Raw genomic sequence first — 57,671 nt, 5'->3', positions numbered from 1 at the left:
TGCGCCAGAAAGTATTGGCAGCTATACAAACCTGTAGTTGGGTTTATGTCAGGGTTACTCCTGCCACCGCTACTCGCTTGTGCACCTTTGATGGTGAGTTGAATGCAGGGTTCTTCATCAAACACTGCATTGTTAAGTTGCATTGAGGCAGAAAAACTTTCCCCGGATTGGTTGATGCCCTTGAAATTAAAATCGGTGCTGCTTTCCTTATTATTGATTTGGGCTTTAAGCAGGCCTTTAAAATTCTCATGGTCGTCGGCATCGATTAAATCAATCATCGGAGCGCAGTCCAGCTCCTCCGGATCGTCGTAGCCAAAGCGGCTGCAAAATAATGGGTTGCTGCTAATTAACATACCGTCGGACAGGTAGGCGATGGCGTCGTCAGATTTTGATAGCAGCATGGCGCTGCGTTCTTCTGCATCTGCCAGCTTGGCTTGGGTAGCGGCTAGTTCACGGTAACTCTCCAGGTAGCGCAGCTCGCGAAAGGCAGCAAAGATTAAGCGCTGGTCATCATCGCTGTTAATAACATCATTGGCCCCGGCCTCTAACGCCGCTTCAGCATTATTATCGCGAATAATAATGGCCGGCAAATCGCTATCTTGTTTTTTCAGATGCTCAAGGCATTGCTCAACGGCTATTTCAGGGTGCTTGTCATTGGCGATTAATAAATCCCAGCTTTCCTGCTCGAGTAGTCTGTGCAGGTCTTCGGCTGAGGTGGCGCGTTGGGCTCTGGCAACTCTTCCGGCATTGCGGAATAAGCTGATCAGGCGTTCGCCTTCGTTATCTGATTCATTGATCAGCAATAATTTTATAGTACGTTTCCTGACCATAAATCCCGTGGCGTCCTTAGGGGATGGAATGCGAGTTATTCGCTGTGGAGAATTTCAGTGCAGTTATTATTACCAAGATTGAAGTCTGCGCCTAGTAAAACTTAGGCTCTACTTATCATTTTTTACAAATTGCCCCAGAGGGAATCAAAATTGCCGCCGGTTGGGTCGTTTGCATCGGTTTTGTCCTGCTCGCTTTCGACTTGCAGGTGGGTACCAGAGACTTGCTTAAACTCAAATTGGTTATAGGCACCGGTCTCATTAAGTCTTTTTGTCAGGGTGGCCTGAATTTCTTTACCGCGTTGGTTCAGTATGACTTTAAGACCTGTCTTAAAGGGCACACGCGGAGTTAACAGTGTAATCGGCTGATTGCTAACGGCCACCTCTGGTAACATCAGTACCCGCATATATTCTGCGTTGTCACCGGTTTTACGAATAATGCGTGCGCCATAGGGGGTTGCGCTGGGGCTGATAAGTTCCAGCCCCATTTGTATTTGCTGATCTGCAGAATGTTTAACCCAGCGTATAACGGCGATGCTCCAGTGATGGCTGCTGGTTTCTTTAATGCCGACAATCTCTCCGGTTTTGATATAGGCTTCAGCTTCCGGGGGCCATTTTACACAATAGCCATGGGCGCTTGAATTCAACATCTGTACGTTGTGGCTGCAGTACTTTTGTGTGTTATCTGTTTCTTGTTGTTCATTATTGCGAATATGAAATTCAATAGACTCCAGCGAGACGCTGGTTTGCCCAACGTTGGCTTCGTAGGGGCTGTCCCAGACATCTTTGCTACGATGCTGTTGTGTTTGCACCTTCATAAAGGGGTTTTCGGTCTGCATGGTAAAGGTCTTGGCACCGTGCTCTTCAACCAGGGCTTCAAAATTTACTTCACCTGATAAAAAATGGTGGGTAGCGCTTAAGCCGATACACAGTTCCAATACGTCGTTGGCCTCCAGACGCATAAAGGTACGTTTACTCATGGAATCCCAGGCCAGTATCAAATGACCCAGCAGGTCAGTAGATACCTGGTAATTACCAGCATCGGCCTTGAGGCTTTCGGGCTTGGCTTTTTCTCTTAGTGCTTTCAGGAATGTTGCCAATGGCTTGGTGTCCAGGCTCATCCATTCGGGATCAATGGTTGATTTGAACAGCTCGCGGTAAACAGGAGGCTTATCTGCCTTGGGGTCAATAATAAACAAGCTCTCATTACTGGCAGGGCCAAGCTGGCAAAGGCCAGCCCATTCTGTGAGGGGCTTAAAGATGCCCAGCAGGTCTTCCTGCCGTAGTTGATTGGGTTTGCAGCAGCCAATTAACAGCGCGCGTTTGTAGCAGTTTTCAACGGTGCTGCTGCCAAATTTATCATCGGTAACTTGTTGGCCTAATATATTCTGCCGTTTGGCCAGGCAGTAAAACTGGTGCAGGTCACTCCATATGCGCTTATTGACCGGCTCATAGAGCTGGTAATGGCGCAGAATATTGATGGTGTAGTCGGTGGTTGCCCGATGCAGGGCCTTGGCAATCAGTGCGTCGGGATTGCTAAAGTCGGCGCCTTTGCCTAATGCTTCAGTATGGCTGGCGACAATGGTATATCCGGTAGCCAGTTGCTGGTGGAGGGTATGGGCTAATACCACGACCTTGCGGGGCTGTTCCGGTAATACAATGGGCTGGTTGATATAGTGCTTGGTCAGGGATTTACTGACTAGGTAGATAGGGGGGCGTAGCTTTTCCAATACCTCGAAGCGCTTGTTAGGCAGTATTTTTACCTGATTGAGTTCAGCCAGTGCCCGGTAAAGCAGGCGTGTACTCTGGCCCAGGTTTGCCATCGGAAGATTAGCTACCCAATGATCAACAGCTTCATTGCTGTTGGCAAAGAAGCTGCTTTTTTCGAGTTCCTGCCGTGGAATCTTCAGTCTCATCATGTTGTCGCTACTCATTAAAGCCGGGGTCTCAACATTAATGTGTTTAATTATTGAATGATTAGGAAGTTACGCTACCTGATTGTTTTAATTATATTACAGGATAGTAGAAACGGCGTGATTAGCACCTATTCTGTCACTGCTTGGCTGAAAAAGAGAACTGCCGCAGGGTTTTGCTTATATATAAGGTTGAGGTGTTGGTTGTTTGATTGGGCTAGTAGATGGTGTGGGAACGAGCTGAGGTGGGTAGAGGGTTTAAGCGTCCCCTGAAACCCCAACTCTTGCTCACTCCCTCTCTAATACTCAAGCTTCTCAGCCGCCATCCCCCTCAATATCCAGCACCGCCCTCATAATGAGGTTTATCCCGGACAGTTAAATAGGGGTTTTTGAGCCAGCTCCCGCAACCTCTTTAACCAATTTAGGTACTAAATAGCCCGGCAACTGGTTCAGAAGCTGGTCAATAAGCGCTTTGGCCCGCGGCTCCGTTACCTGGAAATGGGCCGCCCCCTTTACTTTATCCAGACTATGCAGGTAATAGGGCAGGGTGCCAGCTGTAAACAGAGCCTTGCTCAGGGCTATCAGGCTCTCGGCATCATCATTAACGCCAGCTAATAATACGGCCTGGTTAAGTACAGTAATCCCCGCCTCATTGAGTTGACGAAGGCTCTGTTGGACGTGATCATCTATCTCGTTGGCGTGGTTGCAATGCACTACCATCACCGTATTGAGTCGGGTGTCCGTTAACCATTGCAGGCATTGCTCGGTGATACGCTGTGGAATCACGATGGGCATACGGCTATGGACCCTCAGGGTGGTGATATGGGGGATAGCGGCGATATCCCTAACCAATTCACTAAGCAGCTGGTCGCTGGCTGCTAATGGATCACCACCGCTAAAAATCACTTCCTGAATCGATGGGTCACTGCGTAGATAGTCCAGCATCTGCTGCCGCTCTGCCCGGGAAGGGTTGTTGTCCTGGTAAGGGAAGTGACGGCGGAAGCAATAACGGCAGTTAATCGCACAGCCACCACTGACGATCAGCAAGACACGACCATGGTATTTATGAATCAAGCCCGGTATTGGATTGCTATCAAGCTCGCCCAAGGGGTCATCAGTAAATCCGGGTTGGTAATCCAGCTCAGCACCTAGCGGTAAAACTTGCTTAAGCAGTGGGTCATCCACACAGCCGGTTTTCATTCTGGCCACAAAAGAGCGCGGGACTCTTAAGGGAAAATCCTTGCAGGCTGCGATGGCGGCGGGCAGGGTGGTTTTATCCAGCTTTAAAAGGCTAAACAGCTCATCCGGTTGGCGAACCACATTGGCCAAAGTTTGTTGCCAGCTTTCTGTGGTATGTAGCTCGGCTTGGGGAATGGCGGGGGTTAGGGTTTTCATTACAGCCTTTGAGTAGTGATAGAGTCGAGCGCAGGGAGGATTGTAATCCACCTGCTTTTTGCAGCCAACCTTCCCCGTTTTTAATAACCGGTATTTTAGCTTGGCAGGCTTATGCTTATGTTCGTTGCCCTGCTCATGTATAATCGCCTGCAATTATAGCAGCCTAGTCTGCAAGGCTTTTATTTAATGCCTTTAAAATCAATGGTTTAAAGCATATCTTTGCTCAAGAGAAATTAGGAAATAACATGGCAACATACTCCACTAATGAATTCAAAAACGGTCTGAAGCTAATGGTTGAGGGTGATCCTTGCACCATCGTAGAAAATGAATTTGTTCGCCCTGGTAAGGGCCAGGCCTTTAGTCGAGTTAAATTTCGCAACCTAAAAACCGGCCGTATTTGGGAGCGCTCGTTAAAGTCCGGTGAAGCTCTGGAAGGGGCGGATGTGATGGATATGGAAATGGAATATCTCTATAACGATGGTGAGTTCTGGTATTTTATGGAGCCAGAAACCTTTGAGCAGCATCAGGCTGATGCGACAGCAGTGGGTGATGAAGCCAAATGGTTAAAAGAGCAGGATCGTTGTGAGGTGACTTTGTATAACGGTTCCCCCCTAACCATTACCGTGCCCAATTTTGTTGAGTTGGAAGTGACCGAAACTGACCCTGGTCTTAAAGGCGATACCGCGCAGGGCGGTAGCAAGCCAGCTACATTGCAAACTGGTGCTGTTGTTCGTGTACCGCTGTTTGTAAATATCGGTGAAGTATTGCGTATTGATACTCGCACCGGTGAATACGTTAGCCGCGCCAAAGGTTAATGACCGACTCACACTGGCAGCCATCGGCTTCGCTTAAAACCTTAAAAGCGCGGGCCGATTTGCTAGCTACTATCCGGCGGTTTTTTACTGCTCGCAATATCCTCGAAGTAGACACTCCCTTACTGGCTAAATATTCTGTTACTGATCCTTATATGGATGTGTTGATGGCGGATAATCCTGTGGGCCAACAAGATAGCTATTTTTTACAGACTTCTCCTGAGTATGCGATGAAGCGTTTATTGGCGGCGGATTCTGGCCCTATCTATCAAATCTGCAAGGCGTTTCGTAAAGGCGAAGCAGGTGGTCGACATAATCCTGAATTTACCATGCTGGAATGGTATCGCCCGGATTTTGATCATCACCAGTTAATGAATGAAGTTGAAGCTCTGGTTTCTGAAGTTTTAAATAATCAGCAGCCCTTCGAGAGAGTGACTTACCACGATCTGTTTTTAAAGCATTTTTCCGTTGATCCACATAGCAGTGATTGTGAAGCAATAAGATCTATTGCCCGGCAGCACCTTGATATACAGATGGAAAGCGAGCAAAAAGATGATTGGTTAAATCTATTAATGGCAGAGTCCATTGAACCTACCTTGGGGATTGATACACCGGTATTTATTATTGATTATCCCTCCTCCCAATCTGCACTGGCAAAAATCGGTATGGACAATAACGGTAACGCTGTGGCGCAGCGCTTTGAGTTATATTGCCAGGGACTTGAGCTGGCCAATGGTTATTTTGAATTAACCGATGTTGAAGAACAAAAACAGCGGTTTAAAAAAGATCATCAACTGCGGCAGGTGTTGTCTGCACCGACTGTTGAAGCGGATCAGTTTTTATTGGCCGCTATGGAGCAGGGTTTGCCCAGTTGTGCGGGCGTTGCTTTGGGGGTGGATCGATTGTTGATGCTTAGCCAGGGGCTAAAGGGGATTGCCGAAGCGATTAGCTTCTCCATAGACAGAGCCTGACTGTCATTCCCGCGCAGGCGGGAATCCAGCGCTGTCGATTTCCGCTTTAGCGTAAATAACAGCATAAGCATGCAGGCTAGATTCCCGCCTGCGCGGGAACGACGGTTTTTTGTTTAAATGCGATAAGTGGTTTTTGTCATTACCTTTGACATGGCGGCCATTAATTTTTTAGCCGGTGCCGAAAACTCATGTCCGCCCGCGGCCAAAGCGTTGCTGCCATGTATGGCTTCATCTTCCAGCATTTGTTCAAGAATAGCGCGGCTTTTTTCGTCGTTTTCCGGTAGCTGCTCCAAATGATCCTTTAAGTGCTTGCAGACCTGGTCTTCCGTTGCTGCTACAAAACCTAAACTCCATTTATCACCGACTAAACCTGCCGCTGCGCCAATAGAAAAAGAGGCGGCATAAAAAACCGGATTTAAAAAACTGGTGCGGCTACCTAATTGATTAAGGCGCTGTTCACACCAAACCAAATGATCAATTTCTTCCTGTGCAGCCTGTTCCATTTCTTCGCGGACTTCTGGCAACTTGGCGGTGAGTGCCTGGCCTTGGTATAAAGCCTGGGCGCAAACTTCACCGGTATGGTTGATACGCATTAAACCGCCAATATGTTTTTGCTCTTGCTCGGAAAATTCGGCGTGATCTTTTTTTTCGGCGGGGCTGGGAGCCATGGAGTTGGCAGCGGTGGGAACCAGTGTACGCAGCGCCTGATCAGCATTGCTGATTAGTTTGTCGACAAAAGATAAACGGCGCTGCATATTTTTTTACCTATAAACTAGTCTGTCATTCCCGCGAATATTCTGTCATTCTGGCGAATATTCTGTCATTCCTGCGAATATTCTGTCATTCCCGCGAATATTCTGTCATTCCCGCGAAGGCGGGAATCTACAGCGCTGGGTCCCCGCCTTCGCGGGGATGACGTTCCTTCGCGGGGTGGGGGTTAGCCCTGTTCTCGTTCAATCGCACGGTAGGCGATATCATTGCGATAATACACCTTATCCCAATCGATAGCTTTAACTTGTTGGTAAGCTTGTTGCTGGGCTTCGGTAACGCTATTACCTAACGCGGTTGCACATAATACACGGCCACCACTGGTAACGACTTCGCCATTATCCAAAGCGGTGCCGGCGTGAAAGACTTTACTGTTACTCACGTCAGCGGCGGCATCGAGACCAGAAATAATAGCGCCTTTGCCATAGCTGGCTGGGTAACCGCCTGCGGCAAGTACCACACCAACAGCACAGCGCGAATCCCACTCGGCAGAAACAGTATCCAGTTTGCTATCTAAAGCGGCATTACACATAGCAACTAAGTCACCTTGCAAACGCATCATAATAGGCTGGGTTTCCGGGTCGCCAAAACGACAGTTATATTCAATCACCTGCGGTGCGCCGTCACTACTAATCATTAAACCCGCATAAAGAAAGCCGGTGTAGTCGTTACCTTCAGCGGCCATACCGGCAACCGTAGGTTCAATCACTTCTTTCATAATGCGTTGGTAAACTTTATCAGTAACAACCGGGGCGGGAGAGTAAGCGCCCATACCGCCAGTGTTAGGACCTTTGTCGCCATCTTCTGCGCGTTTGTGATCCTGGCTGGTAGCCATCGGTAAAATATTTTTACCGTCAACCATCACAATAAAGCTGGCCTCTTCACCTTCAAGAAAACCTTCAATCACAACACGATGACCGGCCTCACCAAAAGCATTGCCCGCTAACATATCGCGTATAGCATCTTCCGCTTCCGCTTCAGTCATGGCAACAATAACACCTTTACCCGCTGCCAAGCCGTCAGCTTTAACAACAATAGGCGCGCCTTTTTCTTTGATATAAGCCAGTGCAGGGTCAATCTCAGTAAAAGTTTTATAGAAGGCGCTAGGAATATCATGGCGTGCTAAAAAATCTTTGGTAAAAGATTTAGAACCTTCAAGTTGTGAAGCGCCTTTACTGGGGCCAAAACAACGCAGATTTTTTTCCGCAAAAAAATCAACCACACCTTCAACTAGAGGCGCTTCTGGACCAACAATGGTTAAGCCTACACCGTTATTAGCGGCGAAGGCCGCAAGAGCCGAAAAGTCCATTGTATCAATGGCTATGTTGCTGCAGTTTGGCTCTATCGCAGTTCCGGCATTGCCGGGTGCAACAAAAACCGTTTCAACATCAGGTGACTGTGCAGCCTTCCATGCCAACGCATGTTCACGACCACCAGATCCAATAACAAGTACGTTCATTTTTCTGTTCTCTTTCTCTTAGTGACGGAAGTGTCGCATGCCGGTAAAGACCATCGCCATATTGGCGCTATCCGCCGCCGCAATGACTTCATCGTCACGGATAGAACCACCGGGCTGAATCACGCAGCTAATACCGGCGGCAGCGGCGTTTTCAATACCATCGCTGAATGGGAAGAATGCATCACTAGCCATCACCGAACCTTTAACTTCTAAACCAGCATGCTCAGCTTTAATGCCAGCAATACGTGCAGAGTTAACGCGGCTCATTTGACCTGCGCCTACGCCAATAGTGCGACCGTCATTGCCGTAGATAATGGCATTGGACTTAACAAACTTAGCGACTTTCCAGGTAAATAATAAGTCGCGAATTTCAGCTTCGGTAGGTTGGCGCTTAGTCACAATCTTTAAGTCCGCTTCAGTGATAACACCCATATCGCGGTCTTGAACTAATAAACCACCGTTAACACGTTTGAAATCAAAGTCGGCAACCGCATCGCCCCATTGGCCACACTCTAATAGACGAACATTTTTCTTGGCTGTCACCACATCAACAGCTTCTTTAGAAACGGTTGGTGCAATAATCACTTCAACAAATTGACGTTCGCAAATGGCTTCTGCGGTTGCGGCATCCAGTTCGCGATTAAAGGCGATAATGCCACCAAATGCAGATTCAGTATCAGTCTCAAAAGCCAGGTCATATGCAGTTTTAATATCCGCGGCAATCGCAACGCCACAAGGGTTGGCATGTTTTACAATCACACAAGCAGGCTCAGAGAATTGCTTAACGCATTCCAGGGCGGCATCGGTGTCGGCAATATTGTTATAGGATAATTCTTTACCCTGTAACTGTGTTGAAGTTGCAATAGAGCCCGCAGCTGGATTTTTCTCAGTATAAAACGCTGAGTTCTGATGAGAGTTTTCACCGTAACGCATATCTTGAGTTTTGGTAAATTGGCTATTGAAGGTGCGTGGGAAGTTATCATTGCCACCCGGTACCTTATGACCAAAGTAATTGGCAATGGCACCGTCATAAGCTGAAGTATGCTCATAAGCTTTAATCGCTAAATCAAAACGAGTTGCCTGTGATGTGGCGCCGTTATTGTTGTTCATTTCTTCTAAAATGGCGGCGTAATCTGAGGCGTTAACCACAATATTGACGAAGGCATTATTTTTGGCCGCTGCGCGCACCATGGTGGGGCCGCCGATATCGATATTTTCAATCGCATCTTCTAACGAGCAGTCCGGGTTGGCAACGGTTTGTTCAAAGGGGTAAAGGTTAACCACAACCATATCAATCGCATTGATACCGTGTTCTGCCATGACTGCATCGTCTTGGCCGCGGCGAGCAAGAATACCGCCATGTACTTTTGGGTGTAGAGTTTTTACACGGCCATCCATCATTTCCGGGAAGCCGGTGTACTCTGACACTTCTATAGCGTTAACATTGTTATCGCACAATAGTTTATAGGTGCCGCCGGTAGAAAGGATTTCTACACCCTGTGCTTGCAGGGCCTGGGCAAATTCAACAATGCCGGATTTATCGGAAACGCTGATTAGCGCGCGTTTGATAGGCAGAAGATTTTGATCGTTGCTCATAATGTTGTGGGTATCTTTAATGTTGGGGTGAGAAAATTGTAAAAACCTAAAACGGAAAAAGGGGTGAAAGAATCACCCCTTTTTCCTGCCGCTAAGCGACTTATAGCAAACCGTACTGCTTTAATTTTTTACGCAATGTACCGCGGTTCAAGCCCAATAAGATTGAGGCTTTAGTCTGGTTGTTGCGGGTGTACTTCATCACTTCTTCAAGTAGCGGTGCTTCAACTTCTGATAATACCATTTCGTAAACGTCAGTTACGTCTTGACCTTCAAGGTGGGCAAAATAGTTGTTTAAAGCAATCGATACACTGTCACGTAAAGTCTGGGCCTGGGCGACGGGTGCATTGGTTAAATGTTGCTTTTGAACATCTTGCTCTGTCTGGTCAAAATCTGACACCATTTCAGCGACGGGTATTGGTGCGCTGCCTGGGAGAGTGTCACTATTTTTCATGCTGCTATTACCTCTTTGTTAATGGTGGCAGGGCGGTCTTTCGAGACGCTGCCTTGCTTATTGATTGTGTTGTCTTGCTCCAGTATTAGCTGAAAGTAATTCTCAATGGCATCACTTTGTAACTCAGCTGATTCCAGCTGGTTAAAGTGCTTGCGAAATTCAGCATTGTTATCTGTTGCCTGCAGATACCACCCCACATGTTTACGAGCAATTTTGACCCCCATAAACTCGCCATAAAAGGCGTGTAAGGCATTCAGGTGTTCTAACAGAATGCTTTTAACTTCTTCTGTACCCGGTGATTCTATAAGATCACCGCTGCTGATAAATCGATCTATTTCGCGGCATAGCCAGGGTCTGCCCTGAGCCGCTCGTCCGACCATCACCGCATCAGCGCCGGTGTACTGCATAACCTGTAATGCTTTTTGCGGGGAGTCGATATCCCCATTGGCAATGACCGGTATATCCACCGCTGCTTTGATCTGGGCAATGGTGTTGTATTCTGCCTCGCCATTAAATCGGCAAGCTCTTGTTCTGCCGTGGACTGCCAGGGCGGCTATACCGCTGTCTTCGGCAATACGGGCAATATCAAGACCGTTGCGCTGCTCCGGTGACCAGCCGGTGCGTATCTTTAGTGTTACCGGCACATCCACGGCAGCAACCACTGCTTGTAATATGTCGGTGACCAAAGCCTGGTCTTTTAGCAAGGCTGAGCCTGCGGCCTTCTTGCAGACTTTCTTTGCCGGGCAGCCCATATTGATATCAATGATTTGGGCACCGCGCTCGACATTTAGTTTCGCCGCATCTGCCATCATTAAGGCATCACCACCGGCAATTTGTACTGACCGGGGTTCTGCCTCGCCGTCGTGGTTTAGGCGATACCGGGATTTGCGGGTATTCCACAACCGGGTATCACTGGTCACCATTTCAGAGACTACCAGCCCCGCCCCAAACCGCCGGCACAGCTGCCGAAAGGGGAGGTCAGTAACGCCAGCCATAGGTGCAAGCACAACTCGACTGGCCAATGTATAGGGGCCAATTTGAAACACTGCACATCCTGGGTAGTGAATGACTAGTAGTACGATAGATACAGCAGATGATTTTGTCTTTTCCTAAAACGATGTGTATTCGTCACATCGAATGTCGACCGGATTCCGCTCAAAAAAGAGGCGCTATAATAATGGTAAGTGGCCTTAAGATAAAGTTTTATCGCACAACTTTTGTACAATTTTTTTGTTGACTTCCGAGAGGGTTGTCATTCCCGCGAAGACGGGAATGACATTTCTAGCTGCCTTGTGAGGGGTAAAAGCGCAACTGGTAATTGACGGCTTGTTCGCCGGGGTCGACGATTTCCAGGGAGATATGGATCGGTTGTTTCGTGGGCATAGTACTGGTACCTGTTAGCTCGCCCGCCAGATATTCCTGTGGTTTAAAGCGTCTGCCAGCGACTATGGCACCGTCGATATCAGTAAACTGCAGTTCCATCACTGGGAATTGCTGCTTGAAATCGGCTCGATTAATAATAATGGCGTCTACTACCAGTGCGTGTTTTAGTTCCGGGTGGCTGCGTACCATCAGGTTGGATGAGCGTATCAGGTTGGTGTCATGGAGTGCAGGTACTTGGCAGCCAAAAACCGAGCAGATGCTGGTAAAGGCAGGGCGGTAGCTGCTATCCCGGGACAGGCGGTCAAAGTTAAAGACGACATTTTGTGCAACCAATAACAGCCCCGCCAGCACAATACTGGCGGCCCAGGCAAGTTTGACCCAGCGGTTGCGCTGGGGGGCGATATCTAATTCTACAGGCTCGGGTTCAATATTAGCTAGCAGGTCGGTTTTACCAAAACCAATACGGTCGCCGGCGACTATGGATTCATCACTTGGCACAAACTCATCTTCAGGGACGGTGGTGGCTTCTACTTCCTCATCCCGTTCATTGGGAGTGTTCAGCAATTGTGGGTCTAAAGGTGTTTCGTCTTCTTCCCGGAATTCAAACAGGTTGGAAAATTCATCTTTGGATTCTACTGATTCTCCTGCTTCTTCCTCCAGTAGTTTACGGGCCCAGTCTTCTTCTTCCGGGCCATTGTCTTCACCTAGCTCGTCCAGTTCTTTAAACATAGCCGTTGGACTCTCTTCATTCTTGTCGAGATCCAGAAAAGAATCGCTGAAGTCGCCATCATTATCATTGGCATCTTGGTGAATCAATTCGTTCAGGTTATCGTCGGCAAAAAGGTCGTCACCAAAAATATCATCCGGGGAGGCAGTGGTTTCAGCTGCAGCTGTCTCTTCTGGTTCGGTGAGTTCAGTTTCCAGAGGAGGGGGATCGGTAGGTTGGTCGGGGCTGTTATCTGTTGCGGGGTAGCTTAACCAATGGTCGACCGCATTAAAGATATGCAGGCAAGAACCGCAACGCACTACACCATTGGCAATGCTAAGTTGCACTTCGGTCACTCGAAATGAGGTATTACAACTGGGGCATTGCGTGACCTGGCTGGTCATAGTTAGCGGTCCTGGTTAGCGGGTCGTTATTTGTATTAAGTGTATCGCTTTTTACAGAAAAAACGAGGGCTTATCCTCTGTTTGTGAAGTAAATCCAAGCTTGTGCTGTCATTCCCGTGATGTTCTGTTATGCCGGTCCAGTGATGTTCTGTCATTCCCGCGAAGGCGGGAATCTACAGTGCTGGGTTCCCGCCTTCGCGGGAATGACGGAGTGTGTTAGGGGTGTTTCTTTCCGGTGAGTCGTACCCATTCGTCCTGTAGCACGGGTTTATCCATATCAAACCACTGCTGATAGATCTCAAGTAGCCCTGCGGATTGGCTGGAGATAATGCCCGATAATGCCAGCAGGCCATTGCTGTGGGTCATCTTGCTAAGAATGGGGGATAGCTCGCCAAGAGGGCCGGCCAGGATATTGGCTAACATAATATCCGCTTGATAATCATTGGGTGCATCATCAGGAAGATAAACACTGATCTTGCTGCTGTCGATATTGTTGCGTTTGGCATTATCCAGAGTGGCGATTAATGCCTGTGGATCATTATCCACTGCAACCACTTCTTTAGCGCCTAGCAGAAGTGCGGCGATGCCAAGAATACCGGAGCCGCAGCCATAATCGACAACGGTTTTACCTGTTACATCACAGCCGTCTAACCATTCCAGACACAGGGCCGTTGTTGGGTGAGTGCCTGTCCCAAAGGCGAGGCCCGGGTCCAGCATCAGGTTAACGGCATCAGCCTCTGGCGGTGTTTTCCAGCTGGGGCAAATCCACAGGCGCTGGCCAAAGCGCATGGGGTGGAAGTTCTCCATCCACTCCCGTTCCCAGTCCCTGTCTTCGAGAATTTCCCAGCGATAAGTGGGCAGGTTTTGGCCGAAGCTGGCAGTGGCGATGACTGTGGCCTGGTCGGTATCGGTGTCAGCATTAAATAAGCCGGTGACACGGGTTTGATTCCATAGCGGTGTTTCACCCACCGCGGGTTCGAGTATCGGTTGGTCGGCACTGTCTTCCATGGTGACAGATACGGCGCCGGCTGCCAGCAAGGCATCTTCAATTGCTTCGGTGGTTTCGCGGGAGGTGTCGACTCTAAGTTGTAACCAGGACATAGTTGAAGCCAAGGTATAGCTGCTAAAAAATAAGGCGCTCAAAGAGCGCCTTGCGGTAGGCTTAAAGCCCGAGTTTCTTTTCCAGATAGTGGATATTGGTGCCACCTTCACGGAATGGACCGTCTCTCACCAGGTCTTGCTGTAAGGGAATATTGGTGCGAATACCGTCAATCACCATTTCATCCAGTGCACTGCGCATACGGTCCAGTGCGGTAATACGATCTTCACCCCAGGTAATCACTTTGGCGATCATTGAATCGTAATTCGGTGGCACGGAATAGCCACTATATAAATGCGAGTCCATACGAACACCCAGGCCGCCGGGTGGGTGATATATTTTCACAGTACCAGGGCAGGGCATAAAGGTTTTGGGATCTTCGGCATTGATACGGCATTCAAAAGCATGACCGCTAAGTTTGATATCTTCTTGCTTAACCGACAGTTTTTCACCGGAACAAACGCGAATCTGTTCTTTGATCAGGTCAAAGTTGGTGACCATTTCTGTAACGGGGTGCTCTACCTGAATACGGGTATTCATTTCGATAAAGTAGAAACCGCCATCTTCATATAAAAACTCAAAAGTACCGGCGCCGCGATAGCCGATTTCGATACAGGCGTTGACACAGGCCGTATAAACTTCTTGGCGGATATCTTCAGGGATTCCTGGAGCGGGTGCCTCTTCCAATACTTTTTGGTGGCGGCGTTGCAGTGAGCAATCGCGATCATAAAAGTGCACCGCATTGCCCTGGCCGTCACCCATCACCTGAATCTCAACGTGGCGTGGGTTTTCCAAAAACTTTTCCATATACACAGTGCCATCACCAAAGGCGGCAGCCGCTTCACCACGGGTTACGTGGATGGAGTTTAGTAGCGCCGCTTCACTTTGTACGGTACGCATGCCGCGACCACCACCACCGGCGGCGGCTTTGATAATGACCGGGTAGCCAATATCACGGGCAATTTGTAAACAGCGTTCTTTATTGTCGACGGGCAGCGGGCCGTTAGAACCGGGTACGGTAGGTACACCTGCTTTGCGCATCGCTTCAATCGCGGATACTTTGTCGCCCATCAGGCGAATGGTGTCAGCCGAAGGACCAATAAATGAAAAGCCACTTTTTTGTACCTGCTCGGCGAAGTCAGCATTCTCGGCAAGAAAACCATAGCCGGGGTGGATGCCCACCGCGTCGGTGACTTCCGCTGCACTAATAATGGCAGGAATATTTAAATAGCTGAGTGGTGAGGGGGCGGGGCCAATACAGACAGACTCGTCTGCCAGGCGCACATGCATTAAATCACGGTCAGCTTGTGAGTGAACCGCAACGGTTTTGATACCCATTTCCTTGCAGGCACGAAGAATGCGAAGTGCAATCTCGCCGCGGTTGGCAATAACTATTTTTTCCAACATGAATTTTTTCCAGCTTACGTTAAACGATAGTGACTAATGGCTGATCAAATTCAACCGGCTGGCCGTCTTCGGCCAAAATAGCTTCAACTACACCGGCTTTGTCGGCTTCAATTTGGTTCATCATCTTCATGGCTTCAACGATACAAATAACATCGCCCACCTTAACGTGCTGACCCACTTCAACAAATGCTGGTGAGCCTGGTGAGGCAGCTTGATAGTAAGTGCCAACCATGGGTGATTTGATGACGTGGCCTGAGGTTGCAGGTGCGGCCTCCGCAGCAGGGGCTGCTGCCGGGGCGGCGGCAGGTGCTGGTGCAGCAGCAACCGGAGCGGCAGCAGGCGCAGGCGCGGCATAAACCGGTGCAGCGGCGGCTGCGGCAGAGTTGCGGCTAATGCGCACAGACTCTTCGCCTTCTTTTATTTCGATTTCATCGATGTTCGATTCTTCGAGCAGCTCGATCAGTTTTTTTACTTTGCGTATATCCATGGTGGTTCTCTTAAAGTAGTCGTTAAATTAAATGCTTGTCATTCCCTCCCCCGACAAATGCACTCGGGGGCAGGCTTCGACGAAAATAACTATCGTCATTCCCGCGAAGGCGGGAATCCAGCCTGCATGCTTATGCTGTTATTTCCGCTAAAGCGGAAATCTACAGCGCTGGATCCCCGCCTTCGCGGGGATGACGTGCTGTTTTTGCACGTCAGTTTTCAACTTGGTTAATAGCCGCTTGCAGTGCCAATAAATAACCTTGGCTACCCAACCCGCAAATAACCCCTTCAGCAATATCCGAAAGATAGGAAAACTGCCTGAATTCTTCCCGTTTGTGCACATTGGAAATATGCACCTCTATAAAGGGGATATTGACTCCCAAAAGGGCGTCCCGCAGCGCAATGCTGGTATGCGTAAAAGCGCCGGGGTTAAAAATAATAAAATTAATACCTTCCTGGCGGGCATCGTGGATGCGCTCGATCAGCTCGTATTCCGCATTGCTTTGCATGGCCAGTAGATGGTGGCCGGCGGCTAAGGCGGCATCGGTAAGAGCGGTGTTGATATCGTCCAGGGTGTCGGAGCCATAAACTTCGGGTTCGCGACTGCCTAACAGGTTCAGATTAGGACCGTGTAGTACCAATATTGACGCCATGATGCTATTCCGATGTTAGGTGGTTGTTATTGTCTAGTGCGGGGATTCTGCCCTAAAAAGATATTCTAGTCCAATTTTTGTTGTTTTCAATGGAGATAAACACAATATCGCTGCATTTTGCTGCAAGATACCGGCAGTAAGCTTTTTGCGGCAAGCATGATAAGGGCAGAAGTCATCACGATGTCGTCACGTTAATAGGAGTTTTTGGCAAAAATCGCAAAAATACGTGAATGTGCTGTCATTTTCGTCTAAAAGTTGTTTTATTGTGGTTGAGTTGAAAATGTAGTGCTTTTGACAGGCTGAAGACGGGTTTTCCCTGTTTTCTGAAGATCGGAGCAGTATAAAAGAAGATGTGGTTATAACTTAGCGACTTGTGAGCTGATCGTCATTCAAGGCAATGGTATTCAAGGCTTGCATCACAATGTCCTTGCTCAGGATTTGCGGAAGTACAATGCCGGGTTGTTGTTTGTCCCCGGGGTAGGCCACATAGAGTGGAATGCCAGTGCGACCATACTCCTTTAGCAGTGCAGTAATCAGCGGGTCACGATTGGTCCAGTCTCCCTTCACATACGCAACCCCAGCGGCTTTTATCGCCTGTTTAATGTCATCGGTGCTAAGAGTGATCTCTTCGTTGGCCAGGCAGGTAATACACCAGTCAGCTGTAATATTCAGAAATACGGGGGTGCCCTGTGCCCTTAGCTCGGCCAGGGTTTGCGGGGAATAAGCGTGCCAGTCGTCACTATGGCGGGCCTTAGAGTCTGTTGGGTTCATTAACGGATTGGTCAATATCGCAATGGCCAGCGCGGCGCAGGCGGCGCTAACGATTCTCTGCCAGAGCTTTTCGCTCCACAGCCATAGCGCCAGCGTAATTAATACGCAGCCTATCAGCAGCAGGGCCATGCCGTTGACGCCGGCTTGCTTGCCTACCACCCAGCTCAGCCAAACCGCGGTGGCATAGAGCGGGAAGGCGAGTAATTGCTTGAGGTTTTCCATCCAGGCGCCCGGCTTGGGGATTTTATTCAACAGCCTGGGTGAGCAGCTTAAAATCAGTACCGGTAAAGCCATACCTACACCCAGTGCGGCAAACACCAGTAGCGCAATAGGGGGTGGCTGGGTTACGGCATAGCCTAGGGCCGTTCCCATAAAAGGTGCCGTACAGGGACTGGCGACCACCGTGGCTAATATGCCGGTAAAAAAACTGCCGTTATAGCCCGACTTTTGCGCCAGGCCTCCACCTGCATTCATCAGGCTGCTGCCTAATTCAATAAAACCGGAAAGACTTAAGCCCATTACAAAAAACAAATAAGCCAGTGCAGTAACAAACCAGGGTGACTGCAAATGAAAACCCCAGCCTATGGCCTCACCCGCTGCTTGCAGTGACACTAAAACCGCGGCCACCACCACAAAGCTGATAACTACACCGGCGGCATAAGCAAGACCGTGGGTAACTTGTGAATGGTTTTTATCGTTGGCAAATGCCAGCACTTTTAAGCTAAGCACCGGGAATACGCAGGGCATTAAATTTAAAATCACACCGCCCATCATTGCAAGCAATAACATATAGAGCAGGCTGCCTGACGCTGCTGGGTCTACTATAGCTACGATAGAAGGGTTTTGTGCTGTTTGGGTGCCAATAGAACTTATCTTGGTAACGCTAAGTTGTTGTGCATCGAGTTTAAAATATTCGGAATAAGGTGGGTAGCAAAGGCCTGCATCAGCGCAGCCCTGACTGGTAACCGTTAAGGTAAATTCACCCGTAGCAGGGATATTTTTTAAGCTGAGGTCCGCGTAGTTATAATAGACTTCAACACGGCCAAAATATTCATCGTCTTTTTCCAGCCCTGGCGGGATAAGCAGTTCGCTAGCAACCGTTGCTCCGTTGGCGCTAAGTGCAACCTGAAAACCGTGCCGGTATAAATAATAGGCATCGGCTATTTCCCAATACAGTCGCAATTCACCTGGCGCGTCAAACTCGGCGGTTAATTGATAGGCTTGCGCAACAGGAAGAAATTCGTCGTCCTCTACCATGCCCGCCGCCATGCCCGGTACGGGGGCGGCATTGGTGCTGGTACCAAAGGGTTCGGTATTGGCAAAGACACTGGCTGGCTGAAGCAGTAACAGAGTGCAAAATAGAGCAAAAAATACAGCGCGCATGGGGTTCCTGTTTAAGATGAATGGCTTATGCTGTGCCTGTGAGCAATAGCGAAGCTTGAACTAATAAGGCCGATAATCGTCGGTTCAGTTCCCTGGCTTCTGCTCGATCTAAGGGTAATTGTATCGCAAAAACTTTTATATGCCTTGAATTGGTTCATAATCAGGTTTTTCGGGGGCTGTTAACGGTGTTGCAGGTTGCATAATTGGATAAAGAGAGTTGTACAGCAGTGCTAAATAGAAGGGGGTTGTGGTACCTGATCCTTATCATATTGCCCCTGGTGGCCTGTGTTCAGGTGCCACCCAAGCCTGCAGCACCCGCGAAGCCAGTGGTGGATTTGGCGGCCCAGCGCGAGGCTGAGCGCCATCACCTGAGGGTGCTATTGGCCAATGCTGAAAAGGCCCTGGCCGCTGACCGCTTAATGGTGCCGGTTACGGATAATGCCTATAGCTGGTATCAGGATGTATTGGCCCTGGATGAATTAAACCCTGAGGCCCATTGGGGCATGAAGCAAATTACTGTCCGCTATTTACAGTTGGCAGAGCAGGCCTTTGTCAGTGGCCGGGTGGAAGAGGCTGAGCGGATGTTGCAGGGGGCAGAGAAAATTTCAGCTACGCCACCGCAGATAGCTACCCTGAGGGAGCGCTATCGCCAGCAGAGTTCGGATAACGAAGTTTATTTACCCGTAGCGGAACTGGCCAGACGTGGTGAAAAAATACAGCAGCGTTTGACTGACCTCGCCCAGCGGGCGAAAGAGTCCCGGTCGCGGTTATTAATTGTAGCGCGCAACGATGGGGAAGGACGTTGGATTTACCAGCAGATGCGTAGCGCCGTTGATGGCTATCGCCTGCGTGGCAATATTGAAGTGGGGCGGGTTCCCCGCATTGTGTTTATTGATTTATAAACACCTTGTATAAAAGCACTGGCCGCATAGGGTATAGTTATCGGCCTGGATCACTGTTTAACAGAGGTATTACATTGTCAGCAATTAATCGATACTTATTAACCACCATACTATTCTCATTATCCTGCTCTGCCCTGGCTGAGCTAACTATAAAAGAAGGCTATGTTCGCGGCTTGCCACCGGGCCAGCCAAATACTGCAGCCTTTATGCGCCTGGTGAATACCGCTGACCAGGATGTGGTCATTACCGGTGCCGCCTCCAATGGTGCCGAGCTTGCGGAAGTGCATAGCCACAAACATCACCATGGCATGATGAGTATGGAAAAAGTGGATCAGCTAACGGTGCCCGCTAATGGTGAGTTGGTATTGGCCCCTGGCAAGTATCATCTAATGCTAATTAATTTAATCAAGCCCCTCCGGGAGAGTGACGAAGTGCTGATTCGCTTATTCAATGATGAAGAGGAATTAACCCGTGCAACACTGCCAGTGCGCAGTGTGCTGAATGAGCGCTAACCCCGAACCTTTATAGGCGGCATTAACGAGGTGAGTATGGATTTTCAATCGATAAAAGAGCGGCTAGCCCAGTGGCGAGATAATAGCCTTGATGCCGGTGAAGGCCTGCTGCCCAGAACACTGGTGATTTTTTTGGCGGTCTATTTGGTGGCCGCTTTTTTTGTGGGCATCTACTGGTCACTGATGCCGGCAAACTTTTCCGTTAAAGATAATGCAGCAGCGATGGCCGATGCACAGGGCCAGCAGGTAGTTATTGGTTCCACAACGACCACGACCCTGATCCGTGTCACCTCTACTTTATTGGATAAGCCCGGCGGCTTTCTCAGTAATGATATTTTACCCCCCGGTTTATGGTTGGATAATATGCCCCACTGGGAATACGGCGTATTAATTCAATCCCGTGATTTAACCCGGGCGTTGCGAGAAAGTTTTAGTCGCTCCCAGTCCCAGTCAAAAGAAGATATTGATTTGGGCAAAGCCGAGCCCAGTTTAAATTTCTCCCGCGATAGCTGGGCCGTGCCTGCCAGCGAATCAGAATATCGCAGTGCTATAAAATATTTAAATAACTACCTTGCCCGCCTTGAAGACCAGGGCAATTCCCGCTCACAGTTTTATGCCCGCTCAGATAATTTACGTTACTGGTTAAAAATTGTTGAGTCACGTTTGGGTAGTTTGTCCCAGCGCTTAAGTGCCAGTGTTGGCCAGCGGCGTTTAAATACAGATTTGGCCGGTGACGCCATGGCGCGGCAATCAACCTATGCCCCCGGCGAGCTGGAAATTAAAACGCCATGGACAGAAATTGATGACGTCTTTTATGAGACGAGAGGGGCAGCCTGGGCGCTACTGCATTTTTTAAAAGCTATTGAAGTAGATTTTGCTGAAGTACTGGAAAATAAAAACGCCCTGGTTAGCTTGCAGCAAATTATCCGCGAGCTAGAGGCAACCCAGGAAACCGTTTATAGCCCAATGATATTAAATGGCAGTGGCTTTGGTATGTTGGCCAACCATTCGTTGGTGATGGCGTCTTATATTTCTCGCGCTAATGCAGCGATTATCGATTTGCGGGATTTATTATCCCAGGGTTAACCCTAATGCTAAAAATGAGGATCTGTTTGTGAATAAAGTTCTTTTGCTTGTTGTAGTGACGCTGTTAGCGGCATGTGCCTATAGTCCCCAGCAAATAACTGTTAGCCCCGTAATCAATACTGAAACCGAAAGCTATGGGGCTGGGCGTGGTTTGACCGTATCCGTTGAAGATGCCCGCAACAGTAAAGAATTAGGTAGCCGTGGTGGTGCCTATAAAGATACCAGCCTGATTACGATCGGTAATGACCTGGAAGAAGCTGTTAAACGTGCGGCCAAGGCAGAACTTGCCGTGCAAGGTTTTAATGTTAATACCACTGAGACGGAAACGCCGAATGTGAATATCATTATTAACACCTTGAAATATGATATACCCATGCAAGCGGTGGGGAAAACTATTTATTTGGAAATGGTATTGCAGGTAGTGGCCACCGCAGGCAAAGAAACTTATACCGGTAATTACAAAACCAATTCCTCCAGGGAAACGGCACTGACACCCAGCATGGCCCAGAATGAAGAAATGGTAAACGATATACTGTCAAAAACTCTGCTGCGTTTATTTTCTGACCCGGAATTAAAAGCGTTTCTTAGCAATATCTAACCATGCAAGCATTGGCAAACGCCTCCGGTGAATGATCAGCGGGGGTTTATTCTTACACGGCAGTGGCGTGATACAAGGAATGGTACTGAATTAGAGTTTTGGCTATCGAGCAATCATGGTCCAGTGAAGTTGCTGGTGCCACAGCAAGAGTCGGTGTTCTTTATTGCTGTAGAGCAAGTGCCGGCAGCTCTTGAGATAGTAAAGTCATTTGCGGGTTTTACTGTTAAAGATGTTCCCCTCAAGAATTTTACGCTACAGCCTGTAAAAGCTTTTTACTTCAAATCCCAGCGCACTCTGCGCGAAGCAAAAACACGCCTGCTAGAGCAGGGGCTGTCTCCTCTGGAATCTGATATCAACCCCCATGACCGTTTCTTAATGGAGCGGTTTATCCGTGGCTCCCTAAAGTTTCGCGGTGAAGCTGCTGCTGGAAAGTTTCCGGTGGTCCACCAAGCGGAAATGACCAGCGATAATTATCAGCCCTTATTAAAAGTTATCTCGCTGGATATTGAAACAGCTATGCAAGGTATCAATCTGTACTCGATTGGTATTTATGCTGTAGCAGCCGGCAGTATGTACGAAAAAGTTTTTATGGTGGCGGATAAGCCTGTTGCAGACAATGTAGAAATATTTAATAACGAAAAGAGTTTAATTATAGGCTTTCTGATTTGGCTGGCAGACTATGATCCCGATATTATTATCGGCTGGAATGTGATTAATTTTGATATGTGGTATTTGGAAAAAGTCTGCGAAAAATACCAGCTGCCTTTCCGTTGTGGCCGTGGTGAGACCGGTAAAGAAGCTGCAGCCCACTGGCGCACCCTGGATGACGAAGGTGAACGTCGTGCAGTGTCCATTCCTGGCCGGGTAGTTCTTGATGGTATCGAATTATTAAAAGCTGCCTTCTACCGCTTTGAAAGCTTTGCCTTAAATAATGTGGCGAAAGAACTACTGGGTAATAGCAAGTTAATACAGGACAATGATCGCGGTGAAAAAATCACTGACCTTTTTTTGGAAAATAAACTGGCACTGGCAAAATATAACGTCCAGGATTGCAAGTTAGTCTGGGATATTTTTGAACATACCAAGCTGCTGGATTTCGCCATTGCACGTACCAAAATGACCGGTTTACCTTTGGAGCGTATCGGTGGTTCAGTGGCTTCTTTTGACTTTCGTTACTTGCCGCTATTGCATCGCAAAGGGTTTGTAGCGCCCAATAGCCATCTACTGGAAGATGCAGAGCAAAGCCCCGGTGGTTTTGTAATGGAGTCACAACCCGGTATTTATGACTATGTCGCCATGCTGGATTTTAAAAGTCTATACCCCAGTATTATCAGAAGCTTTAAAATTGATCCGCTGGGAATGGTATTAGGCGAACACAAAGGGCTTGATCAATCAGAACTTGTTCCCGGCTTTAATGGTGCCTGGTTTTCAAAAACCAATAATATCTTGCCCGAGTTAATCGCCGAGTTATGGCAGTTACGCGATCAGGCCAAAGCGAATAGCGATGCGGCATTATCCCAAGCTATAAAAATTATTATGAACTCCTTTTATGGTGTGTTGGGTTCTGGTGGTTGCCGCTTTTTTGATTCGCGCCTGGCCAGTTCAATTACCAAACGCGGTCATCAAATTATCCAGCAAACCGCCGACTTTATAGAACAACAGGGCTGGCAGGTTATCTACGGCGATACCGATTCTGTATTTATTTGGTTTAAAGATGTTGAAGATGCTGATAGCGCAGCAAAAGTTGGTAAGGAGTTGGAAGAAAAGCTCAACCTATGGTGGGACCAGCGTTTACAAAAAGAATACGGCATTGAAAGTGCGTTAGAAATAGAATTTGAAACTCTCTACCAGCGTTTTCTAATGCCAACTATTAGAGGCTCAGATCAAGGTAGTAAAAAGCGTTACGCCGGTGTCGTGCTCAATAAAGGAAAAAAGGAATTAGTCTTTAAAGGCTTGGAAAATGTTCGTACCGATTGGACAAAAATTGCCCGTGACTTCCAATCAGAGCTTTATCGTCGAGTATTTTTAGATGAGCCATACCATGACTATATTAAATCGGTAGTACAGTCAGTTTTGGATGGCGATATTGATAATGAGTTAGTTTATAGAAAGCGCCTGCGCAGAAGGCTGGACGAATACCGGCGCAATGTACCACCCCATGTTCAAGCCGCCAGAAAAGCGGTAGAACAGGCCGGCGCCAAAATTCGCCGTGGCGATTGGATTGAATATGTAATCACTATCAATGGCGCCGAGCCAGTAGTCGCCCAGGACTCGCTGATCGATTACCAGCATTATATTGATAAACAGTTGGCGCCCGCAGCTGATGGCATCTTATATTTTAAGGATGAGAGCCTTGCTGGTATTACCGATCAACAAATTGGTTTGTTTGAGTAATTCCCCATTAAAATCTAAAGGTGATATCAGCCCCCGCTGTTCTTGGCTCAGCATAAACGGCATTCGTTAATGCACCAGGGAAATGTAAGCCGTTCACGCGATACTCTTCGTCGGTCAGGTTTTTAACCCAGCCTCTGATTTCAAGCACATCTTTACTATTGCTGATAGGGATTTCTGTTAACGTAATATTGGCGTTATACAGCGTGTAACTATCCCCAGGCGCTGAAATATCCGGAAAGTAATTGTAATCACTGGTCGAAAATATATCGAAATGCGCCGAGAGTGTACCAAAACTTAAAGGTGCGAAGGTGTAATCCAGCGCGAGTGAACCCGAATGCCGGGGTGTTTGGCTTAAGACGAAAGACTGTAGTTCATTTCCCTGTAGTGGGTTAGGCTGCAAAGGCATATCGCCATCCAGATAGGTGTAGTTCAAAGTCACTGACAGACCTTTCGTAGCTATTGCGGTCAAGGTAAATTCGGCTCCTTCTACAGTGACATCATTTTCAGCGTTAATGGTTTCTACTACAGTGATATTGCTCGGATCGGCCACATCTATAAACATGCCCTCATAATCCGTACTAAATACTGACGTATTAAAACGAATACGCCTGTTCAGCCATTCCGACTTTAAACCGATTTCAGTGGTGCTGACTTCTTCCTCATCAAAGGGAGTTAAAGTGGCTGATCGAGAGTTGACGCCTCCTGCACGGTAGGCTGTGCTCCACTTAAAGTAAGTCGATAGGTCATCGAGCCACTGGTAGCTGATTGCAATTGAGGGGTTCAGTTGTTCTGAATTAATATCAAAATCGCCTGAACCACCTTCTACACGTCTGCCTGACTTTTCTTCTTTGGAATAACGAATACCTATATCGGTTTTGACTTTTTGCTGGAATGCATCGGGTGTCCAGGTCATTGTTCCGTAAAGGGCAGATACCGTAGTGTCCGCTAGAATGCGTCGATCTGGTGTCACAGAGTTAGTGGCGAGATAATCAAAATTGGTGGGCGGTATTATGGGTGTTAGTGGTATACCGGTAACAATACCAAATTGGTCCAGAGAGTATAGGCTTCTTATCGTTTCGTCAGTATCTTCGTCAAAATGAAAAATACCAACCGCCCAGTCAATAGCTTCTTTGGAGCCCGCGAGACGAAACTCCTGGGACCACTGTGATTGATATCTATCGACTTCTTCCACAAAGCCATTGAAATAGGCAGTACCCGCATAGTTATTGCGCGCTTCGTCATCTAAATCACGATAGGCACTAATTGATTTTAGGGAAATCGTGTCCGATATCGACCAGGAAACTACAGCGTTATGGCTTTCGTGTTCAGTAATAGAAGGATCAAGCGGTGTTACCGGGAAGCGTGTTTTGGACTGCCTGCCATCCTCCTCTTCTAAGGCTCCGCCAAAGTCTCTCTCTACCTGAAAGTAGTTTTGTGAAGCTTCTATTTTGGACTTATCGTAGGCATAACTAATGTTAAGTTGTTCATTAAGGTGCCAATCAAAACTTATCTTACCGCCCTGTTTTCGGTAAGCATTGTAATCTTCTTCATTAGGGGCTGTATTATCCACCCAGCCATCCCTTTCTGAGTAGACATAATCAACTTTAGTCCGAAGACCCGAGACTTCGGGTAAATTCAGATGTGTAACGCTGCGTTTTTCATCAAACCTGCCGATACCAAACGTTTGTTCCAGCCCCCATTTCCCAGTAGGTTTTTTTGAAGTGATACTGACAGCGCCGCCAGTTGCATTGCGACCAAACAGAGTACCTTGTGGGCCCTGTAAAACCTCGATGCGCTCTACATCGGCAAACTCTACAGCCAAACCCTGGGCGCGAGGCAAGTAAACTTCGTCGATATAAACTGCTACAGAGCCGTCCCTTGTTGCTTGTGCTGGGTCTCCCGGGCCATTGCCTCTAATAGCGAGTACTAAGGTTGTTGGTGTGTTGGTCCAGGGCATGACTTTGAGCGAGGAAATAGTCCCTGTAGCCAGATCAGACAGGCTATGGATGCGTTGAGTAGTAAGCTGCGCTGCTGATAAGACCGACATTGCGATGGGGGTCTCTTGTGCAGATTGCTCTCTACGTTGAGCAGTGACAATCACTTCTTCGAGCTGGTCGCCTTGCGTGATTGTTAAATGATCGGGGTCAGCATTACTGGCAGTTGTATATAGGCTTGCACCTAATAGCCCTGCCAAGAGGAAATATCTGGGCGATTGAAAAAAATTCATAAACTTTCTCCTTTTAAGTGTTACGACGGCATATCGATGTAAAAATACGCGATGTCGTTATTCCAAAATCATGGGTATTTTACTAACGTTGTGTGATGTCAGTGAATGAGACCAGGGTTTGGCCTGATTGTCAGAACAATCAATTTCTTGAAATTCTGCGAGTAAAGTTTCTATAGCAATCTGCCCTGCGGTACGAAGTAATTTCATACCTATACAATGGTGAGGGCCATAACCAAAGCCCAAGTGTGAGCGTGTATTTCTGTGAATATTAAAGAGATCAGGATTTTCGAATTGTTCGGGATCTCTGTTGGCCGAGGCAAGTAACAGGTAGGTAATGGCGCCGGCAGGAATGGTTGTGTTAGAGCGTTCAATAGCAGTCGTGGTTGTTCTAACCAGAATATGCTCAGAGTTATCAAAGCGAAGCGATTCTTCTATAAATGCGGGGATCAGCGTCTTGTCTCTATCAAGACGGGCCTTAACATGGGGGTAATTGGATAAATTGATATAGAGATGGCTCATAAAATTAACGGGCGTTGAACACAGCCCAAAAATAATAATCTCAAGGGTTGCGCAGGCTTGTTCCAGGGTTTGCTTATTCTCTTTTATGTTTCTTTGCAATAATTGCTGAAGTTGAGTTCGGGGTTTTTTCGTAGAGGTTGCAGCTTTTAGTAAGACCTCCTGAAAGCACTCATAGGTGTTATCCAAATGTACGAGAAAGCCTTCACTGGGTTGTTCGGGTAAATGCATAAAAAGGGTAATCCAGTTGTATGCGTACTGGATATCCTTGTCATCCAGCCCTGTCAGAAGTTGGGCGATTTTGCCGAAATAGGGATGACTGAAATCAGACAGCAGCTCTGGCGCCGGGTTTTCTTTCATAGCGGCAATCAGCAAGCTGGCTTCCTGCTGCATTGTTGGTTTTAACTCATCGATCACCTTATCGAAAAACAGGCGAGGGAGGATCGAACGATGATAATTATGGATAGGTGGATCTTCCGCTAAGATATACTTTGGTAAATAATGTCTTTTAAGCCATTCGGGTTGAAGTATCTGTGTATTACCTTCTGAAGAGAAAATATCGTGTCGCTGCAAGGCAAATTTTACGTCTTCATAGCGGCTTATTAACCAAATCCCCCCAGGTACTATTTCACAGACAGGATGGCTTTCTCTGATCTGTTTGTAATAAAGAAAAGGGTCGGCTGAATACTCCTTGGTGAATAAGTTGAACAGACTATCAGACATTGCTCTCCTTGTGCACCATCGATTAAATAAGCTTCAATTGAGTGCTGGCTATATAGATGGCGTTATTGACAGAAACAGCATTTAACGCTGCCACTGCGGCGCTACAATGCTTTTCTATGGTACTGGTGGAAATGCCAAGGAACCTGGCCGCATCCTTTTGTGATGTCGAGTGTTTGGCCAAGACTCTTAGTACTTCTATTTGCCGTGAGGTCAACACTTCTTTTTTATCATAAGGACTAAAAAAGCTTGAGGGTAGAGTTTCTTGAAATCGGGAAATGGTGGTGGTCAATAAACTTAGCTCGCTTTCAACTTGTTTCACTTTCTCAACAAGAGCCTCGGAGGAGGAGCCAGTACTATAAACAGAAAGCACCATCTTTTTATTGGAGTCTTTTATTGTTGAAGGGATAGAATATGTGTTGTTAATTCCAACGCTACCTAATAAACGTTCAACTTGGCTAGCTTGTTTCTTAGCACCTATATCGAATGGCAGTTCGGCCAGTAGCCTGAAGGCGTCAGATTGAAAAATGGGCTTTCCGTTATTGTTGATATAATCGGTAATAATATCGTTTTGATCAAGACCTTCAGTTTCATACCTTATAAAGACTTCTTCCGGGATGGTTGTTAATAGGGTCTCTATCTCCGTATTATTGCATTTAATAATATCAAACCCATCGAATCCGAGACCTTCTAGTGTATGAAGTATTCTTTTATGAAGAGTAGAAGCGTTTCTAATTCCATGGAGGTTTTTGTCTATGATTTGTGTGAAGTGTTTATTCATAATGTCTATCCGTAAACCCTTGGTCCTGATAATAAACAGCCGTTAAATACCTACGCCTTGTAACTGTGTGGGTATTATCGTCAAAGAGGATAAAAATTCAACTAAATAGCGTGATTGTACTATTTTTTTGGTTTAAATTGTTAAGCTGGCAATGGTTTTGATGAGTAATTAATTGATATTTTTATTTTTTAGTGCAGGCCTTTTTCCAGAGAAAGTGATTGTTCGACAATATTAATTAATGTCATTGATTGACAATAAAGACGAATAAAATTGACAAAAATGAAACCTTTAAAAAGGTTTATTGTTCTCAGGTGTAGTGATGGCAAGGGTTTTAGCAATTATTAAAAAATAGAAAAATATAAAGGATTCATCTTACTGAATAGGAGTGGGGTACTAAAAGGCCTGGTGATTCCCCGCTTAAGTTGCTTGATATTATCAATCAGAATGGGCTGCCGGCTGTGGCCAAGGAGTTTGATACACAGGATTCCTTGGGGATGGTAGGTTAGATAGCTAACGATTGCCCACAACAAAAGCCACTGGCCCAGGCCCACTGAAAATTAAAACCACCGAGTTGGCCGGTTACATCTAAAACCTCACCAATAAAATACAGCCCCGGAACTTTTTTGGTTTCAAAGGTCTTTGAGCTTATTTCATCGGTATCTACACCGCCACAGGTGACTTCTGCTTTTTTATATCCCTCGGTACCGCTGGGAATAAATTGCCAGTGTTGAATCAGCCTGGCAATTTCTTGCAGCTGGCTATGTTTGTAACTATGTAAAGGTTTTTGTAGGTCAATATTGTCACAAAGGCATTGCAATACGCTGAGTGGTAGCCAGGTTTGCAAAATGGTATGTAAATGTTTATTGGGCTGTGTTTGTTGTGTGTCCTTGAGTATTGAGGCCATATCAACATCAGGTATGCAGCGCACGGTGACCTTATCGCCCGGCTTCCAGTATGAGCTAATCTGCAAAACCGCTGGGCCGCTTAGGCCTTTGTGGGTAAAAAGAATATTTTCACGAAAGTGGACATTATTCACTTCGATATCAGTATCAATGCTGATGCCTGATAAACCCTGAAACTGTTTTTTTTCTGCGCCATCAAAAGTAAAAGGTACCAGACCAGGATAAGTATGAGTCACCTTAAGACCAAATTTCTTGGCCAGACGATGACCGAAGTCAGTGGCGCCCATGGTTGGAAAAGACATGGCGCCAGTGGCAATGACCAGAGCGTGGCACTGATAGCTGGTAGTCGTGTTGGTAATAATAAATTGATCATTGATTTTATCGACTGAATCAACTGAGTAATTCAATACAATATTAACGCCCACTTCCTCACACCGATCTAACAACATTGCTAAAACAGCCTGGCTTTTGTTATCGCTAAATAATTGCCCAAGCTTTTTCTCATGCCAGGGCAGGCTGGCTTTATCTACTTCCGCAATAAAATCCCATGGGGTATAGCGGTTAAGCGCTGACTTGCAAAAATGAGGGTTGTTACTGAGATAATTGCCCGGCTCGGTATACATATTGGTAAAGTTACAACGGCCGCCACCGCTGATCAGGATTTTTTTACCCGCTTTATTAGCATGATCTAACAGGTAGACCTGCTTGCCTTGCTCGGCAGCAGAAATTGCGCACATTAGGCCTGCAGCACCGGCGCCAATAATGACTGCATCTGTCTGGATTGGATTCATTGGATTTTTTCATGGTCTGTAAAGGGCGGAATATTAACATCACAAAGTACCCATACAAAGCCCCCATGCAAAGCAATAAATCTCATGTATTAGCCAATTTGTGTGCTGATAGTGGTGGTGTAATCCAAAGCCTGCAATATTTGGCTATCATTTTTGTTAAAAAAAAATGTCATTTTTGCTATTTATTTCTGTGGTGCTATTGGTTGGTGCCCGGTCATTATTGGGCTTGTGGCAGTGGTTTAGCCGTAGAAAGGCGTTATCCTCGCTCAAAATATCATGAATTCCAAAAGCATAGTATAAATAACAGCTTTTCGAATATGTTGTTTTCTGTTGTTATAGCTAAGGGGTGATATTTATGTAGCGTGGCAACCTTTTTATTCCCCGGGAGGATGTCAAAAGTGTTAAATAAATTTGTCGTTTTTGCTCTGGATTGCAGTCGATCATTGTTTCATTATTGAATGCGAAAAATATAGTGTCTGGATAATAGTTAATAATATGCCATGTCTGGGCTAACTCGAAACTTATTCAAGAAGCCAGATCTATGAAAAAGACGAAATTTCGTTCTGTGAAGCTCCTTTCTGCAAACCAGTTCCTTCTATTCACCTGTACAGTCATCATGCTTTCTATTCCATTTTCTTCAGGTGCAGAGGCAATTTCCGATACACCAAAAGGCCAGAAGACCGTAGTGAAGTTTATGGAAAGTCTCGCCCGTTATGTCACCTGGCCGGGTAGTAGTTTTGATGGTGCGGACAGTCCCTATAAATATTGTTTGATGGGTGAAGCAGCGATATCGGGTCTGCTGTCAGAAAAGCTGGGTGCGAAAAAGGTCAAAAAGCGTGGCTTTGAAATTAAGCAACTTGCTTTGGATGATATTGAACAGGGTAAAAGCTGTCATTTAGTTTTTATCGCAGCTACTGATGTGCCGACCCTCAGGAACACGATTTCCGCCTTGTCGGATTCGGCGGTATTAACTACCGGTGATTTTAAGCAGTTTGCTGGTCATGGCGGCATGGTTGGTTTTGTTGGCGTTGGTGGCAAGGGTTCGCTGCAGATTAATAAGAAGCGTTTGGAAGCCAGCGGCCTTAAGGCAAGTTCTAAATTGTACAGAGTCAGTACATTGTAAATTCACCTGTGTAGTACCTGTGTAGTACCTGAGTAGTACCCGTCATAATTCCTGCCATAGAGGTTGCTATATGAGCTTGTCGCTAAAATGGAAAATCATATTAGGTATTACATTTACCAGTATTTCATCAGTACTGATTGCTGTGGGCGTTATTGTCGACATTGAGAAGGGCCGAATACAGGATAAGATTGTTACCGAGGCTTTAACGATTTCCAGGATTACCGGCGGCAATACCACCGGCGCACTGGATTTTTCCGATGTGGAGTCAGCCCATGAGGCCTTGCTCCCGCTGGTTGCCAACCCTCATATCCATGAGGTGGTTATCTATGATGATAGCAATAGCCCCTTTGTTTGGTATCGCTGGTCGGGGGTTGAAGAAGAAGCGCCGGAGCTGGGGGCAGCTGAGGATCTTCCTTCTTCTATACCTGTTAAGCCCAAAGCGGCACAAACCATTCTTTCTGATTCCTCTCTGGAAATCTATGAGCCTATTATCAGTGAGGATGAGCCTGTTGGCATGATTTATATGAATATTGATTTGGATGAGGTCTCAGACGCCACCACTAATCTTTATTCGATAGCCACCTTTTTGGGCTGTGGTATAACGCTAATGTCAGTTATTCTCGCGCTGCTTATTCAGCGAGCTATTACCCAGCCCATTAATGATGTAGTGGTCGCGCTTAAAGATATTGCCCAGGGCGAAGGTGATTTAACCCGGCGTCTGACGGTAAAGAGTAAGGATGAGTTAGGTGAGTTGGCCTACTGGTTTAATAGCTTCGTTGAGAAAATAAGAACTGTTGTGGTGCAGTTTCGAGAAAACTCTAACGATCTTTCCGCTGCCGCCAGTGAGCTGAAGTTACATTCAGGCAATACCAATGAATCGATTTTGGTACAGGAGCGGGAGCTTGAGCAAATAGCAGCTGCGGTTAATCAAATGTCTTCTACAGTGATGGAGGTCGAGCGTAATATTGCCACATCCACTGGCGATACTGAAGAAGCGGATAACCAGGCTAACATTGGTAATAAGGTAGTTATGGAAACCATGGGGTCAATCTCCTCACTGGCCAGTGATATAGAAAATGCCTCCAATGTGATTAGCGAGTTACAGCGTAATAGTGAAAGTATTGGCACAGTACTGGATGTGATTCGCGGCGTTGCCGACCAGACAAATTTACTGGCACTGAATGCGGCTATTGAGGCGGCCAGGGCCGGTGAGCAGGGGCGGGGTTTTGCTGTTGTTGCCGACGAGGTAAGAACTCTGGCTCAGCGCACCCAGCAGTCCACGGAAGAAATTCAGGATATGATCCAGAAGCTGCAGGTGGGTGCCAAGAATGCTGTTGAAGTGATGGACAAAGGCAGAAACCAGGCCCATAGCAGTGTCAAGATTGCCGAGCAGGCCAATGAGTCGCTGGGTGCCATTACCAATGCCATGGCTGTTATTAAGTCTATGTCCTATCAAATTTCCGGCGCCTCCGCTGAACAGAGTAATGTGGTTGAGGAAATCACCAAAAATATTACTAATATTTCCCAGGTGGCTGTGAATACTTCAGAAAACTCTAAAGAGATGAACCAAAAATCCAGTCAGCTCGATCAGTTGTCAACGGATATGTTGCAGTTAGTCAGCCAGTTTAAATTGTAATCTTGTTGGCCATTCCCTCTCTAGCGGAAATGGCAGGTTAATTTATTGGATGCAGATTATTTAATATCGAAAATTGTGCATTTTTTTGTTATTTTTTTTACCTTTTTGACGTCCATTTACGGCTTTTTTGCTGTCAAAAATGTTAAAAAATAAAGTATTTTTTGCTCTGGGTTTTTGCTTTTCTCCTTGAGACTATAGTGGTGTTGCAGCCGATAAGGCTTTTGGTTTTGTTGGTTGCAATCGTTTGTTTCCAGGTCCCCGATATTCTCGGGGTTTGCGTAGCGGCAGGTTGTTTTTAACAAGATCGAATAGAGATTCTCTTAGGGGATTGCCGCTGCGTCTTTTTTTCTTCCTTCCTTCTCTCTCTAATACTCTGCTGTCTGTGCTAAGATTGCCGGTTTACAGATTCTGAACCTGCTACTTCTATGCTACGACTGAACGACCTAAAGCTCCCTCTGAACCATTCTGATCAGGATTTAACTGACGCTGTTGCCCGTGTGTTAGAGGTTGCTGTGGATGATGTACAGCAACTGTCAGTATTTAAGCGCAGTTACGACGCTCGCAAGAAGTCGAATATCCTGCTGATCTATCAACTGGACGTGACCCTTAAATCCTTATTGGAAGAGCGCTTGTTAGAGCGTTTTTCACAACAGCTCAACCTGCGTAAAAGCCCCAACAGCAGCTACCATTTAATAGCTCGGGCAGAGCCCGGGTTTCCCGCAAACAATCAGCAACGCCCCATTATTATTGGCTTTGGCCCCTGTGGCATTTTGGCAGCTTTGCTGCTGGCACAGATGGGTCTCAAACCAATTGTGTTAGAGCGTGGCCAGGATGTCAGGCAGCGTACTCAGGATACCTGGGGATTGTGGCGCCAGCGCAAGTTAAATACAGAGTCTAATGTACAGTTTGGTGAGGGTGGGGCGGGTACCTTTTCTGATGGCAAATTATATAGTCAGGTAAAAGATAAACGTTTTTTGGGTCGCAAGGTTTTAACCGAGTTTGTTAAAGCCGGGGCGCCGGAAGAAATTATGTTTGTCAGCAAGCCCCATATTGGCACCTTTAAGTTAGTTAAAATGGTGGAAAATATTCGCGCTGAGATTGTACGCCTGGGTGGTGAGGTTCGCTTTGACCAGAAAGTTGAGCAGTTACACCGTGAAGGCAGTACGCAGAAAGGTAAGCAGGGGCAGGTGACCGGCCTGACATTGAGTAGCGGTGAACAGCTAAGCAGCCAACATATTGTACTGGCCATTGGCCATAGTGCCCGAGATACTTTCCAAATGCTGCTGGATCAGGGCGTCTATATAGAACCAAAACCTTTTTCTATCGGCTTTCGTATTGAGCATCCACAGTCGGTTATCGATACTGCGCGCTTTGGTGATAATGCGGGGCATCCGATTTTAGGGGCGGCGGATTATAAGTTAGTCCACCACTGTAAAAATAAACGCAGTGTGTACAGTTTTTGTATGTGTCCTGGCGGCACTGTCGTAGCAGCTACTTCAGAGGCGGGACGGGTGGTAACCAATGGCATGTCACAATATTCTCGCAATGAACGAAATGCAAATTCTGCGATTGTGGTGGGCATTGAGCCGGAACAGGATTATCCCGGTCATGCTTTGGCAGGTATTGATTTGCAGCGTGAGCTTGAACGGTTGGCTTTTGAGTTGGGTGGTGAAAATTATAATGCGCCGGCCCAGTTACTAGGTGATTTTCTTCGCAACAAACCCTCTACCGAACTCGCATCGGTAACGCCATCCTATCAGCCGGGTGTGACGTTGGGTGATTTATCCAAAGCTTTGCCTGCCTTTGCTATTACCGCCCTGCGTGAGGCTATCCCCGTATTTGATAAAAAGATTAACGGCTTTGCCATGGATGATGCCGTACTTACCGGGATAGAGACCAGAACATCGTCCCCGATATGTATAAAGCGCGATAAGGATTTTCAAAACCTGAATACCAAAGGCTTATATCCTGCAGGGGAGGGAGCTGGTTATGCCGGCGGTATCTTGTCGGCGGGTATTGACGGGATTAAAGTAGCGGAAGCGGTGGCGCTGAGTATTTTGGGTGAGCAATAGCTCATCACTGTATTGAGTATCTGAACCCCACCATAATGTTAAGTGCGGGTTCTTTTCTGCCTTCGTAAGAGCCCAGGTTGCCACTAATATAATTATCCCGGTCAAATAAATTTTTAACGCTGAAATACACTGTGTTGTTATCGCTGCGGTCACCCATGTAATAGGTGGCTACAAAGTCCGTGCGAACATAAGAGCTTATGCTTTTGCCTTCTTCTACATTAATGCCGTCACTATTATCCAGGGTTTTTGCGCTATAGCGATGGGTGTTATAGATAGAAAAATCAAGCGGCCATTGCCTGGCTGAATACTCGATACCATAGTTGATCAGCCAGTCGGGAAAGCCTTCATAAAAAGAGGAATCTTTTTTTGGCTCTTTGACATAAGAGTCCACATAGCTTACTGAGCCATAGTATGAAAACTGCCCGCGCTTATATTTAGACTCCACTTCAGCCCCCCAGGATTCGGACTCTTCACTGTTTATATACTGAAGGGGGACGGTCTGGGAAAAGTTGATCGCATCTTCGAACACACTAAAGAAAATAGTTGAGTTAAGGGAGAATTGTTTGTTCTGGTAAATATGAATCAGTTCGTAAGTATCATTGTTTTCGGGTCTGAGCTCTTTACCGCCACCGATAACACTGCCAGTTAAACCAGAAATCTCCTGAATATTGGGTGCGCGAAATGAGTTGCCATAGAGCGCTTTAAAAGTATTGCTGCCATCGTAGTAATAGTTAAAACCCAGTCTCGGGCTGAAGTGGTCTTTATCAATATCACTAAAGGTGTCATAACGACCGCCAATAAGTATTTTGGCCTTACCTTCAGCAAAGATATAGTCAGCATTAAACAACGCGGATTTAACCGTACGGGTATTATTGCCATAACTGGCGGGCTGGCCAAAACTGCCCTGGTCACCAGTTTCAATGTCTTCATAGGTTAATCCGGCAACCAATTTAAAGTCTTCTTTATTGTTATAGAGATATTTAATATCCCCGCCGCTGCGTATTTCTTGCTGGTCAATATTAACACTGCCACCATCGCCAATCGCTCCGGCTTCAAGACCATAGTCGGCATAGCTTTCTGATTCCCAGTGGTAGGCTTTGAAAATAACTTCGCCATGATTGCTAACGGTTTGGTTATGGGTGAGTGAAAATAAGTTCATATCGATATGGCGGTCAACCTGGTTGCCATCACTGGTAACAGGTACAAAGTTAAAGCCAAAACCGCCACTGCGGGAGTTAAGGTGATGGCTATAGACCATTAGCCTGGTGTTATCGATACTCAGCTTGGCAATGATGGAATTGGCGTTACGATGGTTTTCCAGCTCTTCACTGCCAACTTGACCACTCAAATCCAGATAGTCATATTCGCGCGCTTCGTCATCGACACCCTGGGCGACAATATTAATAGAAGCCCGGACTTTTTCTCCAAAACCCTGTGAATGCTTGAAGGTGGCGCCATAATCTCCAAAGTTGCCATACTCAAGTCCATATTCACTGATATCTTTATCACTGTCCCAGGTTTTCAGAGACATAAGTCCACTAAAGGCATCCGAGCCATATAATGTAGACCCCGGGCCTTTGATGACTTCTATTTGGTCGTAGGAGTCTAATAGCCCAACCCGCTGGGTGGCGGAGGAAAAGGTGTAACTATTAAGGGGGACATTATCTACCAGTATTAATACCCCGGTATAGCTGGTGGCTGTTTGATAACCACGGATCACGACATTTTCGAGGTCGGAGTGAACGTTTTGGTGAATGCCCGGAATATGTGACACGGCTCGGGTGACGCTCTTGGAGCCACGCTTTCTCCATTCATCCCTGGTAACCAAAGATACCGTTGAGCCTACATCTTCAATTTTTTCTTTAAAAAATGAGCCCACCTCTATTTCAGTACTCAACAGTTGTTGCAGGCTGAGGTCATAAAAGTCTTCACTATTATTGCTATGTGCAGCCTGTAAGGAGCTTAGCGGTAAGCATGCAGTTAAGAATGCAATGGCGGCTTTAGCTTTGGGCCGGGGGAGGTTAGGTAGGTCAGGCATTAGCAGTACTGTGCTCTTTTTATACTTGAGTAAGGCTAGATTAAGTATAGGAATAATTGGCGTAAACGCAAAAGACAGTTGGCCGATGGTTTACCGACTATACTTAGCTCGTCGCCTGTAACTAACAAGAGTGATTGCTATGTGGTGGAAATACAAGAGAGCAGCCCGGGACTGGCAAGCTAAAGCTGAGTCCCTTGATGCCGAGTTACAGGCGTTAACGGAGGAGCATGATGCGCTAAAGCGACAGTTTGAAGAGGCAGAATTCAGCCGTCAGGCGGAGACAGAAATCAACATTGCCTACAAGGAAATACAGGCCTTGTGGCTTAGTAGCGGCTCCGCTTTAAAGGAAGTGCGCGAAGGTATCGCAGTGTCTGCCCGGCAGTTAAATGATGAGCGCTGCAAGACCAAAGAAACCTCATCAGTGTTTAATAACAGCAGTGTTGCGATTGGTAATATTCGTGAAGAAGTCGCCGGTATTGACGAAAAGGCATCCCGCAGTTGTGAAAATATTGATCGCTTAAAATCCCTGTCTGAAGATATCGTTAAGTTTGTCGAAGTCATTAATAATATTTCTGAGCAAACCAATTTGTTAGCCTTGAATGCGGCCATTGAGGCTGCCCGTGCAGGAGAACAGGGCAGGGGCTTTGCGGTGGTGGCTGATGAGGTGAGAACCCTGGCGCAGCGTGCCAGTGAGGCCGCATCGGAGATTGGTTCTTTAGTCGATAGTATTGGCACTGAAACCATCAGCACCGACCAACAAATTCGCGATGTGTCTGATGACTGTCGGCTGGTGGCAGAATCCACAGAAAATATTTTAACCACGGTCAATTCAGCGCTGGAACTGGCAAGGCATATGCAGTCGGTGATCAGCAGTTCGGCCAGTGGTGGTTTGGTGCAGGCGGTTAAGATAGAGGTCATCGCCTGGAAGCTGGATGTCTACCGGGTTGTGTTGGGTCTGTCGGAACAATCTATTGATCAGCTATCTGATTATAGCGGTAGCTACCTCTGGCAATGGTTACAAAAGGAGGGCGCTGAGCTAAGTTCGCACCTGCCCAGTTTTGGCTCTCTGGAGCATCCATTTTTAGAGGTAAACCGCTTGGGTATTGAGGCACTTAACTACAAGGCCCTTGATGACCAGGAGACAGCTCTGCGCGCTTTGCAAAATATGGAAAATGCCAGCGGTGAATTAATGACCGTGCTTTCCCACCTTGAGGGCGAACTCAACAAGTTATAGAGGGGCTGCCTTTTAGGGGCTCCTCCCCCAATTTCTGCCTCTCCCCCCTTAAATTTATACAAGGCTATAGCGTCAGACGCCTAAATCTGTTAGGTTTGTCGGTTTCCAAATGCCCGCTTATGGCGGTGGTAAACAGGTGGAATCACGGATAAGATCGGCTGATAGAGCGGTCAGTGTAGAAGGGACATAGGGTCATTTTGGTGGTGGTACACGTATATCTGGTAGCTACAGATAACTACAGATAGCTACAGATAACTACAGATAACTACAGATAACTACAGATAACTACAGACAGCCCTATGAATCAGTTATTTATAAGTAGCTGGCAACAATAGCCAGCAAATAGTGAGACTTAGCAATGCCCAAGAAAAAAGCAGCTCCGGCAAGCAACTTTAAAAACTTTACTCCTTACCAAGCCAAGAAGAATGAGGAGTATATGAATGAGAAACAGCGCGAGCACTTCCGCCAGATTTTGCTGGCCTGGAAGTCAGAGCTGATGGAAGAAGTTGACCGCACGGTAACTCATATGAAGGATGAAGCGGCTAACTTCCCTGATCCTGCTGACCGCGCGACTCAAGAAGAAGAGTTCAGCCTCGAGCTTCGTACCCGTGATCGCGAGCGTAAGTTGATCAAGAAAATTGACGGCACGATTAATTTGATCGACGCTGATGATTATGGCTTTTGTGAAACCTGTGGTGTTGAGATCGGTATCCAGCGCCTGGAAGCTCGTCCTACAGCTACCCAGTGTATTGATTGTAAAACACTGGATGAAATCAAAGAAAAACAGCAGCTGGGTTAAGTCCTGCTGCTAACGTAATAACGGGAGAGTCCATTACTGGGCTCTCCCGTTTCTTTTTGTGTGACGGTAATGTTTATGTCCCGCTATATCGGCCGCTTTGCTCCTTCGCCCACCGGCCTGTTACATATAGGTTCATTGATTGCTGCCCTTGCCAGCTATTTGCATGCCAGGGCGAGTCAGGGTCAATGGCTCGTTAGAATGGAAGACCTGGACCCTCCCCGTGAAATGCCCGGGGCGGCATCTGCTATTTTGCAAAGCCTGGAAGATCACGGTTTAACGTGGGATGGTGAAGTGCTGTGGCAAAGTCAGCGGCACGATGCCTACCGGCAGGTGATTAATGATTTATTGCTAGCCAATAAAGCCTTTTATTGCACTTGTTCTCGCAGTGACCTTCAAGGCAGTAACGGTGTTTACCAAGGTCAATGCAGGGGGTGTGTGACTCCACCACGGGATCATGATTTTGCCTTGCGTTTACAGGTCGAGGATAAGGCCGTCGCTTTTGATGATGAGATTCAGGGGCGCTTTTCCCAACAGCTAGAGCGCGAAGTCGGGGATGTGGTATTGCAGCGCAAAGATGGTTTTTTTGCCTATCAATTAGCAGTAGTGGTTGATGACGCTTATCAGGGTGTAAGCCATGTGGTGCGCGGTTCGGATTTACTGGACTCAACGCCAAGGCAAATTTATTTACAGCAGGTGATGGCTTATACCACACCCGATTATCTGCATTTTCCGGTGATCACCAATGAGCAGGGCGACAAGCTAAGTAAGCAGACCTTTGCGGCGCCGCTTGATAGCCGGGAAGCGTGCAAGAATTTATGTGTGGCACTGGCGTTTTTAAAACAGGCATTGCCTCCAGAAGAATTATGCCAGCAGGTTAATCATATTGTGGCGTGGGCTGTAGAGCATTGGTCGGTTGATGATATTCCGGGAGTGCTGGGCCTTCCGCAGTCCGTCATTCCCGCGAAGGCGGGAATCCAGTGCTGTCAATTTCCGCTTTAGCGGAAATAACAGCATAAGCACGCAGGCTGGATTCCCGCCTTCGCGGGAATGACGATCTTTTTGCAACTTCCTATTCCCTTGCGTACTATCCCGTTATCTCCATCCACAGCCTTAGAGTCTTAAGCAATCATGCATATTAGCCCTAGCTTATTATTATTACTGCTGGTTATTTTTGTGTTCTCCCCATCGATTCAAGAGTGGGTAACGCAAGGGGGAACCGCTTGGTATCGCCCCTATCAATTATGGTTAATCACCATTGTATTTGTCTGGTGGAGCATCCGCCGTTACGAGCGCCGTCAAAACGCCATTAACGAAAAGGAAAAGTCCTCCAATGAGCTTTGAGTTATCCCAGTTATTCCTGATTGGCCTCGGATACTTACTGCTGCTCTTTGGTATTGCCCATATTGCAGATCGCGGCTTGATTCCTGAACAGCTCATTCGTCATCCCTTAACCTATGTGTTATCGCTGGGCGTGTTTGCCAGTGCCTGGGCTGTCTACGGTGTGGTGGGCTTGGCCCATGAATATGGCTATGGTTTTCTTTCTTATTATTTGGGTGTGGCCGGCACGTTTATTTTTGCGCCGCTATTGCTGTTACCCATCTTGCGTATTGCCAGAACCTACTTACATAGCTCCCTGGCTGATGTGCTCACTTTTCGCTACCGTACCCAGTGGGCAGGGTCATTAATTACCTTGTGTATGGTGTTGGCGGTCTGGCCATTATTGGCATTACAAATACAGGCGGTAACCGATAGCCTGCATATCCTCACCACAATCAGCTCCAATGGCGAAGAACTGTTTACCCAGGAAACCCGGCACAATATGCTGGCGTTTGTTTTTTGTCTGGCTATTTGTCTTTTTGCCATTTCGTTTGGTTCCAGACACCTGACCGCCCATGAACGTCATAATGGTTTAGTGGCAGCCATTGCTTTTGAATCAGTGATTAAATTAATCGCTATGTTGGTGGTTGGTGTTGCTGCGGTGTACCAGGTGTTTGGTGGTTTTGAAGGAATGGACCGGTGGCTGACGGCTAACCCGCAAATTGTTTCATTGCTTAACTTTCCAATGCGTGAGGATTCTTCCCGTGCGCTTTTGCTGATTTTTTTCTCAGCTGCTGTGGTCATGCCACATTTATTTCATATGATTTTTGCCGAAAACCCCAACGTCAAAGCTATGCAGATAGCTAGCTGGGGGGTGCCCTTATTTTTAATGCTAATGAGTTTGCCGGTGTTGCCCATTTTATGGGCCGGTTTTAAATTGGAAACCGTGATTCCGCCGGAATACTTTACCTTGGCTATCGGTGTTGAATTGGAGTCATCCGCTTTGGCAATCCTGGTTTATATCGGTGGGCTGTCAGCTGCCAGTGGCGCGATGATAGTCACCACCCTGGCACTGGCCTCTATGTGTTTAAAGCACCTGATTTTACCGGTTTACCGTCCCAGCACAGACCGCGATATCTACCGCTGGTTATTATGGATACGCCGCATACTGATCGTATTGATTATTTTAACGGGCTATGGCTTTTACCGTTTTATTGCCGGGCGTGAAGCTTTGTCCAGTCTCGGTTTGGCGGCGTTTATTGCCACCTTGCAATTTTTCCCTGGCGTCCTGGCCGCACTCTATTGGCAGGGGGCTAATCGCAATGGGTTTATCGCCGGTTTGATTACCGGTTTCGTGATTTGGTTTGTAACCTTGCTGCTACCCATTATCACCACCTTTGATCCTGCCTTTATTGGTAAATTATATTTCAACCTGGTCTATGACGACCTATGGACTGCCGCCACCATTGTTTCCCTGGGTATGAATATGCTGGTGTTCGTTGTGGTATCGCTACTGACCTCAACCTCCGAGGCAGAAAAAAACGCCGCAGAAGTCTGCGCCACCGATGACCTTAACCGCCCAATGCGGCGCCTGCTCAGCGTGCAAAATCCAGAGCAGATGAAAGACCAGTTGGCCACCGCTTTAGGTGCCCGTACTGCCCAGCGCGAAGTCGACCGGGCCCTGCATGATATGCAGATGCCTGATGATGAGAGTCGGCCCTTTGCCCTGCGACGTTTGCGTTATCGCGTCGAGGCAAACCTGTCAGGTTTGTTGGGGCCTTCAGTGGCTCACGATATGGTTAACCAATTACTACCCTATGCAACTAGTAGCAATGGTAGTAGCGGCGAAGATATTAACTTAATAGAAGTACAGTTGGAAAACTACAAAACACACCTTACCGGCCTGGCGGTGGACCTGGATAATCTTCGACGCTACCACCGGCAGACCTTACAGAATTTACCGGTTGGGGTTTGCTCGTTAGGTGAAGACGGTGAAATTTTAATGTGGAATAACGCCATTGCGGAATTTACCGGCATCAGTACCTTTGATGTGATTGGCTCAAACCTTCGCAGTTTACCTAAGCCCTGGGGTGACTTGCTGAGTGATTTTCTGCAAATGCCCCAGCCCCATTTATATAAGCAGCATTATGAAGGGGCCGGTAGCAGTTATTGGTTTAATTTACATAAAACTTTAGTGGGTGCTGAAGAGGGGGCGACGGATGGCCGAGTGATCGTGCTAGAGAACACCACTGATGTGCAAATGCTGGAAGATGAGTTGATGCACAGCGAACGCCTGGCTTCAATTGGCCGTTTGGCGGCAGGGGTGGCCCATGAAATTGGCAACCCGGTTACCGGTATTGCCTGCCTGGCACAAAACCTTCGCTATGACACCGACAACCCCGAGAGCCTTGAAACCGGCCGGGAAATTTTAGTGCAGACCGACAGAGTGTCTAAAATTGTGCAAACGCTGGTGAACTTTGCTCACTCTGGTGGTGAGAATGCCAACAATGAATTAGGCCCCGTCCATATCAAATCCTGTGTTGAAGAAGCGATTCATTTATTGCACCTGAACAAAGCAGCCAGGCAAGTTCGTTTTGAAAACCATTGTGATGATGAGCTTTATGCGATTGCTGATAGCCAGCGTTTGTTGCAGGTTTTTGTTAATCTGCTTAGCAATGCTCGGGACGCCAGCCCTGAGCAGAGTGCCGTGATTGTGGATACCGAGCTGCGCAACCAAAAGGTCTATATCAACGTCACTGATCGCGGCAGCGGTATTAGCAAGGAACACCAGGAGCAGATCTTTGACCCTTTCTTTACCACCAAAGAAGCGGGTGAGGGCACGGGGCTTGGCCTGTCGCTGGTATATAGCATTGTTGATGACCTTAACGGCAGTATCAGTGTCGAAAGCCCCGCTGATCCAGAGCATGGCGGTACCCGTTTTACCCTGCGGCTTTACCATCATCAGCAGGGCTGACCCGCCGGCCCATATTCCAGGGATTAGTGCTTTTTTGTTACTCTGTCACTAGATTAAAATGGGTAGAAGGGTTATGTTACCGAGATACCCACGGCGTTCACGGCAAACAATACGCCCTTGGCCTAAGTTGTTGAATTTTAAAGAGATATTGAAAGGCACTCACTAATGGAAAAAATTCTAATTGTTGAAGACGAAACGGTGATCCGTAGCGCGTTGCGAAAACTCTTAGAGCGTCATGAATATGAAGTGAGTGAAGCCGGGGCGGTTAACGAGGCTCTGGATAACTTTGATCTTAGCAGTTTTGATCTAATTATCAGCGACTTGCGCCTGCCTGGGGCCGCTGGCACCGACTTAATTAAGCCCGCCGGTGATGTCCCCGTCCTGGTCATGACCAGCTATGCCAGCCTGCGCTCAGCGGTCGACTCTATGAAAAGTGGTGCGGTTGACTATATTGCCAAACCCTTTGACCACGATGAAATGCTGGATGCCGTAGCTGCAATTATTGCCAATCACTCCCCGCAAAGCACCCCCAAAGAACAGCGTACTTCTGCGGCGAAACGTGGGCACTCACATCTGGGCGGCATGATTGGTAACTGCCAGTCAATGATTAAACTGTATGAGCATATCAATAAGGCCGCGCCGACCGAGGCTACGGTGCTGGTACATGGTGAAACCGGTACCGGTAAAGAGTTGGTCGCCAAGGCCATCCATGCCTATAGTCATCGCACAGAGCAGCCTTTTATCAGTGTTAATTGCGCGGCAATTCCCGAGACCCTGATCGAATCAGAATTATTCGGCTATGAGAAGGGCGCGTTTACTGGCGCTAACACCAACCGTATGGGTTTAATTGAAGCTGCGGATGGTGGTACTTTATTTCTCGATGAAATTGGCGAGCTTCCCCTTGAAGCCCAGGCGCGGTTGCTGCGATTTATCCAGGAAGATGAAATCCGCCGTATTGGCTCAGTAGAATCCCGCAAAGTTGATGTGCGCTTAATCTGTGCCACCCACAGAGACCTTAAAACCCTGGCCCAGGAAAACCAATTCCGCCCGGATTTGTATTACCGCATTAATGTTATGCAGTTAGTGCTGCCGCCATTGCGCGATCGGGGCAAGGATATCCTTGAATTGGCAGAGAGTATTTTGGAGCGCCGTTGTATTGAGCTCAATAAGCCGGTAGCCACCTTCTCCCCCAAAGCCATTCAGGCGATTACCACTTATACCTGGCCCGGTAATGTCCGTGAACTGGAAAATGTTATTGAGCGTGCTGTTATCCTGGGCGACAACGGGGTTATAGAAAACGACTTGCTCAATATCGACCTGGAGTTGGTCAATGTGACACAGATTCGCAGCAAGCGCCCTATCGTTGCCCCCGTCACCGGTGCTACGTCCACCGAGCCACTGGGTGATGATACGCAGCAGGATGACCTGTCCCTGGAAGATTATTTCCAGCGCTTTGTACTGGAGCATCAGGACTCAATGAGTGAAACCGAATTGGCTCGCAAACTCGGTGTTAGCCGAAAATGCCTCTGGGAGCGTCGTCAGCGCCTGGGCATCCCCCGTAAGAAAGGCGCCAAGTCTGCTTCGTAACAGTCGCTAAATCCAGGGTTCACCGTTACTTGTAATAGGTTCTAGTAACAAAACCCGAGTTGAATGGTAACGTTTACTTGTTTAGGGCACCTTGATTAATCATTTATAAGATCTAACTTGTTGATATTAAAGGAAATAAAAAGTTGGCATGGTGCATGCTATTACATATGCACAATAAGAATAATATTTATCATAATAATAATAAAAGTAAAGAGACCTGGATGGGGAAGAGTTATCTTCCCTCATCAATTTATCCCTCCTCCCCACAACTTACTTACAAACTTGCCTTAATTTATTTCCTTCAATGTGTGCCCTTAATTATCTTTTGAATTTATAATTCTTATATTACTGACGATATTGCGAAATATTCACACAAATTCTAATTTGATAGCGACAGGTTTTAAGGAGCTATAAATAGTCATTTAACTGTTACTGATAAGGTAGTGGTGTAACAATTGCCGTGGCTATCTGTAACAAAGAGGTCAAAGCTCACACTGTCGATTCAAAGATGTAGCCATAAGTCATTGTTCTGTGGTGATATTATTTTTTGGCACGATAACTGCTATGCTCAAGAGCAATAATAAAAAAATACAAAAATAATAATAAAAAATATGAGACCTGGATGGGGGAAAGCATATGTTTTCCCTTCATCATTACCCAGCTCCCTCTAAGCAGCTCAATTCAATCTGAACCTCTTTATCTACCCTTGTTGTATTAATAATTTCCTGACATAGCTTTGCGCTGCCTGGAATTAAGCGATGAGCTTGCGCTAGGCTTGCAGTGTATATGTGGTACTATCCGCCACTTTGTTCAGTCATCGTTTTATACCGGAGCCTTAAGGGCCTACAAGGGCAGATTAAAGTTATATGGCAAAGCTGTTTTCCAACGCAATCAAGCGAGTCAAAGGTGTGCTCGGCCGGGGCAGTGCTTCCGGTGATATTGATCCGACTGACCCAGCCTCTATTGACCCCCACATTATCCCCCGCGATCATCACAGTATTTCCCGCAAGCATATAAGTGAAGCTGCCCTAAGAGTAATGAGCATCTTGCATAAAGCCGGCTATGAGGGCTTTCTGGTGGGTGGTGGTGTTAGGGATTTATTATTGGGTGGGCGCCCCAAGGACTTTGATATCGCTACGGATGCGACCCCGGAGCAAGTTAACAAGCTGTTCCGCAGCTCTCGCATTATTGGTCGTCGCTTTAAGATAGTACATGTGCGCTTTGGTCGTGAAGTTATCGAAGTCACTACATTTCGCGGTACTCATGAACAAACCGAAGAAAGCATCAAGGGCAAGCGTCCCAGGAACCAGCAATCAGCTCGCTCTAAAAACGGCATGCTGTTGCGGGACAACGTTTTTGGTACCGTAGAAGAGGATGCCATTCGCCGCGACCTGACTATCAACGCCCTTTATTACACCACCGCGGATTTTGCCATCTACGATTACACCGATGGCCTGCGCGACCTTGAAGATAAAATTATCCGCGTGATTGGCGACCCGGAAACCCGCTACCGGGAAGACCCGGTCAGAATGCTGCGGGTCGTGCGCTTTGCCGCCAAGCTGGATTTCGATATTGAGCAGGAAACCGCCGACCCCATTTATGACCTGGCACCGTCGCTGGCGGATATACCCGCCGCAAGAATGTTTGATGAAGTGCTCAAGCTCTTTATGTCGGGTAAGGGTGTGGACGTTTATGAATTGATGCAAGAGTTTGGCTTATTCGAACCGCTGTTTCCGCAAATACAACCCTATCTGGAGCAGGATCATTACCACACCCTGGTGATGCAGGCTTTAAAAAATACCGATACGCGTATTCGCCAGGGTAAGCCGGTAACCCCCGCCTTTATTTATGCGGCCTTGCTATGGCCTGCTGTTAACGAGCGTCAGCAACAGCTAATCAAAGAAGGTGTACCCGCAGTGCCTGCCATGCACCAGGCAGCACAAGAAGTGATGTCTATGCAGCAGCAGTGCACCTCTATCCCCAAGCGCTTTGGTATGCCCATGCGCGAAATTTGGGAAATGCAATTACGCCTGCCCCGTCGCGGCGGTCGCAAGGCCGAGCAGTTAATGGAGAACCGTCGCTTCCGTGCGGCCTATGACTTCCTGCTATTGAGAGAGCAGGCCGGTGAAGAAACCGGTAATTTAGGCCAGTGGTGGACCGACTACCAAAATCGCAGCCCTGACCAGCGAGCGGCCATGACAGAAAATATTAGAGACAAAAAAATCAAGCGTCGCCGCCCGCGCAACAAACCCCGGCCCGACCATTCGACAGCCAATTTTCCTGAATAGCTATGCAGCGTTGCTTTATTGCCCTTGGAAGTAATCTGGAACAGCCGTTGCTGCAAGTCGAGCGGGCAGTGCAGGCCCTAAAGGCATTACCGCAATCAGAATTAAAAGCCGTTTCCCGCTGGTATCAAAGTGTTGCTGTCGGCCCTGAGCAGCCAGACTATATCAACGGTGTGGCGGAGCTATACACCAGCAATTCGCCGCTGGAGTTACTCGCACTGCTGCAAGGTATTGAAAATGCGCAGCAACGTAAACGTGTGCAGCGCTGGGGGCCGAGAACGCTGGATTTAGATCTTTTGCTCTATGCCGATAGAGACATTGATGAACCTGCGTTGATTGTGCCTCATCCACGAATGTTTGAGCGCAATTTCGTACTGTACCCCCTGTATGACATTGCACCTACGTTGGTGTTTGCCAATGGCGTTAGCCTAAAACAGCAATTGGCTGATATCGGTATGCAGGGTTTGAGTTTGGTTACACCGTGAACTTGGCCTACAATAGCGCGCGGATAACAATGATAGCGTTAAAAGCAGCCACGGAGACCCCCCAGTGAGTAAGGACTCAGTCCAGACGGTTTTAGATTTTAAAGATCGCACCCCACCACGCTTTATTGCCGTTGAAGGTGCCATCGGTGTTGGCAAGACCACACTGGCCAGGCAATTGGCCGAGACCTTCAATTATCAAATGCTATTGGAAAATGCCGAAGAGAACCCCTTTCTGGAGCGTTTCTACCAAAACCAGAAAAATGCCGCCCTGGCGACCCAGCTGTTCTTTTTATTCCAGCGCAGCCAACAGATACAGGACTTACGTCAGGGTGATATCTTTGAGCCGGTAAGAGTGTCGGATTTCCTGATCGAGAAAGACCGCCTGTTTGCCCGGCTCAACCTTGATGAAGACGAATACCAGCTCTACGAGAAGGTTTACCAGCAACTAACTATTGATGCCCCCAAGCCCGACCTGGTGATCTATTTACAGGCATCGGTGGACGTACTACTCTCTCGCATCGAGAGCCGCGGTATTAACTTTGAGCAACGCATCGCCAGAGAGTATCTGGAGTCCATTAACGAGTCCTATAGTGAATTCTTCCTGTACTACGACGATGCGCCATTATTGATTGTTAATGCTGACGAGCTGGATGTGATCAATCGCCAAAACGATTATGCGCAGCTGGTGGACTATCTGCTCAATATCCGCAGCGGCCGCCATTACTTCAATCCCACCTTTATCTAACGAGCTACATTATGAGTAAAGTCACTGTCACTACATTGCAGGCGCACAAAGCCGCAGGGGAGAAATTTGCAGTCCTGGCTGCCTATGATGCTACCTTTGCTGGCCTGATTGAAGAGGCGGGGGTGGAAGTGATTCTGGTCGGTGACTCTCTCGGTATGGTGCTGCAAGGCCATAGCAGCACCTTGCCCGTAACCATTGATGATATGGTTTACCACACAGCCTGTATTAGCCGCGGCTGCCACTCGCCATTGATTATCGGTGACCTGCCTTTTGGTAGCTATAGCACTTTGGAGCAAACACTTACTAACGCCGCAGCGCTTATGCGCGCAGGCGCTAATATGGTAAAGCTGGAAGGGGGTGAGTGGTTGCTTGAAAGTATCACCGCGATGGCAGAGCGGGGCATCCCGGTCTGTGCCCACCTTGGCCTAACCCCGCAATCGGTGAATGCCTTTGGCGGTTTTAAGGTGCAGGGCAGAAATACTGACCAGGCCGCTGCCATATTGGAAGATGCCAAACGCGTTGAAGCGGCAGGGGCTGCCATGTTGGTATTGGAGTGTATTCCCACAGAATTGGCTGCCCAAGTCACTGCGGCCCTCACTATTCCAGTGATAGGTATTGGGGCTGGGGCAGTGACAGATGCCCAGGTGCTGGTGCTCCACGATATGCTTGGCCTATGTGGCCATAAGCCCAAATTTGTTCGCAACTTCCTGGCAGAAAACGATAGCGTGCAAGCGGCGCTCAAAGCCTACAATGATGCGGTCAAAGATGGCTCCTTCCCGGCAGCAGAGCACAGCTTTAATTAACCCCCCACCCCTCCGTCATTCCCGCCTTCGCAGGAATGACGGAGGGGGGTGTTACTTTTTGCACATGCTTCCTTTGGTAACAAAATTGTGTGATTTTCCCCCTTTAGATCGTTGATCCCCCCTAACGATTCGGGCATACTTCCCCGCCTCTGGGAAAGTGGTCAGCAAATGTGCAGTCCTTTGCGACTTTTCAGTGGTTAAAATGAGCTGTGCCTTCTATGGTAAAAATAGAGCGGTACAAAGGGCTGGGTTCTAGTTAACGTTGTTGAGATAACGCAGGAAGTTGAGTGAAATGAAAACATTCAGCAAGAGCAAACAATTACGAAGCGCCATTACCAAAGATAAACTCAATGGTAAAAGAGTCGCCTTCGTGCCTACTATGGGCAACCTTCACGAAGGTCACATTCAATTGGTGCGTCGCGCCAGGCAAGTGGCCGATGTTGTGGTGGTCAGTATTTTTGTAAACCCACTGCAATTTGGCGCCAACGAAGATTTAGATAACTATCCTCGTACCCTGGCAGCCGATAAAGAAAAATTATTCTCCGAGGGGGTTAACTACCTTCTCTATCCCGATGTTGAAGAGATCTATCCAGAAGGTATGGATAAACAAACCCTGGTGGTTGTTCCCGACCTATCTGACACCCTTTGTGGTGCCAGTCGTCCGGGCCACTTTGCAGGGGTTGCCACAGTGGTTAATAAGCTGTTCCAAATCGTTCAGCCCGATATTGCTATTTTCGGTAAAAAAGATTTCCAGCAGTTAGCCATTATCGAAAAAATGGTTAAAGACCTGTGTATGCCTATCGACATCGTTGGCGAAGAAACCGCTCGCGATGTAGATGGCCTGGCGCTAAGCTCACGCAACGGTTACCTAACCGAAGAGCAGCGCACCATTGCACCTGCATTGCACCAGACACTATTAGAGTGCCGTGAAGCGATTGCCTGTGGTTTTGATAGCTATCAAGCGCTGGAAGACTACTGTACAGAAGCTTTGAAAAATGCCGGTTTTGAGCCGGACTACTTTTCAGTTCGCGATGCAGTGACCTTAAGGGAAGTAACCGGCGAGACCGAACAAATCGTTATCCTGGCAGCCGCCAAGCTCGGTACCCCTCGTTTGATTGATAATGTCACCCTAACACTTAATCCTAGTCAGGATTGGGGCATGTTGGCGGCTCACTAAGTTCCCCATGTCGTCATCCCCCCTTCGCGGGGATGACGGATATAAAATATACCTCCAATCCCGAAACTGCGTTATTCTTCCAGTCATTGAAGCAAAGACAGCGCTGTCATTTAAGCAATAGTCACAACCTCCAATTCAGGGATTAACTTATGAGCGAAATACATACCTACCCCGTGCCTGCGGAGTTTGCTGCCAAGGCCCATATCAACGAGCAACAATATAATGAGATGTATAAACAATCTGTTGAAAACCCGAATCAATTCTGGGCAGAGCAGGCGGAGGAGTTTCTAAGCTGGGATCAGCGTTGGAGCAAAGTCAGTGAGTATGATTTTATAAAGGGTGAGGCGGCCTGGTTTATTGATGGCAAGCTAAACCTTACGGTTAACTGTATTGATCGTCACCTGGAAACCCGCGCTGACCAAACAGCGATTATTTGGGAGGGCGACAATCCGGATGATGCCAAAAGCATCACTTACCGAGAGCTGCACCAGGAAGTCTGCAAGCTGGCCAATGTATTAAAGCAGCGGGGCGTGAACAAGGGCGACCGGGTTTGTATCTATATACCGATGGTGGTTGAGGCGGCTTATGCCATGTTGGCCTGTGCCCGTATTGGGGCCATTCACTCTGTTGTCTTTGGTGGCTTCTCGCCCGAGGCGCTAAAAGACCGCATTTTAAATTCTGACTGCCAAACACTGATTACCGCCGATGAAGGGATGCGTGGTGGCAAATCTGTTCCATTAAAGAGCAATGCAGACCTTGCTCTGGAGTCATGCCCCAATGTACATACAGTCGTCACTGTAAAACGCACCGGCGGTGATATTGCCTGGACTGAAGGCCGCGATATTTGGTACCACGAAGCCGTTGCAGAGGCTTCTGACCAGTGCGAGCCAGAGCAAATGGATGCGGAAGACCCTCTGTTTATTTTATATACCTCCGGCTCAACCGGTCAGCCCAAAGGTGTACTGCATACCACCGCAGGTTATCTGCTACAGGCGGCCATGACCTTCAAATACACCTTTGATTACCACGATGGTGATATTTTCTGGTGTACTGCGGATGTCGGCTGGATAACCGGGCATTCCTATAGCCTTTATGGCCCGCTGGCCAATGGCGCCACAACCCTGCTATTTGAAGGTGTGCCCACTTACCCTGATGCCGCCCGTTGCTGGGAAATTTGCGACAAGCACCAGGTGACTATCTTCTATACCGCACCCACCGCGATCCGTGCACTGATGGGTGTGGGTGATGAGTTTGTAACCCGCACCTCACGCAGCTCCATCAAATTATTGGGCACCGTGGGTGAGCCTATTAACCCTGAAGCCTGGGAATGGTATTACCGCGTAGTGGGTGAATCCCGTTGCCCGATTGTTGATACCTGGTGGCAAACCGAAACCGGCGGGCATATGTTAACGCCACTACCGGGCGCTACCGCCTTAAAGCCCGGCTCTGCTACCCGTCCGTTTTTTGGGGTACAGCCCATTTTGCTGGATAACGATGGTAATGAAGTGACTGGCGCTGCCGAAGGAAATTTGGCCATCAAGGCCTCCTGGCCGGGTCAGATTCGCAGTGTCTATGGCGATCACCAGCGTATGATCGATACCTACTTTAGTACCTATAAGGGGTACTACTTTACCGGTGATGGTGCACGGCGGGATGAAGATGGCTACTACTGGATTACCGGTCGGGTGGATGATGTATTAAATGTATCCGGTCATCGTATGGGTACCGCAGAAGTCGAAAGTGCACTGGTATTGCATGATGATGTTGCCGAGGCTGCGGTGGTGGGTTACCCCCATGATATTAAAGGGCAGGGTATTTATGCCTATGTCACTTTGATGGCGGGGCATAAGCCTTCAGAAGCATTAATGGCAGAGTTGGTTGCGCTGTGTGTGCAAGAAATAGGTCCGATTGCAAAACCTGATTTAATTCAGTGGGCGCCAGGCTTACCGAAAACCCGTTCGGGAAAAATTATGCGCCGCATCTTAAGAAAAGTGGCGGCCAATGAATTGGAGTTGGGTGATACGTCGACCTTGGCTGACCCTTCGGTGGTTGATCAGTTGATTGAAAATCGTCTTAATCGATAATCCTCTGTCATTCCCGCGAAGGCGGGAACCCAGCGCTGTAGATTTCCGCTTTGGCGGAAATAACAGCATAAGCATGCAGGTTGGATTCCCGCCTTCGCGGGAATGACGAATTTTTTTGAAATAACAAAAATAAAAAATCTCCCCCTACTACAAACATCAGGGGGAGACAGGGGAGAAATATCAACAACACTGTACGCGATATCAGTAACTACTTGTAAAACGACTTACTACTGATTGCTGCGACGACTACAATTGCTGATAAATTTTTTAGGTCATTTGCACTGATCTATTTGCATTGACCCAGGCGGCAGTTATACACACGGCCGGTGCTGGTGTAATACTTGCCGTTGTAACGCTTGTTATCGCGAAACTCACCTTCAAAGCGATTTCCGTTGGACCATTTGAAAACACCTTTACCATGGCGTTTATCATCAATCCATTCACCTGCATAGCTACTGCCGCGGGCCCAGGTAAAAGTACCCTGACCATGACGTTTGCCTTCCTGCCAGCCGCCTTTATAGATGTTGCCATCTGCGGAGGTATAAACTCCGTTACCAGCCAGCGCGCCTTTTTTAAATGTACCTGCCAGCCTGGAGCCGTTGAAAAAATCAACTGATCCCGAGCCATTTGGCTTTCCATTCTTGCATTGACCGCGATAAGTACCGCTACTGCCATCCATTGTGTCAGTGTATGGTACTTTGCAATACTCCAAATCCACTGACATAGCATCAGTCGAATCAACTGCATGGGCCATTGAAGAAATGAAAAAGACTAAGGTTACTGTCTTTGCCATTTTCATTTTAAAGCTCCTCTTCACTTTTTTTAATTCAATGGTTTTCCCAGATTTCAAGTTCAGACTAGATCAGATAATGAGCGCCATCAACTAGTAAAAGTGACGTCATTCTCATTGTAATATTTACATTGACTAAAAGTTTTTAGGAAGATAGTTTTCTTGCAAAAAAATAGTTTTTCAGGCCGTAATTTTTTTGTCACTTAGTGTTATAGGTAGGAATAAGGATGTTTTTGGCGTCAGTTTTTTATTTTTTCCAGAATTAATGGAAAGGCGATTTGAAAAAAAACAAAAAAATGGCAGTATTTTTTTATTGCTTTCTTTGTTGGTTGGCCTGATGTGATGAGTGTCACAACACTGACTCACGGATTAGGCTGACGAGCCAACTTTATTTTTCCAGAAAAGATATTATAGGTTTTTCTAATCAATGACTTAGCCATTGCATAATTGCAGTGAACCACGTTTTAACGTTTTTTTGTCGCTGGCTCAAAGCTGGCTTTTAATAACTTCTGGCTGTGTGCTTGTTAGATATTCCGGTAAAAAAATCTAAGGATTATCAGCTGTGGTCTGGAGTTTTAAGCAGTTTGTCAATGGAATCTTGCCAGGCTGTCTGTCATCCAGTGTCTTCTTAAGGCTGACAGTGTTGCATCTAGTTGGCATAATGCGTTCCAAATAGGTATTCACCCATAACGTTAAGATAATAAAGGATCGACCATGCAGCGCCTGAGTAGTCAGCTTCAACAAAGTAGTACCCCGCCTGAGCTTGCCTCTCTTATCGATGTGATCGCCGTGGCCTGTAAGGATATTGCCTTCCGTCTGCAGCAGGGCGCTATGTCCGGCATATTAGGCTCGGCTGGTGAAGAGAATGTGCAGGGTGAGACCCAGAAAAAGTTGGATGTTATCTCTAACGACCTGTTAAAGGACTACTTATTGAGCTCTGGTACCGTCAGGGCCCTGGCCTCAGAAGAGGAAGAAAGTATCGTCGCCGGTAATGATAAAGGGGGTTATCTGGTGGCTTTTGACCCTTTGGATGGTTCATCCAATATTGATATCAACAGCATGGTGGGGACGATTTTCTCTATTTTTGACGCCCCTGCTACCGATGTGGTGAGCGAGCAAGACTTTCTCCAACCCGGCCGTAATCAGGCCGCAGCGGGTTACGTGCTCTATGGCCCCTCTGTAATGCTGGTGCTTTCAACCGGTAAGGGGGTGCAGATGTATACCCTTGACCAGCGTATTGGTGAGTTTGTGCTCACTGTTGAAAAGGTGGCTATTGCCAGAGACACTAAAGAGTTCGCTATTAATATGTCCAACCAGCGCTTCTGGGCTGAGCCGATGCAGAGCTATATAGCCGACCTGCTAGCCGGTAGCGATGGCCCCCGCCAAAAAAACTTTAACATGCGTTGGGTGGCGGCAATGGTTGCTGATGTGCACCGTATTTTATGTCGAGGTGGGTTGTTTACTTATCCTTGGGATAATAGAGAGCCTGACAAGGCCGGTAAGCTGCGATTAATGTACGAAGCTAATCCAATGGGTATGTTGGTAGAGCAAGCTGGTGGTTCGGCTTATACCGACACTGGCCCTATTTTGGATGTGCAGCCGGAGCAAATTCACCAGCGCGTGCCGGTTATTCTAGGTGCTGCGAATGAGGTGGCTGCTTGTCTGGGTTACCATGCTAAATAGCCATGTTGACCAGCTGTTAGACCACTAAAGCCCATTTGTCAGACAATAAAAAACCCCAATGGCTGGGCCATCAGGGTTTTGAAAAGACCTACTGAGTAAAAGTTACTTAGCCGCTTTAGCCGCTTGGCGCTCTTTTTCTTCAGCGATAACTTTGTCTGCAACTGAGTTGGGACAGGCAGTGTAATGTGCAAATTCCATTGAGAACTGACCGCGACCAGATGTCATGGTGCGTAGTGAGCCAATGTAACCGAACATTTCTGATAGCGGTACGTCAGCTTTGACGCGAACACCAGAACCTGCAGCTTCTTGACCAGCAATCATGCCGCGACGACGGTTCAAATCACCAATAACATCACCTACGTGATCTTCTGGAGTGAATATGTCGACTTTCATAATCGGTTCAAGAAGTTGAGCGCCTGCTTTTGGAATTGACTGGCGGAAAGCACCGCGAGCGGCCAATTCAAAGGCAACTGCCGAGGAGTCAACGGCGTGGAAGCCACCGTCATAAAGCTCGATTTCAACGTCGAGTACTGGGAAGCCGGCAAGAACACCGTTCTCCATCATACCTTGGAAGCCCTTCTCAATCGCTGGGAAGAATTCTTTAGGTACATTACCGCCAGTAACCGTCGATGAAAAGCTAAAGCCGGAGCCTTGCTCGCCTGGCTTAATACGGTAATCAATTTTACCGAACTGACCAGAACCACCCGATTGCTTCTTGTGGGTGTAGGAGTCATCGACTTCTTGTGTGATGGTTTCGCGGTAAGCCACTTGCGGCTCGCCCACGTCAAGTTCTACACCGTAAGTACGGTTGAGGATATCCACCTTAATATCCAGGTGAAGCTCGCCCATGCCGCGAAGAATGGTTTGACCGCTTTCTTCATCAGTATGAACAAGGAAGGTAGGATCTTCAGCAACCATTTTACCAATGGCGATACCCATTTTATCTGCACCGCCTTTGTCTTTAGGTGATACAGCGATAGAGATTACTGGCTCTGGGAATACCATGGCTTCAAGAGTACATTCATGTTTCGGATCACATAAGGTGTGACCAGTTTGAACGTTTTTCATACCTACGATAGCGATGATGTCGCCCGCTTGAGCAGAGCTTAGCTCTTTACGCTCATCGGCTTCCATTTCACACATACGGCCAATACGTTCTGTTTTACCCGTAAACGAGTTCAGGATTGTATCGCCTTTATTCAACACGCCTGAGTAGATGCGGATAAAGGTCAGGGCGCCATAGCGGTCATCCATGATCTTAAAGGCCAGGGCACGGAAAGGCTCATCAGCGCTAACGGTTGCAACTTCCCCTGTATCTTCACCCACTTCATCGGTTAGCGGCTGAGGAATAACTTCGTCAGGCGCTGGTAGATAATCAACAACAGCATCAAGAATTAACTGAATGCCTTTGTTTTTAAATGCCGAACCACAGTAAGTAGGGAAAAAGGTTAGCTCGCGTGTGCCTTTGCGGATACAGGCTTTAATTTGTTCTATAGAAGGGGCTTCGCCTTCCATGTAGGCCATCATAATATCGTCATCTACTTCGACAGCTGTTTCAATTAGCTGGTCGTAGTACATGTCTACATCGTCAACCATGTCCGCTGGAACGTCTTCTATGCGGAAGTTTTCAGGAAGACCTGAGTCGTCCCAGATGTGGGCTTTTTTGGTAAGAATGTCGACAACGCCAACGAAGTCATCTTCTCTACCAATAGGTAGTGTCATAACAAGGGGCTTGGCACCCAGTACGTTTTCGACCTGGTCAACAACCTTTAAGAAGTCTGCACCCATGCGGTCCAGTTTGTTGACGAAGATGATACGAGATACGCCCGACTCATCAGCATAGCGCCAGTTTGTTTCAGATTGAGGCTCAACACCACCAGACCCACAAAATACACCGATGCCGCCATCTAATACTTTTAGTGAGCGGTATACTTCAACGGTGAAATCAACGTGCCCCGGGGTATCGATGATGTTCATCCGATGATTATCCCAGAAGGTGGTGATCGCAGCTGATTGGATGGTTATACCACGCTCAGCTTCCTGTTCCATAAAGTCAGTTGTAGATTCGCCATCGTGAACTTCACCGGTTTTGTGGATCTTACCGGTCAATTTCAGGATACGTTCTGTAGTAGTAGTCTTACCCGCATCAACGTGGGCGAAGATACCAATGTTTCTGTATAGAGCTAAATCAGTCATGAGGTTTACTCGGTTTAACAAGGGTGAAAAAACGCGCGCAAGTATACAGGAAATCTCAAGCAAAATTGAACAAAAAAATAGCAATATTGTTGATGTTTGGGCTTTAGGCTTCAATATTTCCATTAAAGGGGTGATTATAGTGGGAATATTTAAAACATCGATGGCATCTAGCGCCGACTGAACCCTTGCCAGCACAGGCTCTACCATGATTTTAAGCCCTATCTCCCGTCATTCCCGCCCCCGACAAATTCGCTCGAGGGCAGGCTTCGGCGGAAATGACTATCGTCATTCCCGCGAAGGCGGGAATCCAGCACTGTAAATTTCCGCTCAAGCGGAAATAGCAGCATGCAGTCTGGGTTCCCGCCTTCGCGGGAACGACGTTGTGAGTAGTGGGGGTGGTTGGTATGGTGAGATTTAGTAAAAAAGTGACTATTTTTTGTCAAATGGGCTAAAAATATTGACTCTGCCGATAGGGTGTTTATGATGCGCGCCCAAGGCATGTATTGTTACTGCCACAGGTGGCTCAACTAGCGGTCTAGCGCTAGATTAAGACCCCACTTATTATTGATGAAAATTGAGGACTAGCGCAGTGGCTAAAGAAAAATTTGAACGCACCAAACCACACGTCAACGTTGGTACTATCGGACACGTTGACCATGGTAAAACAACATTAACAGCGGCTCTGACTCGCGTAGCTTCCGAAGTATTCGGTGGTGATGCGGTAGATTTC

At 47.4% G+C, this 57,671-nt stretch carries 45 protein-coding genes (1 of these 45 running past the window's edge); 24 read left to right on the top strand and 21 right to left on the bottom strand.

The annotated features are described in order from the left end of the window. The 3 genes from P8H32_RS11030 to epmB form a co-directional block, all read right to left on the bottom strand. Nucleotides 1–830, bottom strand: partial view of an EAL domain-containing protein gene (locus P8H32_RS11030; protein ID WP_301089395.1) — the 5' portion only. 1,261 nt of this gene lie to the left of the window's left edge; 830 of the gene's 2,091 nt are visible here — the first part of the coding sequence; it begins with the start codon at nt 828–830; its stop codon lies beyond the left edge, outside the window. Nucleotides 831–952: 122 nt separating this feature from the next. Beyond that, the gene (locus tag P8H32_RS11025) at nt 953–2,746 is read right to left on the bottom strand and encodes a hypothetical protein (protein ID WP_301089394.1); all 1,794 of its coding nucleotides are present in this window, start codon (nt 2,744–2,746) and stop codon (nt 953–955) included. Nucleotides 2,747–3,115: 369 nt separating this feature from the next. After that, nucleotides 3,116–4,135 carry an EF-P beta-lysylation protein EpmB gene (epmB, locus tag P8H32_RS11020; RefSeq protein ID WP_301089406.1) on the bottom strand — a complete coding sequence of 340 codons (1,020 nt, stop codon included), beginning with the start codon at nt 4,133–4,135 and terminating at the stop codon, nt 3,116–3,118. A 245-nt stretch (nt 4,136–4,380) separates the two neighbouring features. Between epmB and efp the strand changes: the two genes are divergently transcribed. Together efp and epmA are read left to right on the top strand one after the other, a co-directional pair. Beyond that, nucleotides 4,381–4,950, top strand: coding sequence for an elongation factor P (efp, locus tag P8H32_RS11015; RefSeq protein WP_297291133.1), 570 nt, complete (start codon nt 4,381–4,383; stop codon nt 4,948–4,950). Continuing rightward, a complete protein-coding gene (gene epmA, locus P8H32_RS11010; protein WP_301089393.1) occupies nt 4,950–5,918 on the top strand; it encodes an EF-P lysine aminoacylase EpmA in 969 nt (322 codons plus the stop codon). Before efp ends, epmA begins: the two co-directional genes overlap by 1 nt. Before the next feature lie 113 nt (nt 5,919–6,031). Here the strand turns inward: epmA and coq7 are convergent, their stop codons facing one another. From coq7 to P8H32_RS10955, 11 genes are all read right to left on the bottom strand, one after another. Beyond that, nucleotides 6,032–6,673 (bottom strand): 2-polyprenyl-3-methyl-6-methoxy-1,4-benzoquinone monooxygenase, encoded by a 642-nt coding sequence (gene coq7, locus P8H32_RS11005; protein ID WP_297291131.1) that lies wholly within the window; start codon nt 6,671–6,673, stop codon nt 6,032–6,034. A gap of 182 nt (nt 6,674–6,855) precedes the next feature. Then, the gene (purD, locus tag P8H32_RS11000; RefSeq protein WP_301089392.1) at nt 6,856–8,145 is read right to left on the bottom strand and encodes a phosphoribosylamine--glycine ligase; all 1,290 of its coding nucleotides are present in this window, start codon (nt 8,143–8,145) and stop codon (nt 6,856–6,858) included. A gap of 18 nt (nt 8,146–8,163) precedes the next feature. Then, complete coding sequence (gene purH / locus P8H32_RS10995; RefSeq protein ID WP_297291129.1) at nt 8,164–9,741, bottom strand: bifunctional phosphoribosylaminoimidazolecarboxamide formyltransferase/IMP cyclohydrolase; 1,578 nt, start codon at nt 9,739–9,741, stop codon at nt 8,164–8,166. A 100-nt stretch (nt 9,742–9,841) separates the two neighbouring features. Then, the gene (fis, locus tag P8H32_RS10990) at nt 9,842–10,141 is read right to left on the bottom strand and encodes a DNA-binding transcriptional regulator Fis (protein ID WP_085760476.1); all 300 of its coding nucleotides are present in this window, start codon (nt 10,139–10,141) and stop codon (nt 9,842–9,844) included. A 47-nt stretch (nt 10,142–10,188) separates the two neighbouring features. Beyond that, nucleotides 10,189–11,238 (bottom strand): tRNA dihydrouridine synthase DusB, encoded by a 1,050-nt coding sequence (gene dusB, locus P8H32_RS10985; RefSeq protein ID WP_297291128.1) that lies wholly within the window; start codon nt 11,236–11,238, stop codon nt 10,189–10,191. 235 nt (nt 11,239–11,473) lie between these two features. Then, nucleotides 11,474–12,685 carry a DUF3426 domain-containing protein gene (locus tag P8H32_RS10980; RefSeq protein ID WP_301089391.1) on the bottom strand — a complete coding sequence of 404 codons (1,212 nt, stop codon included), beginning with the start codon at nt 12,683–12,685 and terminating at the stop codon, nt 11,474–11,476. Nucleotides 12,686–12,901: 216 nt separating this feature from the next. Then, nucleotides 12,902–13,786 (bottom strand): 50S ribosomal protein L11 methyltransferase, encoded by an 885-nt coding sequence (gene prmA, locus P8H32_RS10975; RefSeq protein ID WP_301089405.1) that lies wholly within the window; start codon nt 13,784–13,786, stop codon nt 12,902–12,904. A 61-nt stretch (nt 13,787–13,847) separates the two neighbouring features. Further along, a complete protein-coding gene (gene accC, locus P8H32_RS10970) occupies nt 13,848–15,191 on the bottom strand; it encodes an acetyl-CoA carboxylase biotin carboxylase subunit (RefSeq protein ID WP_297292421.1) in 1,344 nt (447 codons plus the stop codon). 19 nt (nt 15,192–15,210) lie between these two features. Beyond that, nucleotides 15,211–15,678 (bottom strand): acetyl-CoA carboxylase biotin carboxyl carrier protein, encoded by a 468-nt coding sequence (accB, locus tag P8H32_RS10965; RefSeq protein ID WP_297292422.1) that lies wholly within the window; start codon nt 15,676–15,678, stop codon nt 15,211–15,213. A 211-nt stretch (nt 15,679–15,889) separates the two neighbouring features. Continuing rightward, nucleotides 15,890–16,330 (bottom strand): type II 3-dehydroquinate dehydratase, encoded by a 441-nt coding sequence (gene aroQ, locus P8H32_RS10960; RefSeq protein WP_297292423.1) that lies wholly within the window; start codon nt 16,328–16,330, stop codon nt 15,890–15,892. A gap of 363 nt (nt 16,331–16,693) precedes the next feature. Next, nucleotides 16,694–18,484, bottom strand: coding sequence for a protein-disulfide reductase DsbD (locus P8H32_RS10955; protein WP_301089390.1), 1,791 nt, complete (start codon nt 18,482–18,484; stop codon nt 16,694–16,696). A gap of 203 nt (nt 18,485–18,687) precedes the next feature. On the opposite strand from P8H32_RS10955, the gene P8H32_RS10950 reads away from it, so the two are divergent. From P8H32_RS10950 to P8H32_RS10930, 5 genes are all read left to right on the top strand, one after another. After that, nucleotides 18,688–19,386: a hypothetical protein gene (locus tag P8H32_RS10950; RefSeq protein WP_297292425.1), complete on the top strand. Its 699-nt coding sequence runs from the start codon at nt 18,688–18,690 to the stop codon at nt 19,384–19,386. A 74-nt stretch (nt 19,387–19,460) separates the two neighbouring features. After that, entirely contained in the window at nt 19,461–19,898 is a 438-nt protein-coding gene (locus P8H32_RS10945) for a copper chaperone PCu(A)C (RefSeq protein WP_301089389.1), read from the top strand. 36 nt (nt 19,899–19,934) lie between these two features. Then, nucleotides 19,935–20,984, top strand: a complete 1,050-nt coding sequence (locus P8H32_RS10940; protein WP_297292427.1) for a DUF2333 family protein — start codon at nt 19,935–19,937, stop codon at nt 20,982–20,984. A 28-nt stretch (nt 20,985–21,012) separates the two neighbouring features. Continuing rightward, nucleotides 21,013–21,582 (top strand): YajG family lipoprotein, encoded by a 570-nt coding sequence (locus tag P8H32_RS10935; RefSeq protein ID WP_301089388.1) that lies wholly within the window; start codon nt 21,013–21,015, stop codon nt 21,580–21,582. Nucleotides 21,583–21,609: 27 nt separating this feature from the next. Next, the gene (locus P8H32_RS10930) at nt 21,610–23,976 is read left to right on the top strand and encodes a DNA polymerase II (protein WP_301089387.1); all 2,367 of its coding nucleotides are present in this window, start codon (nt 21,610–21,612) and stop codon (nt 23,974–23,976) included. A 7-nt stretch (nt 23,977–23,983) separates the two neighbouring features. Here P8H32_RS10930 and P8H32_RS10925 read toward each other — a convergent pair whose 3' ends face one another. The 4 genes from P8H32_RS10925 to P8H32_RS10910 all read right to left on the bottom strand — a co-directional run bounded on the left by P8H32_RS10925 (nt 23,984) and on the right by P8H32_RS10910 (nt 29,913). Continuing rightward, on the bottom strand, nt 23,984–26,203 hold the full coding sequence (locus tag P8H32_RS10925; protein WP_301089386.1) for a TonB-dependent receptor: 2,220 nt from the start codon (nt 26,201–26,203) through the stop codon (nt 23,984–23,986). Between the two features lie 57 nt (nt 26,204–26,260). Next, nucleotides 26,261–27,442 (bottom strand): cytochrome P450, encoded by a 1,182-nt coding sequence (locus P8H32_RS10920; RefSeq protein ID WP_297292431.1) that lies wholly within the window; start codon nt 27,440–27,442, stop codon nt 26,261–26,263. A 22-nt stretch (nt 27,443–27,464) separates the two neighbouring features. Next, a complete protein-coding gene (locus tag P8H32_RS10915; protein ID WP_301089385.1) occupies nt 27,465–28,220 on the bottom strand; it encodes a LuxR C-terminal-related transcriptional regulator in 756 nt (251 codons plus the stop codon). A gap of 502 nt (nt 28,221–28,722) precedes the next feature. Beyond that, nucleotides 28,723–29,913, bottom strand: a complete 1,191-nt coding sequence (locus P8H32_RS10910; protein ID WP_297292433.1) for an NAD(P)/FAD-dependent oxidoreductase — start codon at nt 29,911–29,913, stop codon at nt 28,723–28,725. Nucleotides 29,914–30,454: 541 nt separating this feature from the next. Between P8H32_RS10910 and P8H32_RS10905 the strand changes: the two genes are divergently transcribed. The 3 genes from P8H32_RS10905 to P8H32_RS10895 all read left to right on the top strand — a co-directional run bounded on the left by P8H32_RS10905 (nt 30,455) and on the right by P8H32_RS10895 (nt 34,744). Then, nucleotides 30,455–31,036, top strand: a complete 582-nt coding sequence (locus P8H32_RS10905) for a YfiR family protein (RefSeq protein ID WP_301089384.1) — start codon at nt 30,455–30,457, stop codon at nt 31,034–31,036. A 70-nt stretch (nt 31,037–31,106) separates the two neighbouring features. After that, nucleotides 31,107–32,672: a methyl-accepting chemotaxis protein gene (locus P8H32_RS10900; protein WP_297292435.1), complete on the top strand. Its 1,566-nt coding sequence runs from the start codon at nt 31,107–31,109 to the stop codon at nt 32,670–32,672. 425 nt (nt 32,673–33,097) lie between these two features. Next, nucleotides 33,098–34,744 (top strand): NAD(P)/FAD-dependent oxidoreductase, encoded by a 1,647-nt coding sequence (locus P8H32_RS10895; RefSeq protein ID WP_297292436.1) that lies wholly within the window; start codon nt 33,098–33,100, stop codon nt 34,742–34,744. 4 nt (nt 34,745–34,748) lie between these two features. On the opposite strand, the gene P8H32_RS10890 is transcribed toward P8H32_RS10895, so the two are convergent. Then, the gene (locus P8H32_RS10890) at nt 34,749–36,782 is read right to left on the bottom strand and encodes a TonB-dependent siderophore receptor (RefSeq protein WP_301089383.1); all 2,034 of its coding nucleotides are present in this window, start codon (nt 36,780–36,782) and stop codon (nt 34,749–34,751) included. A 139-nt stretch (nt 36,783–36,921) separates the two neighbouring features. Between P8H32_RS10890 and P8H32_RS10885 the strand changes: the two genes are divergently transcribed. The 12 genes from P8H32_RS10885 to acs all read left to right on the top strand — a co-directional run bounded on the left by P8H32_RS10885 (nt 36,922) and on the right by acs (nt 52,272). Then, on the top strand, nt 36,922–38,016 hold the full coding sequence (locus P8H32_RS10885) for a methyl-accepting chemotaxis protein (protein ID WP_301089382.1): 1,095 nt from the start codon (nt 36,922–36,924) through the stop codon (nt 38,014–38,016). 358 nt (nt 38,017–38,374) lie between these two features. Beyond that, complete coding sequence (gene dksA, locus P8H32_RS10880; protein ID WP_297292439.1) at nt 38,375–38,815, top strand: RNA polymerase-binding protein DksA; 441 nt, start codon at nt 38,375–38,377, stop codon at nt 38,813–38,815. Between the two features lie 75 nt (nt 38,816–38,890). Beyond that, complete coding sequence (gene gluQRS / locus P8H32_RS10875; RefSeq protein WP_297292440.1) at nt 38,891–39,814, top strand: tRNA glutamyl-Q(34) synthetase GluQRS; 924 nt, start codon at nt 38,891–38,893, stop codon at nt 39,812–39,814. A gap of 129 nt (nt 39,815–39,943) precedes the next feature. Continuing rightward, nucleotides 39,944–40,156 (top strand): hypothetical protein, encoded by a 213-nt coding sequence (locus P8H32_RS10870; RefSeq protein ID WP_297292441.1) that lies wholly within the window; start codon nt 39,944–39,946, stop codon nt 40,154–40,156. Continuing rightward, nucleotides 40,146–43,106, top strand: coding sequence for an ATP-binding protein (locus P8H32_RS10865; protein WP_301089381.1), 2,961 nt, complete (start codon nt 40,146–40,148; stop codon nt 43,104–43,106). The genes P8H32_RS10870 and P8H32_RS10865 overlap by 11 nt, the downstream gene beginning before the upstream one ends. 165 nt (nt 43,107–43,271) lie before the next feature. Continuing rightward, entirely contained in the window at nt 43,272–44,693 is a 1,422-nt protein-coding gene (locus tag P8H32_RS10860) for a sigma-54 dependent transcriptional regulator (protein ID WP_297292443.1), read from the top strand. Between the two features lie 866 nt (nt 44,694–45,559). Then, complete coding sequence (pcnB, locus tag P8H32_RS10855) at nt 45,560–46,981, top strand: polynucleotide adenylyltransferase PcnB (RefSeq protein WP_297292444.1); 1,422 nt, start codon at nt 45,560–45,562, stop codon at nt 46,979–46,981. A 2-nt stretch (nt 46,982–46,983) separates the two neighbouring features. Beyond that, on the top strand, nt 46,984–47,463 hold the full coding sequence (gene folK, locus P8H32_RS10850) for a 2-amino-4-hydroxy-6-hydroxymethyldihydropteridine diphosphokinase (protein ID WP_301089380.1): 480 nt from the start codon (nt 46,984–46,986) through the stop codon (nt 47,461–47,463). 64 nt (nt 47,464–47,527) lie between these two features. Next, nucleotides 47,528–48,208, top strand: coding sequence for a deoxynucleoside kinase (locus P8H32_RS10845; protein WP_301089379.1), 681 nt, complete (start codon nt 47,528–47,530; stop codon nt 48,206–48,208). An 11-nt stretch (nt 48,209–48,219) separates the two neighbouring features. After that, a complete protein-coding gene (gene panB / locus P8H32_RS10840; RefSeq protein ID WP_297292447.1) occupies nt 48,220–49,011 on the top strand; it encodes a 3-methyl-2-oxobutanoate hydroxymethyltransferase in 792 nt (263 codons plus the stop codon). Between the two features lie 292 nt (nt 49,012–49,303). Continuing rightward, a complete protein-coding gene (panC, locus tag P8H32_RS10835) occupies nt 49,304–50,188 on the top strand; it encodes a pantoate--beta-alanine ligase (RefSeq protein WP_297292822.1) in 885 nt (294 codons plus the stop codon). A 149-nt stretch (nt 50,189–50,337) separates the two neighbouring features. Continuing rightward, nucleotides 50,338–52,272 (top strand): acetate--CoA ligase, encoded by a 1,935-nt coding sequence (gene acs, locus P8H32_RS10830; RefSeq protein ID WP_301089378.1) that lies wholly within the window; start codon nt 50,338–50,340, stop codon nt 52,270–52,272. A 286-nt stretch (nt 52,273–52,558) separates the two neighbouring features. Here the strand turns inward: acs and P8H32_RS10825 are convergent, their stop codons facing one another. After that, on the bottom strand, nt 52,559–53,071 hold the full coding sequence (locus P8H32_RS10825; RefSeq protein WP_301089377.1) for a hypothetical protein: 513 nt from the start codon (nt 53,069–53,071) through the stop codon (nt 52,559–52,561). A gap of 705 nt (nt 53,072–53,776) precedes the next feature. On the opposite strand from P8H32_RS10825, the gene P8H32_RS10820 reads away from it, so the two are divergent. Then, the gene (locus P8H32_RS10820) at nt 53,777–54,745 is read left to right on the top strand and encodes a class 1 fructose-bisphosphatase (RefSeq protein WP_301089376.1); all 969 of its coding nucleotides are present in this window, start codon (nt 53,777–53,779) and stop codon (nt 54,743–54,745) included. A gap of 102 nt (nt 54,746–54,847) precedes the next feature. Here P8H32_RS10820 and fusA read toward each other — a convergent pair whose 3' ends face one another. Then, the gene (fusA, locus tag P8H32_RS10815; RefSeq protein WP_297292329.1) at nt 54,848–56,941 is read right to left on the bottom strand and encodes an elongation factor G; all 2,094 of its coding nucleotides are present in this window, start codon (nt 56,939–56,941) and stop codon (nt 54,848–54,850) included. Nucleotides 56,942–57,530: 589 nt separating this feature from the next. On the opposite strand from fusA, the gene P8H32_RS10810 reads away from it, so the two are divergent. Then, nucleotides 57,531–57,671: GTP-binding protein (locus tag P8H32_RS10810; protein ID WP_301088606.1), on the top strand; the 141-nt coding region annotated here is incomplete at its 3' end.

It is taken from the genome of Oceanicoccus sp. (assembly GCF_029238675.1).
In the GTDB taxonomy this organism is placed as follows: domain Bacteria; phylum Pseudomonadota; class Gammaproteobacteria; order Pseudomonadales; family Dasaniaceae; genus Oceanicoccus.
This window is presented reverse-complemented; position numbering and strand designations above follow the sequence as displayed.

What these genes read in the sequence shown, in the direction of transcription:
- P8H32_RS11025 (WP_301089394.1), bottom strand. Translation starts at nt 2,746, where the DNA reads ATGATGAGACTGAAGATTCCACGGCAGGAACTCGAAAAAAGCAGCTTC.
- epmB (WP_301089406.1), bottom strand. Translation starts at nt 4,135, where the DNA reads ATGAAAACCCTAACCCCCGCCATTCCCCAAGCCGAGCTACATACCACA.
- efp (WP_297291133.1), top strand. Translation starts at nt 4,381, where the DNA reads ATGGCAACATACTCCACTAATGAATTCAAAAACGGTCTGAAGCTAATG.
- epmA (WP_301089393.1), top strand. Translation starts at nt 4,950, where the DNA reads ATGACCGACTCACACTGGCAGCCATCGGCTTCGCTTAAAACCTTAAAA.
- coq7 (WP_297291131.1), bottom strand. Translation starts at nt 6,673, where the DNA reads ATGCAGCGCCGTTTATCTTTTGTCGACAAACTAATCAGCAATGCTGAT.
- purD (WP_301089392.1), bottom strand. Translation starts at nt 8,145, where the DNA reads ATGAACGTACTTGTTATTGGATCTGGTGGTCGTGAACATGCGTTGGCA.
- purH (WP_297291129.1), bottom strand. Translation starts at nt 9,741, where the DNA reads ATGAGCAACGATCAAAATCTTCTGCCTATCAAACGCGCGCTAATCAGC.
- fis (WP_085760476.1), bottom strand. Translation starts at nt 10,141, where the DNA reads ATGGTGTCAGATTTTGACCAGACAGAGCAAGATGTTCAAAAGCAACAT.
- P8H32_RS10980 (WP_301089391.1), bottom strand. Translation starts at nt 12,685, where the DNA reads ATGACCAGCCAGGTCACGCAATGCCCCAGTTGTAATACCTCATTTCGA.
- prmA (WP_301089405.1), bottom strand. Translation starts at nt 13,786, where the DNA reads ATGTCCTGGTTACAACTTAGAGTCGACACCTCCCGCGAAACCACCGAA.
- accC (WP_297292421.1), bottom strand. Translation starts at nt 15,191, where the DNA reads ATGTTGGAAAAAATAGTTATTGCCAACCGCGGCGAGATTGCACTTCGC.
- accB (WP_297292422.1), bottom strand. Translation starts at nt 15,678, where the DNA reads ATGGATATACGCAAAGTAAAAAAACTGATCGAGCTGCTCGAAGAATCG.
- aroQ (WP_297292423.1), bottom strand. Translation starts at nt 16,330, where the DNA reads ATGGCGTCAATATTGGTACTACACGGTCCTAATCTGAACCTGTTAGGC.
- P8H32_RS10955 (WP_301089390.1), bottom strand. Translation starts at nt 18,484, where the DNA reads ATGCGCGCTGTATTTTTTGCTCTATTTTGCACTCTGTTACTGCTTCAG.
- P8H32_RS10940 (WP_297292427.1), top strand. Translation starts at nt 19,935, where the DNA reads ATGGATTTTCAATCGATAAAAGAGCGGCTAGCCCAGTGGCGAGATAAT.
- P8H32_RS10925 (WP_301089386.1), bottom strand. Translation starts at nt 26,203, where the DNA reads ATGAATTTTTTTCAATCGCCCAGATATTTCCTCTTGGCAGGGCTATTA.
- P8H32_RS10920 (WP_297292431.1), bottom strand. Translation starts at nt 27,442, where the DNA reads ATGTCTGATAGTCTGTTCAACTTATTCACCAAGGAGTATTCAGCCGAC.
- P8H32_RS10915 (WP_301089385.1), bottom strand. Translation starts at nt 28,220, where the DNA reads ATGAATAAACACTTCACACAAATCATAGACAAAAACCTCCATGGAATT.
- P8H32_RS10910 (WP_297292433.1), bottom strand. Translation starts at nt 29,913, where the DNA reads ATGAATCCAATCCAGACAGATGCAGTCATTATTGGCGCCGGTGCTGCA.
- P8H32_RS10905 (WP_301089384.1), top strand. Translation starts at nt 30,455, where the DNA reads ATGAAAAAGACGAAATTTCGTTCTGTGAAGCTCCTTTCTGCAAACCAG.
- P8H32_RS10900 (WP_297292435.1), top strand. Translation starts at nt 31,107, where the DNA reads ATGAGCTTGTCGCTAAAATGGAAAATCATATTAGGTATTACATTTACC.
- P8H32_RS10895 (WP_297292436.1), top strand. Translation starts at nt 33,098, where the DNA reads ATGCTACGACTGAACGACCTAAAGCTCCCTCTGAACCATTCTGATCAG.
- P8H32_RS10890 (WP_301089383.1), bottom strand. Translation starts at nt 36,782, where the DNA reads ATGCCTGACCTACCTAACCTCCCCCGGCCCAAAGCTAAAGCCGCCATT.
- P8H32_RS10885 (WP_301089382.1), top strand. Translation starts at nt 36,922, where the DNA reads ATGTGGTGGAAATACAAGAGAGCAGCCCGGGACTGGCAAGCTAAAGCT.
- dksA (WP_297292439.1), top strand. Translation starts at nt 38,375, where the DNA reads ATGCCCAAGAAAAAAGCAGCTCCGGCAAGCAACTTTAAAAACTTTACT.
- gluQRS (WP_297292440.1), top strand. Translation starts at nt 38,891, where the DNA reads ATGTCCCGCTATATCGGCCGCTTTGCTCCTTCGCCCACCGGCCTGTTA.
- P8H32_RS10870 (WP_297292441.1), top strand. Translation starts at nt 39,944, where the DNA reads ATGCATATTAGCCCTAGCTTATTATTATTACTGCTGGTTATTTTTGTG.
- P8H32_RS10865 (WP_301089381.1), top strand. Translation starts at nt 40,146, where the DNA reads ATGAGCTTTGAGTTATCCCAGTTATTCCTGATTGGCCTCGGATACTTA.
- P8H32_RS10860 (WP_297292443.1), top strand. Translation starts at nt 43,272, where the DNA reads ATGGAAAAAATTCTAATTGTTGAAGACGAAACGGTGATCCGTAGCGCG.
- pcnB (WP_297292444.1), top strand. Translation starts at nt 45,560, where the DNA reads ATGGCAAAGCTGTTTTCCAACGCAATCAAGCGAGTCAAAGGTGTGCTC.
- folK (WP_301089380.1), top strand. Translation starts at nt 46,984, where the DNA reads ATGCAGCGTTGCTTTATTGCCCTTGGAAGTAATCTGGAACAGCCGTTG.
- panB (WP_297292447.1), top strand. Translation starts at nt 48,220, where the DNA reads ATGAGTAAAGTCACTGTCACTACATTGCAGGCGCACAAAGCCGCAGGG.
- panC (WP_297292822.1), top strand. Translation starts at nt 49,304, where the DNA reads ATGAAAACATTCAGCAAGAGCAAACAATTACGAAGCGCCATTACCAAA.
- acs (WP_301089378.1), top strand. Translation starts at nt 50,338, where the DNA reads ATGAGCGAAATACATACCTACCCCGTGCCTGCGGAGTTTGCTGCCAAG.
- P8H32_RS10825 (WP_301089377.1), bottom strand. Translation starts at nt 53,071, where the DNA reads ATGAAAATGGCAAAGACAGTAACCTTAGTCTTTTTCATTTCTTCAATG.
- P8H32_RS10820 (WP_301089376.1), top strand. Translation starts at nt 53,777, where the DNA reads ATGCAGCGCCTGAGTAGTCAGCTTCAACAAAGTAGTACCCCGCCTGAG.
- fusA (WP_297292329.1), bottom strand. Translation starts at nt 56,941, where the DNA reads ATGACTGATTTAGCTCTATACAGAAACATTGGTATCTTCGCCCACGTT.